This window comes from Sulfurimonas sp., assembly GCF_050296975.1.
Classification (GTDB): Bacteria; Campylobacterota; Campylobacteria; order Campylobacterales; family Sulfurimonadaceae; genus Sulfurimonas.
The window spans coordinates 1-57,532 of the sequence record NZ_JBNKRX010000039.1; the positions used below are offsets into that span (position 1 = coordinate 1).

66 protein-coding genes (1 of these 66 cut by a window edge) are annotated in these 57,532 nt (G+C 32.5%); 28 read left to right on the forward strand and 38 right to left on the reverse strand.

Annotated features, from left to right (window positions below; translation table 11 throughout):
* From ACQY56_RS12285 to ACQY56_RS12315, 7 genes are all read right to left on the reverse strand, one after another.
* Window positions 1-909 (reverse strand): hypothetical protein (locus tag ACQY56_RS12285; RefSeq protein ID WP_428743772.1); only part of this gene is annotated, 909 nt, incomplete at its 3' end.
* Window positions 910-1,030: 121 nt separating this feature from the next.
* Window positions 1,031-1,513, reverse strand: a complete 483-nt coding sequence (locus tag ACQY56_RS12290) for a DUF4149 domain-containing protein (protein WP_428738393.1) — start codon at window positions 1,511-1,513, stop codon at window positions 1,031-1,033.
* Window positions 1,510-2,340: a peptide chain release factor N(5)-glutamine methyltransferase gene (prmC, locus tag ACQY56_RS12295; RefSeq protein WP_428738394.1), complete on the reverse strand. Its 831-nt coding sequence runs from the start codon at window positions 2,338-2,340 to the stop codon at window positions 1,510-1,512. The genes ACQY56_RS12290 and prmC overlap by 4 nt, the downstream gene beginning before the upstream one ends.
* The gene (locus ACQY56_RS12300) at window positions 2,322-3,581 is read right to left on the reverse strand and encodes a M48 family metallopeptidase (protein WP_428738395.1); all 1,260 of its coding nucleotides are present in this window, start codon (window positions 3,579-3,581) and stop codon (window positions 2,322-2,324) included. Before ACQY56_RS12300 ends, prmC begins: the two co-directional genes overlap by 19 nt.
* 18 nt (window positions 3,582-3,599) lie before the next feature.
* Window positions 3,600-3,803: a hypothetical protein gene (locus tag ACQY56_RS12305; RefSeq protein ID WP_428738396.1), complete on the reverse strand. Its 204-nt coding sequence runs from the start codon at window positions 3,801-3,803 to the stop codon at window positions 3,600-3,602.
* A gap of 118 nt (window positions 3,804-3,921) precedes the next feature.
* Window positions 3,922-4,215: a Dabb family protein gene (locus ACQY56_RS12310; RefSeq protein ID WP_428738397.1), complete on the reverse strand. Its 294-nt coding sequence runs from the start codon at window positions 4,213-4,215 to the stop codon at window positions 3,922-3,924.
* 40 nt (window positions 4,216-4,255) lie between these two features.
* Window positions 4,256-5,617, reverse strand: coding sequence for an SLC13 family permease (locus tag ACQY56_RS12315; RefSeq protein WP_428738398.1), 1,362 nt, complete (start codon window positions 5,615-5,617; stop codon window positions 4,256-4,258).
* Window positions 5,618-5,735: 118 nt separating this feature from the next.
* On the opposite strand from ACQY56_RS12315, the gene ACQY56_RS12320 reads away from it, so the two are divergent.
* Window positions 5,736-6,629, forward strand: a complete 894-nt coding sequence (locus tag ACQY56_RS12320) for a GGDEF domain-containing response regulator (protein ID WP_428738399.1) — start codon at window positions 5,736-5,738, stop codon at window positions 6,627-6,629.
* Window positions 6,630-6,646: 17 nt separating this feature from the next.
* Complete coding sequence (locus ACQY56_RS12325) at window positions 6,647-9,007, forward strand: cache domain-containing protein (protein WP_428738400.1); 2,361 nt, start codon at window positions 6,647-6,649, stop codon at window positions 9,005-9,007.
* A gap of 21 nt (window positions 9,008-9,028) precedes the next feature.
* Here ACQY56_RS12325 and ACQY56_RS12330 read toward each other — a convergent pair whose 3' ends face one another.
* From ACQY56_RS12330 to ACQY56_RS12355, 6 genes are all read right to left on the reverse strand, one after another.
* Entirely contained in the window at window positions 9,029-9,919 is an 891-nt protein-coding gene (locus ACQY56_RS12330; RefSeq protein WP_428738401.1) for an NAD(P)H-dependent glycerol-3-phosphate dehydrogenase, read from the reverse strand.
* Window positions 9,919-10,599, reverse strand: a complete 681-nt coding sequence (locus ACQY56_RS12335; RefSeq protein ID WP_428738402.1) for an NAD-binding protein — start codon at window positions 10,597-10,599, stop codon at window positions 9,919-9,921. The genes ACQY56_RS12330 and ACQY56_RS12335 overlap by 1 nt, the downstream gene beginning before the upstream one ends.
* Before the next feature lie 2 nt (window positions 10,600-10,601).
* Window positions 10,602-12,179 (reverse strand): ion transporter, encoded by a 1,578-nt coding sequence (locus ACQY56_RS12340; protein ID WP_428738403.1) that lies wholly within the window; start codon window positions 12,177-12,179, stop codon window positions 10,602-10,604.
* A complete protein-coding gene (gene gatB, locus ACQY56_RS12345; protein WP_428738404.1) occupies window positions 12,179-13,609 on the reverse strand; it encodes an Asp-tRNA(Asn)/Glu-tRNA(Gln) amidotransferase subunit GatB in 1,431 nt (476 codons plus the stop codon). The genes ACQY56_RS12340 and gatB overlap by 1 nt, the downstream gene beginning before the upstream one ends.
* A gap of 240 nt (window positions 13,610-13,849) precedes the next feature.
* A complete protein-coding gene (locus ACQY56_RS12350; protein WP_428738405.1) occupies window positions 13,850-14,107 on the reverse strand; it encodes a hypothetical protein in 258 nt (85 codons plus the stop codon).
* Window positions 14,108-14,120: 13 nt separating this feature from the next.
* Complete coding sequence (locus tag ACQY56_RS12355) at window positions 14,121-14,822, reverse strand: F0F1 ATP synthase subunit A (protein WP_428738406.1); 702 nt, start codon at window positions 14,820-14,822, stop codon at window positions 14,121-14,123.
* Between the two features lie 110 nt (window positions 14,823-14,932).
* On the opposite strand from ACQY56_RS12355, the gene ACQY56_RS12360 reads away from it, so the two are divergent.
* Window positions 14,933-15,499 carry a Tll0287-like domain-containing protein gene (locus ACQY56_RS12360; protein WP_428743773.1) on the forward strand — a complete coding sequence of 189 codons (567 nt, stop codon included), beginning with the start codon at window positions 14,933-14,935 and terminating at the stop codon, window positions 15,497-15,499.
* Window positions 15,500-15,512: 13 nt separating this feature from the next.
* Here the strand turns inward: ACQY56_RS12360 and rny are convergent, their stop codons facing one another.
* Both rny and ACQY56_RS12370 read right to left on the reverse strand, forming a co-directional pair.
* On the reverse strand, window positions 15,513-17,081 hold the full coding sequence (rny, locus tag ACQY56_RS12365; protein WP_428738408.1) for a ribonuclease Y: 1,569 nt from the start codon (window positions 17,079-17,081) through the stop codon (window positions 15,513-15,515).
* Window positions 17,082-17,657, reverse strand: a complete 576-nt coding sequence (locus tag ACQY56_RS12370) for a 5-formyltetrahydrofolate cyclo-ligase (RefSeq protein WP_428738409.1) — start codon at window positions 17,655-17,657, stop codon at window positions 17,082-17,084.
* Window positions 17,658-17,712: 55 nt separating this feature from the next.
* Here ACQY56_RS12370 and ACQY56_RS12375 point away from each other — a divergent pair, with 55 nt between their 5' ends.
* From ACQY56_RS12375 to ACQY56_RS12405, 7 genes are all read left to right on the forward strand, one after another.
* A complete protein-coding gene (locus tag ACQY56_RS12375) occupies window positions 17,713-18,267 on the forward strand; it encodes a TlpA family protein disulfide reductase (RefSeq protein ID WP_428738410.1) in 555 nt (184 codons plus the stop codon).
* Window positions 18,268-19,146 (forward strand): signal recognition particle-docking protein FtsY, encoded by an 879-nt coding sequence (gene ftsY / locus ACQY56_RS12380; protein WP_428738411.1) that lies wholly within the window; start codon window positions 18,268-18,270, stop codon window positions 19,144-19,146. It begins immediately after the preceding gene.
* Between the two features lie 88 nt (window positions 19,147-19,234).
* Window positions 19,235-20,581, forward strand: coding sequence for a DNA repair protein RadA (radA, locus tag ACQY56_RS12385; protein WP_428738412.1), 1,347 nt, complete (start codon window positions 19,235-19,237; stop codon window positions 20,579-20,581).
* 74 nt (window positions 20,582-20,655) lie between these two features.
* A complete protein-coding gene (locus tag ACQY56_RS12390) occupies window positions 20,656-20,916 on the forward strand; it encodes a hypothetical protein (RefSeq protein WP_428738413.1) in 261 nt (86 codons plus the stop codon).
* Window positions 20,917-20,935: 19 nt separating this feature from the next.
* Window positions 20,936-21,577, forward strand: a complete 642-nt coding sequence (locus ACQY56_RS12395) for a carbonic anhydrase (RefSeq protein ID WP_428738414.1) — start codon at window positions 20,936-20,938, stop codon at window positions 21,575-21,577.
* 66 nt (window positions 21,578-21,643) lie between these two features.
* Complete coding sequence (gene fliL, locus ACQY56_RS12400; protein ID WP_428738415.1) at window positions 21,644-22,195, forward strand: flagellar basal body-associated protein FliL; 552 nt, start codon at window positions 21,644-21,646, stop codon at window positions 22,193-22,195.
* A 144-nt stretch (window positions 22,196-22,339) separates the two neighbouring features.
* Window positions 22,340-22,564, forward strand: a complete 225-nt coding sequence (locus ACQY56_RS12405; RefSeq protein ID WP_428738416.1) for a hypothetical protein — start codon at window positions 22,340-22,342, stop codon at window positions 22,562-22,564.
* 115 nt (window positions 22,565-22,679) lie between these two features.
* Here the strand turns inward: ACQY56_RS12405 and ACQY56_RS12410 are convergent, their stop codons facing one another.
* The 3 genes from ACQY56_RS12410 to ACQY56_RS12420 form a co-directional block, all read right to left on the reverse strand.
* Window positions 22,680-23,285 (reverse strand): Fic/DOC family protein, encoded by a 606-nt coding sequence (locus tag ACQY56_RS12410; protein WP_428738417.1) that lies wholly within the window; start codon window positions 23,283-23,285, stop codon window positions 22,680-22,682.
* Complete coding sequence (locus ACQY56_RS12415) at window positions 23,266-23,412, reverse strand: hypothetical protein (RefSeq protein ID WP_428738418.1); 147 nt, start codon at window positions 23,410-23,412, stop codon at window positions 23,266-23,268. Before ACQY56_RS12415 ends, ACQY56_RS12410 begins: the two co-directional genes overlap by 20 nt.
* Before the next feature lie 111 nt (window positions 23,413-23,523).
* Window positions 23,524-23,823 carry a nucleotidyltransferase family protein gene (locus ACQY56_RS12420; protein ID WP_428738419.1) on the reverse strand — a complete coding sequence of 100 codons (300 nt, stop codon included), beginning with the start codon at window positions 23,821-23,823 and terminating at the stop codon, window positions 23,524-23,526.
* 237 nt (window positions 23,824-24,060) lie between these two features.
* Between ACQY56_RS12420 and ACQY56_RS12425 the strand changes: the two genes are divergently transcribed.
* On the forward strand, window positions 24,061-24,798 hold the full coding sequence (locus tag ACQY56_RS12425) for a methyltransferase family protein (RefSeq protein ID WP_428738420.1): 738 nt from the start codon (window positions 24,061-24,063) through the stop codon (window positions 24,796-24,798).
* A 5-nt stretch (window positions 24,799-24,803) separates the two neighbouring features.
* Here ACQY56_RS12425 and ACQY56_RS12430 read toward each other — a convergent pair whose 3' ends face one another.
* From ACQY56_RS12430 to ACQY56_RS12470, 9 genes are all read right to left on the reverse strand, one after another.
* A complete protein-coding gene (locus ACQY56_RS12430; RefSeq protein WP_428738421.1) occupies window positions 24,804-25,877 on the reverse strand; it encodes a carcinine hydrolase/isopenicillin-N N-acyltransferase family protein in 1,074 nt (357 codons plus the stop codon).
* A gap of 8 nt (window positions 25,878-25,885) precedes the next feature.
* A complete protein-coding gene (locus ACQY56_RS12435) occupies window positions 25,886-29,344 on the reverse strand; it encodes an acyl-[ACP]--phospholipid O-acyltransferase (RefSeq protein WP_428738422.1) in 3,459 nt (1,152 codons plus the stop codon).
* Complete coding sequence (locus ACQY56_RS12440; RefSeq protein ID WP_428738423.1) at window positions 29,337-29,990, reverse strand: MerR family transcriptional regulator; 654 nt, start codon at window positions 29,988-29,990, stop codon at window positions 29,337-29,339. The genes ACQY56_RS12435 and ACQY56_RS12440 overlap by 8 nt, the downstream gene beginning before the upstream one ends.
* The gene (locus tag ACQY56_RS12445; protein WP_428738424.1) at window positions 29,980-31,329 is read right to left on the reverse strand and encodes a dual specificity protein phosphatase family protein; all 1,350 of its coding nucleotides are present in this window, start codon (window positions 31,327-31,329) and stop codon (window positions 29,980-29,982) included. The genes ACQY56_RS12440 and ACQY56_RS12445 overlap by 11 nt, the downstream gene beginning before the upstream one ends.
* 4 nt (window positions 31,330-31,333) lie before the next feature.
* Entirely contained in the window at window positions 31,334-33,067 is a 1,734-nt protein-coding gene (locus ACQY56_RS12450) for a bifunctional alpha/beta hydrolase/class I SAM-dependent methyltransferase (protein ID WP_428738425.1), read from the reverse strand.
* Window positions 33,064-33,684 (reverse strand): lysophospholipid acyltransferase family protein, encoded by a 621-nt coding sequence (locus ACQY56_RS12455; protein WP_428738426.1) that lies wholly within the window; start codon window positions 33,682-33,684, stop codon window positions 33,064-33,066. Before ACQY56_RS12455 ends, ACQY56_RS12450 begins: the two co-directional genes overlap by 4 nt.
* 9 nt (window positions 33,685-33,693) lie before the next feature.
* Window positions 33,694-34,626, reverse strand: coding sequence for a phosphatidate cytidylyltransferase (locus tag ACQY56_RS12460; RefSeq protein WP_428738427.1), 933 nt, complete (start codon window positions 34,624-34,626; stop codon window positions 33,694-33,696).
* Entirely contained in the window at window positions 34,623-35,219 is a 597-nt protein-coding gene (locus tag ACQY56_RS12465; protein WP_428738428.1) for a CDP-alcohol phosphatidyltransferase family protein, read from the reverse strand. Before ACQY56_RS12465 ends, ACQY56_RS12460 begins: the two co-directional genes overlap by 4 nt.
* 145 nt (window positions 35,220-35,364) lie before the next feature.
* Window positions 35,365-36,654, reverse strand: a complete 1,290-nt coding sequence (locus ACQY56_RS12470) for an APC family permease (RefSeq protein ID WP_428738429.1) — start codon at window positions 36,652-36,654, stop codon at window positions 35,365-35,367.
* A gap of 85 nt (window positions 36,655-36,739) precedes the next feature.
* On the opposite strand from ACQY56_RS12470, the gene acpS reads away from it, so the two are divergent.
* The 3 genes from acpS (at window position 36,740) to ACQY56_RS12485 (ending at window position 38,400) form a co-directional block, all read left to right on the forward strand.
* Window positions 36,740-37,114, forward strand: a complete 375-nt coding sequence (gene acpS / locus ACQY56_RS12475) for a holo-ACP synthase (protein WP_428738430.1) — start codon at window positions 36,740-36,742, stop codon at window positions 37,112-37,114.
* Window positions 37,115-37,191: 77 nt separating this feature from the next.
* Window positions 37,192-37,725, forward strand: a complete 534-nt coding sequence (locus tag ACQY56_RS12480) for a PAS domain S-box protein (RefSeq protein WP_428738431.1) — start codon at window positions 37,192-37,194, stop codon at window positions 37,723-37,725.
* Between the two features lie 117 nt (window positions 37,726-37,842).
* A complete protein-coding gene (locus ACQY56_RS12485) occupies window positions 37,843-38,400 on the forward strand; it encodes a PAS domain S-box protein (RefSeq protein WP_428738432.1) in 558 nt (185 codons plus the stop codon).
* A 5-nt stretch (window positions 38,401-38,405) separates the two neighbouring features.
* Here ACQY56_RS12485 and thiS read toward each other — a convergent pair whose 3' ends face one another.
* The 3 genes from thiS to ACQY56_RS12500 are packed head-to-tail and all read right to left on the reverse strand — an operon-like array spanning window position 38,406 to window position 39,997.
* Window positions 38,406-38,606, reverse strand: coding sequence for a sulfur carrier protein ThiS (thiS, locus tag ACQY56_RS12490; RefSeq protein ID WP_428738478.1), 201 nt, complete (start codon window positions 38,604-38,606; stop codon window positions 38,406-38,408).
* 4 nt (window positions 38,607-38,610) lie between these two features.
* On the reverse strand, window positions 38,611-39,117 hold the full coding sequence (locus ACQY56_RS12495; protein ID WP_428738433.1) for a c-type cytochrome: 507 nt from the start codon (window positions 39,115-39,117) through the stop codon (window positions 38,611-38,613).
* A 19-nt stretch (window positions 39,118-39,136) separates the two neighbouring features.
* On the reverse strand, window positions 39,137-39,997 hold the full coding sequence (locus ACQY56_RS12500; protein WP_428738434.1) for a hypothetical protein: 861 nt from the start codon (window positions 39,995-39,997) through the stop codon (window positions 39,137-39,139).
* Window positions 39,998-40,043: 46 nt separating this feature from the next.
* Here ACQY56_RS12500 and ACQY56_RS12505 point away from each other — a divergent pair, with 46 nt between their 5' ends.
* The 13 genes from ACQY56_RS12505 (at window position 40,044) to ACQY56_RS12565 (ending at window position 51,815) form a co-directional block, all read left to right on the forward strand.
* Window positions 40,044-41,183 carry a succinyldiaminopimelate transaminase gene (locus ACQY56_RS12505; protein ID WP_428738435.1) on the forward strand — a complete coding sequence of 380 codons (1,140 nt, stop codon included), beginning with the start codon at window positions 40,044-40,046 and terminating at the stop codon, window positions 41,181-41,183.
* Window positions 41,176-41,664: a hypothetical protein gene (locus ACQY56_RS12510; RefSeq protein ID WP_428738436.1), complete on the forward strand. Its 489-nt coding sequence runs from the start codon at window positions 41,176-41,178 to the stop codon at window positions 41,662-41,664. Before ACQY56_RS12505 ends, ACQY56_RS12510 begins: the two co-directional genes overlap by 8 nt.
* 18 nt (window positions 41,665-41,682) lie before the next feature.
* Entirely contained in the window at window positions 41,683-42,999 is a 1,317-nt protein-coding gene (gene murC / locus ACQY56_RS12515) for a UDP-N-acetylmuramate--L-alanine ligase (protein ID WP_428738437.1), read from the forward strand.
* Window positions 43,000-43,326 carry a hypothetical protein gene (locus tag ACQY56_RS12520; RefSeq protein ID WP_428738438.1) on the forward strand — a complete coding sequence of 109 codons (327 nt, stop codon included), beginning with the start codon at window positions 43,000-43,002 and terminating at the stop codon, window positions 43,324-43,326.
* Window positions 43,317-45,518, forward strand: a complete 2,202-nt coding sequence (locus tag ACQY56_RS12525) for an endonuclease MutS2 (protein ID WP_428738439.1) — start codon at window positions 43,317-43,319, stop codon at window positions 45,516-45,518. The genes ACQY56_RS12520 and ACQY56_RS12525 overlap by 10 nt, the downstream gene beginning before the upstream one ends.
* The gene (locus tag ACQY56_RS12530) at window positions 45,518-46,960 is read left to right on the forward strand and encodes a sensor histidine kinase (RefSeq protein WP_428738440.1); all 1,443 of its coding nucleotides are present in this window, start codon (window positions 45,518-45,520) and stop codon (window positions 46,958-46,960) included. The genes ACQY56_RS12525 and ACQY56_RS12530 overlap by 1 nt, the downstream gene beginning before the upstream one ends.
* On the forward strand, window positions 46,957-47,487 hold the full coding sequence (locus ACQY56_RS12535) for a hypothetical protein (RefSeq protein WP_428738441.1): 531 nt from the start codon (window positions 46,957-46,959) through the stop codon (window positions 47,485-47,487). Before ACQY56_RS12530 ends, ACQY56_RS12535 begins: the two co-directional genes overlap by 4 nt.
* On the forward strand, window positions 47,480-48,667 hold the full coding sequence (locus ACQY56_RS12540; RefSeq protein WP_428738442.1) for an NAD(P)/FAD-dependent oxidoreductase: 1,188 nt from the start codon (window positions 47,480-47,482) through the stop codon (window positions 48,665-48,667). Before ACQY56_RS12535 ends, ACQY56_RS12540 begins: the two co-directional genes overlap by 8 nt.
* Before the next feature lie 27 nt (window positions 48,668-48,694).
* A complete protein-coding gene (locus ACQY56_RS12545; RefSeq protein WP_428738443.1) occupies window positions 48,695-49,252 on the forward strand; it encodes a LemA family protein in 558 nt (185 codons plus the stop codon).
* A gap of 3 nt (window positions 49,253-49,255) precedes the next feature.
* The gene (locus ACQY56_RS12550; RefSeq protein ID WP_428738444.1) at window positions 49,256-50,215 is read left to right on the forward strand and encodes a DUF3137 domain-containing protein; all 960 of its coding nucleotides are present in this window, start codon (window positions 49,256-49,258) and stop codon (window positions 50,213-50,215) included.
* A 74-nt stretch (window positions 50,216-50,289) separates the two neighbouring features.
* Window positions 50,290-50,928, forward strand: coding sequence for a type IV toxin-antitoxin system AbiEi family antitoxin domain-containing protein (locus tag ACQY56_RS12555; RefSeq protein ID WP_428738445.1), 639 nt, complete (start codon window positions 50,290-50,292; stop codon window positions 50,926-50,928).
* Window positions 50,925-51,179, forward strand: a complete 255-nt coding sequence (locus ACQY56_RS12560) for a nucleotidyl transferase AbiEii/AbiGii toxin family protein (RefSeq protein WP_428738446.1) — start codon at window positions 50,925-50,927, stop codon at window positions 51,177-51,179. The genes ACQY56_RS12555 and ACQY56_RS12560 overlap by 4 nt, the downstream gene beginning before the upstream one ends.
* Window positions 51,180-51,332: 153 nt before the next feature.
* On the forward strand, window positions 51,333-51,815 hold the full coding sequence (locus tag ACQY56_RS12565; RefSeq protein WP_428738479.1) for a nucleotidyl transferase AbiEii/AbiGii toxin family protein: 483 nt from the start codon (window positions 51,333-51,335) through the stop codon (window positions 51,813-51,815).
* On the opposite strand, the gene ACQY56_RS12570 is transcribed toward ACQY56_RS12565, so the two are convergent.
* The 7 genes from ACQY56_RS12570 to ACQY56_RS12600 all read right to left on the reverse strand — a co-directional run bounded on the left by ACQY56_RS12570 (window position 51,805) and on the right by ACQY56_RS12600 (window position 55,208).
* Window positions 51,805-52,101: a hypothetical protein gene (locus ACQY56_RS12570; RefSeq protein ID WP_428738447.1), complete on the reverse strand. Its 297-nt coding sequence runs from the start codon at window positions 52,099-52,101 to the stop codon at window positions 51,805-51,807. The genes ACQY56_RS12565 and ACQY56_RS12570 overlap by 11 nt on opposite strands.
* Before the next feature lie 18 nt (window positions 52,102-52,119).
* Entirely contained in the window at window positions 52,120-52,338 is a 219-nt protein-coding gene (locus ACQY56_RS12575) for a hypothetical protein (protein WP_428738448.1), read from the reverse strand.
* A 12-nt stretch (window positions 52,339-52,350) separates the two neighbouring features.
* Window positions 52,351-52,914, reverse strand: coding sequence for a DUF3592 domain-containing protein (locus tag ACQY56_RS12580; RefSeq protein ID WP_428738449.1), 564 nt, complete (start codon window positions 52,912-52,914; stop codon window positions 52,351-52,353).
* A gap of 47 nt (window positions 52,915-52,961) precedes the next feature.
* Window positions 52,962-53,510: a hypothetical protein gene (locus ACQY56_RS12585; protein WP_428738450.1), complete on the reverse strand. Its 549-nt coding sequence runs from the start codon at window positions 53,508-53,510 to the stop codon at window positions 52,962-52,964.
* Between the two features lie 7 nt (window positions 53,511-53,517).
* Entirely contained in the window at window positions 53,518-53,874 is a 357-nt protein-coding gene (locus ACQY56_RS12590; RefSeq protein ID WP_428738451.1) for a hypothetical protein, read from the reverse strand.
* Between the two features lie 282 nt (window positions 53,875-54,156).
* Window positions 54,157-54,651 carry a hypothetical protein gene (locus tag ACQY56_RS12595; protein WP_428738452.1) on the reverse strand — a complete coding sequence of 165 codons (495 nt, stop codon included), beginning with the start codon at window positions 54,649-54,651 and terminating at the stop codon, window positions 54,157-54,159.
* Entirely contained in the window at window positions 54,648-55,208 is a 561-nt protein-coding gene (locus tag ACQY56_RS12600) for a hypothetical protein (protein WP_428738453.1), read from the reverse strand. Before ACQY56_RS12600 ends, ACQY56_RS12595 begins: the two co-directional genes overlap by 4 nt.
* Window positions 55,209-55,763: 555 nt before the next feature.
* Between ACQY56_RS12600 and ACQY56_RS12605 the strand changes: the two genes are divergently transcribed.
* Complete coding sequence (locus ACQY56_RS12605; protein ID WP_428738455.1) at window positions 55,764-56,555, forward strand: EI24 domain-containing protein; 792 nt, start codon at window positions 55,764-55,766, stop codon at window positions 56,553-56,555.
* Here the strand turns inward: ACQY56_RS12605 and ACQY56_RS12610 are convergent.
* Window positions 56,552-57,532 carry the final stretch of an ATP-dependent helicase gene (locus ACQY56_RS12610; protein ID WP_428738456.1) on the reverse strand. It continues 1,101 nt past the right edge of the window, so the window shows 981 of its 2,082 coding nt (coding positions 1,102-2,082); its start codon lies off the right edge, out of view — the gene reads right to left on this strand; it ends in the stop codon at window positions 56,552-56,554. The genes ACQY56_RS12605 and ACQY56_RS12610 overlap by 4 nt on opposite strands.

Genomic DNA, 57,532 nt, shown 5'->3' on the forward strand with positions numbered 1-57,532 from the left:
TAAATTATGATGTATATCTAAACTCCATCCACTTGCTAAAGAGGTGTCATCTAAATAAGCACTTTGGTAATGAAGTGCTATATCTGTTCCAACAAGTGCTATATCTTCATGAAATACTCCTGCTGTTGGGGAGACGTAAGAAGCTACGGGTTGTTTTCGACATTTGTCTTTATCTTCTGGTGTTGCTTTTACACATCTGTACTCTTGTTCACAGCTTACTTGTCTGGTTTGTACAGTACCGTCTAAAGCACTACACTCCTCTGAGCGGTTATTATCATCGCTCCAGCTAAATAGTTCTTGTTCGTTTGTTGCTAGGTTTGGGTAGGTGGTGTCTGGGGTTTGGCAAATCTTCTTATTGCCATACAAATAAAAAGTTCTAGGTTCTACTGCACAATTATCAGACCAACACTGTAAATCGGTATAACTAGATTGAAAAGCAATCAATTGTGTATCACATTCAGATTGACTACCAAAATCGCCTAATAATTGTTTATTTAAAGGTTGTTCAGGATCGGTTACACAAGGCTCCACACAAGATTGAGAACCCTCATCCCATACATAACCATCATTACAATCTACCGCGCAACTGAAGGTAGCAAATAGGGACTCGTAAGCATCACCGTGATTGTTTGCAGCTAAAGTACAAGTATATACAAGAGAACGATGCATTGTACTCTCCTCGGGAACATAAGAACCATTCAATACAGAACCAAAAGTCTGAGCACAATAATAATAAGGAGTAACATCAATTTCTGAAGAATGATATGATGTACAATGGTTTGGGTCATAAATATAAGTAGGCTCTTGAAGAGTTGCAGTAAGAGTTTTTAAACCGTCATAAGAAAATAATAAATTTGAAGTTAAAACTATAAATACAAAACCAAATAATACACCCCTAAAAAACCTCATCAAAACTCCAATCACAATAAATTAAGTTGATAATATTAAAACATTGTTATGAGTTTTATATGAAATATATTTTTTCTTGTTTTTTATTGGTTGTAGTTACGATTATTCACACTATTTTATTTTAAGAGGTACGCAGAAGCATTAAACGGCGGATAAATAAGATAAACAGTGCTACAGCCAAGATTTTAAAATCTATCTCACTTGCTATGTGGATATTGTCAAATGTATCGCTTTGAGTAGCTTCTGTGCCTAGTTTTTGCATCTCTAAAATCTTTGGTGTGTATACAGCAGCAAACAAGAGAGAAGTGAACATTGTGATAAATCCACTTACTATTGCTATGTTATCTCTTTGACCTTTTTTGTACATCATCGCTTCATACACAAAGACATATGCAGTTACAAAATATATCCAAAATGAAAATCTTCTAAATATCTCACCCATAATGATGCCAGAGTTATAATGGTCAAGTAACATTCCAACGAGTAAATTGTCATTATGAAAAACAACAGGTGCGACGAGTGCACCTAAAACTAAAACAGCTCCTAATGTTGCAGCTATCACTAGTAAATAACTAAAATCTAAATATATATTTCTTTTTATCATTGTGTTGCCTTTAAAGTAAAACCTCTATCAAACTGACTGAGGTCTTTGTAAAAATCTAAACTCGCATACTCTTTGTTTTTCAAATAGTTCACTATTTTATCTTGTTGATCATAACCCATCTCACAACTAAAAAATTTAATTTTTCGTTTTAAGACTGCATCAAGAAGTTGTTTTATGATCTCATCTCCAATCTCTCCACCAAAAAGAGCATTTTGAGGCTCATACGAGAGATTACTCTCTAACTTTGCATCATTTGCAATGTATGGAGGGTTTGAGATTAAAAAATCTACTTCCTCATCAACAACATCTAAAAGTGAACCAAGACGTAACTCTATTTTTTCTTGTAGTTGAAATTTTTCAATATTTTTCTTTGCAACTTCAAGAGCTTTGAGTGATATATCTACAGCTATAAACTTTGCATTTGGCAGATGCAATGCAAGGACGATAGAGATAATGCCACTGCCCACACCTACTTCCACAAAAGTATCTGTTGTATCGTTTGGAACTCTTTTCAAAACTTCATCAATGAGAAGCTCCGTTTCAGGGCGTGGTATCAAAGCACCTTCGTCTATATAAAACTCTTTAGAGTAAAAACTTACTCTATTTGTTATGTATTCTAGTGGTTCATTTTTTGCACGTCTTTGAACTAGTGTGAAGAAATCATCATCAATTTCAACTTCACTATTTTGATTTGTAATAAGCCAAAGTTCATCTTTCTCTAAGTAATGAAGTAAAAGAAGTTGTGCCTCTCTTTGTGAACGCTCAATCTCTTTGAGTTGTTCACTAACAGTTTTTAGAAGCTCTTTGACTATATATTTGCTTCGCATTGACCCTCTAGTGCACTTTTATCAACACCTTTTATATCTACACCTAGAACTTTTAAACGCTCTATCACTGGTGGATGTGTATAGTGAAAAAAGATATAAATAGGATGTGAGAGTGGAAAACTTTTATTTTCTTCCACTAGTTTAGTCAAAGCATTTGCAAGTTCTATCTCGCCACCATTGCCACCAAGTTTACTTCCCATCTCATCAGCAGCGTACTCATTTTTTCTACTAACAAAGCCCATAATTGGCATCATGATAAATCCAAGTACTGGCATGAACAGCATAAAAAGTATCATAACCACATATGGTTCTTGTGAGAGTCCAAGTTGTAGATATAAACTCTCAGGGATATTGCCAAAAATAGCAAACATCACAAAAAGCATCCCGCCCATCATAGCGATGTTTTTGTAGATATCACCATGTGCAAAGTGTCCAAGTTCATGTCCTAAAACTGCTAAAAGCTCTTTTGATGAGAGTTTTTCTAAAAGTGTGTCAAACAACACTACACGCTTTGCTTTTCCAAAACCACCAAAGTATGCGTTGAGTCTTGCGTCACGCTTAGAAGCATCACTTATAAATACTCCACTACTCACAAAACCTGTTGCATCCATAAGACGTTTTATATCAGCATCTAAAACCTCATCTTCAAGTGGAGAGAGTTTGTCAAAAAACATCGCACGAAATGTTGGATAGAGCATATTGATTAAAACTATAATGGCAAATATAAAAGCAAAACTCCACAACCACCACAACTCAAAGTTTGCTAAGATCAGATACACTCCCCAGACTACAAGTGAGCCAAGTAATAGTGTCATTACAAATGAGATAAGTGTATCTTTTATCCATTGAGCCATTGTTGATTTGTTAAAACCAAACTCTTGATCGAGTACAAACTTTTCATAATATGTAAATGGTAAAGAGATGATCGAGTTAATCACAATAAATCCCATAACTATCACTATGTTTTTTACTGCTTCATCTTGAAGGAAATAAAACTGATTTGCAAGATACCCTATACCAAAACCTACCCAAGCTAAAAACAAAAGGTAGTCTGTAAAATTGTTGACAATAGAGAGTTTCTCTTTTGCTACACCATAGTTTCCAGCTTTTAAATATTCACTAGGAGATAATAACACTGCCTCTTTTTTTTTGGCTTGATTTATATAACCTATCTGCATAATACTTGTATAGATGGAGATAAGGAGATATAAACTATATATCCCAATGATAACGCTTAACATGAAACCTCTTTATTTTTTTTATTCAACTGGTATAGATTTTATAGACTTTTCAACAGGGATATTATCCCCCTCATTTGTAAAAATTTTTGAGGCAATTACATAGATACTACCTATAATAAGTCCAGAGATAATAACTGCCCAAACTATCTTTTTCTTTTCACCTTTTAAAGTGTCATAGTCACTCATACTTTCTAATGTTGGTTCATTTGACGGATTGTTCATTATATATCCTTTATTCGAATTTTTGACATACTATCACACTAACTTAAAGAAAGAATAAACGGTTTGAAACTAACTTGACGTTTTAAGTCTATTTTTTATTTTGTTTATCCGTCAAGATTTATTCAAGGATATAATCAACTACTTTTGACTCAACCGTAACCTCTTTTATAAGTGCAACCACGTTCAAATGCTCAGGGTGGATAGCATATGCTTGTAAATCCTCTTGCGACTCAAATGTTGAGTAAAGTGCCAAATCCATAGCCCTATCAGCCTCTGTAAAGTTGATACCAACTTCCATAGTTTTCAACTCATCAATCAACTCTTCAAGTTTTTCCAGTTTTGCTTGTACTTTTGCTAAATTTAAAGCTTTATTTTCCTCTTTAAATTTAAACATTACGATATGAACTACCATATTTTGAGTCCTTAAATATTTTTTCAAATCTTATCAGATTTTAGTTAAAAAACAGACCCTTCCAAAAAAATTCTGCAATCATCACTATAAAAAATATACCCAATAAATTTAGTACTAAACCAAAACGAAGCATATCTTTAACATGTACTACTCCACTACTCATCGCAATGGCATTTGGTGGGGTTGCAATAGGGAGCATAAAAGCGTATGATGCACATAAAGTTGCTACCATCATAAAAAGTGTAGTGTTTATCCCAGCTTGTTCAGTTACCGAGTAGATGACAGGAAGCATTATAGATGTTAAAGCAGTGTTTGAGGTGATCTCTGTTGAAAAAGTAACTAAAAAAGCGATACTAAAGAGTAAAAGCAGAGGTGATAACTGTGTCATATCGAGTAGATATGATGCAATCTGATCGGCTAAACCTGTAGCCATAAATGCTTTTGCTATTGAAAAACCTGCACCAAAAAGCATAATGATTGCATAAGGAATTTTGTTATGATCTTCTATCCAATTAAGTATACTAAAGGGTGGCATAAACAGTACTAGCCCAAATCCAAGCAAGATGCCACTCTCGTTTAATCCTAAACCATTCCAGTATGGTTTTATAGGTGCATTTACAACTAAAAGTAGTATCAATGCACCAAGAAGTAAACTCACTTTTTTCTGATTATTTGTCATTTTTGGAAGCTCAATATTGCGTGCAACTTGCACATCTTTTACACCTATACTTAACAGATAACTCATACTCACTATCATCATAAGTGAAAGTGGTGCTACCATCACCATCCATTGAAAAAATGGTATAGCTTCTAAACCATTATCTTCCATAATTCCAAGCAATATTAAGTTTGGTGGTGTTCCAATTGGTGTAAGTATCCCACCAATACTTGCACCATATGCTATGGCAAGTGCAAAACGGAGTTTAAGCTTTTCATTTTCAGTTATAAAAATAGCAATCGTAATGAGTAAAAGTGTTGTAGTTGTGTTTGAAAGAATTGCACTCAGTAATCCTGCTGTAATTGCTAATGAGAGGATCATTGCTCGAGGTGTATTTGGAAATATATTTAAAATCTTATCTGCTATGCGCACATGCAGTTTTGTTTTTTCAACTGCAATCGCAAGTAAAAAACCACCTAAAAACAAATAGATGATTGGATGTGCATAATTTACAGTGGTCTCTTTTGTGCTAAGAAATCCAAAAGCTGGGAACAAAATAATAGGAAGTAAGGAAACAACACCAAGTGGCAAAGCCTCATTTGTCCAAAGTGTTACTAATAAAGCAATAAGTGCAAGTAAAATACTTTGCTCTTGATTAAAAAATTGTAATCCTAAAAAAAAGACAACTATACCGATAAAAATGGCTATAACAATCTTTTTTACAACTACAAAATTTTCATTCAAAAACAATCCTTAAATTTTTTATGTACTAGAGAATATCTTCTTTTTCTTAATGTTAAGTTAGTTTTAGCTAGACTATTCAAATTTGTTTAAATATATAGCATCTTGTTTGGGAGATATAATGGTTCAAAATATACTAATTGTTGATGATGAAAAATCAAATATCGATATACTCCTCGGACTTTTTGACAAGATAAATGGAAAAAACAACTATAATGTAATCGCCGCTTTATCAGGGAAAAAAGCCTTAGAAGTTGTGCAAAAAAGAGAGATTCATCTTATCTTGCTAGATATTGTCATGCCAGAGATGGATGGGTATGAAGTGTGTAAAATTTTAAAATCAGATATAAAAACCAAAGATATCCCTATACTTTTTATCACTGCCAAAACTGATGATGAATCTATATCCAAGGCTTACAATATAGGTGCGGCTGATTATGTTACAAAACCATTTCGTCCTGTAGAGTTACTTGCTCGGGTATCTATCAACTTAAAACTTCAAAAAACTATTGCTAAACTTGAATATATGGCATATTATGACCCAATGACAAATATTTATAATAGAAGAAGATTTTTTGAAGTCGCTACTGAAAAATTTATAAAAGAAAACGAGAATCTTTATGCAGTTATGGTGGATATTGATAAATTTAAAGCTATTAATGACACCCACGGACATGCTGTTGGAGATAAAGTTATAAAAGTGATCGCAAAAACCCTCAAAGAACATCTTGTGAATGAAGCAGTATTTGGAAGAATCGGTGGTGAGGAGTTTTGTATCATATATAACTGTGATTCTGATAGTGAAATCGTGAAGCGTGTAAACACAATTATAAAAAATATTGAAGCATTAGATATTGAAATAGGTGACAACACATTTATAAAATCAACCATTAGTAGTGGTATAGCCAAGTTTGACCCTACTATGTCAACGATTGACCATCTTCTTCATAAAGCAGATGAAGCGCTTTATGAAGCCAAAGATACAGGTAGAAATAAATCAATTTTTAGATTATAACTCTTAGAGGACTATGTATGTTGCAGTCAAAAATTTTAAACAAAACCGCTATTATTTTTAGTATTTTAATAACATTATTAAGTATTTTAATTTATAACTTAACACTTTTAGGTCTTGAACAACCTTCAAAAAATTTAGAATCAAATCAAGCTATTTTAAAAAAAATTGCTACTCTTGTTGATGACTTTAATCTATCTCAACCTATCTCTCTTGAAGAAAAAAAAGAGCAATTAACCAGTCTCACTCAACCTACTTGGGAAATAATCCAAAAAAAATATGAACTATCAAAGCCTGAAAATATTGATCAAGTATTGGTACAACGAGCAAAACTATTTCAACATCGTTTAGAAAAACTTTATACTAAAAATAAAAATCAACTCTCAAAAAAACAACTAAAAGAAAAAATCGTCAACTATATAAGAACTCATAGATATGGAAAAGAGAGTGATGGTTACTATTTTGTATATGATTTTAATTCACGTTTAGTTTTACACCCTATCAAACCATCTATTGAGGGTATTAGCCTCAAAAAAGTCAAAGATGCTGATGGAGTTTACTACATCAATGAAATGGTTCAAGTTGCCAAAGAGGACGGAAGCGGCACAGTAAAATATAGATGGAAAAATCCAAGTTCAAATGAAGTTGAAACAAAATATGCATATGTATTTAAATTTAAACCTTACAACTGGGTTATCGGTACAGGAGAATACGCAAGTCAACTCAATGAAGAGCTTAAAGATGATGTTTTTGAAACAATAAAAACACTTCCTCATGACACTACCAACTTTTTTGTTATAGATTACAATAGCACTGTACTATCACATCCACTTATAGAAACTGGAAGTGATTTTTCCAATATTCAAGATTCACATATTGCATCTATGATCCAACAAGCAAAAACAGCTAAAGAAGGGACTTATCAAGATATTTGGGAAAAACCAAAACTCTCTTTTGTAAAAGATTTCCCTACTTGGAGTGTAGTTATTGGTGCAGATATTGATTTTCAAGATACAAAGAAAAATGATGCTATCACAAACCAGAAATTTATCTCTCAATTAAAATCGTTAACATCTGGGCTTACACAAGAGGATGTCACGCCAAAAACATCATCAAATGAAGTAACAACATCAACTCTTTTGATTGTGATATTAATTGTCTTTATTTTTACACTTCTTGCTATTTTCTTGCTAAAAAAACTTTTAGACCCTATAGTTTCCCTTTCAAAACAAGCATCTTTGCTAACTACTGGTGATTACAATGCACAATCAACCTATTATAGTAATGATGAAATAGGTCATTTATGCCACGAATTTAATATTATCGTGAGTATATTGAAAAAAAACATCTCACAATCAACACAAAAAGTTGAAAATGATAAAGTTGAAACACTTCAAGATAATAAAATTCCGCTGAAAGAACAACTTGGTTCCCTAAAAGGAAGTTCCATACTCTTAGTAGAAGACAATCAAATCAATCAAGGGATTGTCTCAGAGCTTTTAAAAGAGAGTGGTATAGTACTGGAGATTGCTAATAATGGGAAAGAAGCATTCGAGATGTTTGTCAAAAATTCAAGTTTTGAACTTATTTTGATGGATATACAAATGCCAATCATGGATGGTTATGAAGCAACGAAAGCGATTAGAAAAACGGATAAAGATATCCCTATCATCGCGCTTAGTGCAGATACAAAACCTCAAGACATTCAAAAAACAAAAGATGTAGGGATGAATGACTATTTAAACAAACCTATCGAAGTTGAACGTCTTTATAAAATAATTTTACAATATGTTTCAAAAAAAAGCACAATTTCTCTATCTCAAAATAATTCCACTGATGATTTATTTGAACTTCCATCTTTTAATAGCATAGATACGCAAGAAGGTTTAAGACATTTAGCGGGTAATAAAAGTATATATCTAAAACTTTTGAATAATTTTAAAAATGATTTTAAAGATATAGATTTACATTTACTCAATGATGAAGATTTAAAAATATTTTCCCATACATTAAAAGGTTTAAGCGGCAATATTGGTGCTACTAACTTACATCTTGTAACTCAAAAACTAGATGAGACCTTAGATAAAAACCTATTTGAAGAGTTTTACAAAGAGCTTAATATTGTTATAGATGAACTCAATGAAAAGTTAGAACTCCAAGAAGATGATTCAACTAGGAAAGAACCTATAACAGTACAAATCAAAGAGGAGTTATTTGCAAATCTAAAAGAGGCTATAGAGCTGATGGAACCCAAAAAATGTCGTCTCATTATTGAACAGATTGCAACATATCAACTTTCAAACAAAGATTACAAAACATTTATAAAAGTACAAAATCTGATTGAAGCGTATGAATTTGATGAAGCCTTAGAGATATTGTAAATAGAACAATATCTCAATATCCTATTTAGACAATAAGTCTTTTAAAGATGCCTGAGGACTTTTTCCCTCTAACATCTCATAAACTTCCTTTGCTATTGGAAGATAAAGATCATTTTTTGTAGCTATCTCATAGAGTGCATACGCAGTCCCTATCCCCTCAGCTACTTCACCTAACTCTTGAAGTATATCTTCTTGAGATTTTCCAGCAGCAATGCCAAGACCTACACGAAAGTTTCGACTCATTGTAGAAGATGCAGTTAAAAATAGATCCCCTGCTCCACTAAGTCCTAAAAAAGTCTCCTCTTTAGCACCATAACTTCTACCAAAACGCTCCATCTCAACTAAACCTCGAGATGTGAGTGCAGCGGCTGCATTTTTCCCTAACTTCAGCCCTTCACATATCCCAGCAGCAATTGCAATCACATTTTTATATGCCCCAGCTATCTCTGCACCTATAACATCGTCAGAACTATACCCCTTTATAAATTCAGGGAACATTGATGCAAACTCATCTGCAAGTTCTAAATTGGTTGAGTTCACTACTAAAGCAGTGGGAAGTGATTGTATAACCTCTACTGCAAATGATGGACCAGATAAAAATGCTATATTCTCTTGTGGAATGTAGTCGTTATATATCTCATTTAAAAACTTTCCTGTTTTTGCTTCAATCCCTTTAGAAGCAACTAAAACTTTTTGCCCAGTAAACTTGAAATTATATTGTAACCATGATGAAATTTGTTGTGCAGGAACTGTTATGATAATGTACTTACATGTTAGTGCATTTTCAAGCGAAACAAAGTTTTCTAACTCTCTTGGTGTTCTTGAAGTGATAACAACTTCATTATTTTGAGAAAATGCGTATGCAAGTGCACTCCCCCATTTTCCAGCACCAATAACTGCTATTTTACTCATTATTCCTCACCTATGTACTTTTTAAACTCTTGTATATCTGTTTCATACCCAACAACGATAAAGATATCTCCATTAGAAATAACATTATGTTTTGCTCTTGATGAGTATATAAACTCATGTGAGCCATCTTGATGTATAATAGATAAAACAAGTACACCGTGATCCCTGCTCCAGTTAATATCTGCTGGATATTCTCCACCAAAACGCTGGGCATTTTTCACTTCTACTTGTATAACTTTGAGTGGACTATCTTCATACAAAATGTCATGTAAAACTTCTGTCACTATCGGTTTTTTGAGCATATCTGTGATAATGTTTGCAGTGGTTTCCACTATAGGAATTACTTTCGTTGCTCCTGCCATATGAAGTTTATTTGAATCCTCATTATTTTTTGCAAGTGCTATAATAGTTACATCTTTAAACACAGAACGCAGTGAGATCGTTAAAAAGATATTTTGTGCTTCATCTTTGAGTGCACAAAATATGATAACTTTTTGCATATCATGCTTCTCATTGAGCTCATCCCAGTCATCACTTAGATCAAACTTTTCATAGTGAAAATCACTCAGTTGATCTTCTAAATCCCCTAAACTAAAAATCGTTACATTTGAGTACTTGTATTGAACATTTTTAGCAATCTCTACACCATATTCATTATTTCCAAAAACTAAAACGCTCATACTCATGATTCACCTCTTTTTGATGCTCTTGACATCAGGTGTTTTGTAAACTCTTTTATAAAGATATGGTTTCCAACAACAAATAAAACATCCCCAACTTCTAAAAGCGTTGCATCTATTGGGTTAAAGAAAAATCTATTAGTTGATTTTTTATGTATACCGAGCAATACAACTCTAAAGTTTATATTGCCTAGTTCTGAAACTTGTGAAATATTATCTACTATTCTTTGTGTTATAGTTATCTCATCAACTTTTATAGTTGAATCTTCTGCACGAATGGCATGGATCACTTCAAATGCTACAGGCTGTCCTACATACTCACGTGCAACAAGCCCTACAAACTCTTTATCATCAAGTATCTCATTAACCCCAGAAAAAATAAGTTTTTTTCTATTTGTACTGTTCATTAAAAGAGACATTATCTTTACATTTTTATCTATTGCACGGATTGTTAAAGCTGTATAAACATTTTGCACATCATTTTCATGTAAACAGAGTATCGCTTTTACTTGTGTTGCAAGATTTATATTGAGTTTTTCATAACTATCAACATTACCAGGATTATAGTTAAGCGCTTTTAAGCCGTCTTTTTTGGCCTCTTCTACACGTTCACGTGATTCATCTAAAATCACTACATGAAATTTTGATCTTTTTAATTTTTTTGCTACCTCTTTGGCAATACTTTCATACCCACAAATGATATAACTCTCTTTATGTTTTGAGACATCTTGAATAACTTTTGCCTCTTTAATATCCTCTAACTTTTCTGTAAATGCAGATACAAAGAGTGATGTAGTAAATGCTAAAACTGAGATACCAGAGAGGATAACTACTATAGCAACAAACTGCCCCTCAGGAGAAACAGCAACAACATCCCCATATCCAACTGTAGAGATTGTAACGATAGACCAATAAAATGCTTCATAAAGCGTATCTATTTTAGACTCTGGATCATTTGCTTCCATAACATAGATAAGTACTGAAGCAACAAAGATGACAATTGCTGCAAACATTGCTAATGTAAAAAATTCAAACTTTTTACTTGCAAGTACTGAAGCAAAAGTATTAAAACTTTTTGCATATCTAAATATTTTAAAAACTCTAAAGAGGATAAATACACGAAGAAGTCTTAACTCATGGAAGAAAGGCATAATAGCTAAAAGGTCAATAATAGCTTTTAGAGATAAAACATACTCCATTTTCTCTCTAAAAACTTTTCTAACAACATATCCAAGGCTAAAGTCTCTTCCTAAAAGATCACTATACTCATCTTGTTCAATAATAACTTTTGAGATACTGCTATGTATCCAAAGTCGAAGTATATACTCTACAAAAAAGATAAATGAGATCACGTAAGCATTGAAAATATTTAAAGCATCATGGATATCTCGCTTTACTTCGTAAATCAAAATACCAACACTTGCAAAAATAAGTACCATCATAAATAGGTCAAAATATTTTTTGTACCTATAATCATCATTTTCTAATAAATTATAAAAGAAACGTCTTTTTCTCTGATACGTATCAGAAGAGTTTAAATAGTATGCAAAGTTTACTAAAAGACGCTTCAGTGTTTTCATCAGCTCAGCTTTTGTTTGAGAATTACATTTACAGCTTGAGGATTTGCACTCCCTTTACTTGCTTTCATAACTTGCCCAACAAAGAAACCTAGAAGTTGCTCTTTACCAGCTCTATACTCCTCTGCTTTATCTTGATTTGCATTAATAATTTCATCACACATCGCTTCAATTGCACCAGTATCTGTAACTTGTTTTAATCCAAGTTTTTCAATAGTGGCATCAACTTCTGAGTCTTCATTTTCCATCATAAAATCAAGTACCTCTTTTGCAGCTTTTCCTGAGATAGTTTGGTCATCAATTCGTGCAGCGATAGTACCTAGTTTTTGTGCATCTACAGGTGAATTTGTGATATTAAACTCACCTTTTAGACGAGCCAGTAACTCTACTGTTAAAAGTGAGGTTGCAGTTTTAGCACTTACTCCATCAATCGCCATCATAGCTTCAAAAAAGTTTGCCATCTCTACTTCGGATGTAATGACAGATGCATTGTACTCACTCATTTTGTATTCATTGATAAAACGCTCTTTTTTTGCATCTGGAAGTTCTGGAATTTTTGTGAACTCTTCCATCATAGTGTCAGTCACTTCACATTTTAAAAGGTCTGGTTCAGGAAAATATCTATAATCAGCTGCTTCCTCTTTCCCACGCATAGAACGTGTTTCACTCTTAACCTGATCAAAAAGACGAGTCTCTTGAACTATCTCATCTTCATACACACCATCTTCCCAAGCCTCTATTTGACGAGCTACTTCAACCTCTATCGCTTTTTGGATAAATTTAAAAGAGTTGATGTTTTTAATCTCTACACGAGTATAAAGCTTTTCATCCCCTTTTGGACGGATAGAAACGTTTACATCACATCGAAATGAACCCTCTTGCATATTTGCATCTGAGATATCAATATAACGTAAAATAGAGTGTAGTTTTTTAAGATATAACACTGCTTCTTCAGCACTTCTCATATCTGGCTCACTTACAATCTCTAAAAGTGGTGTCCCTGCACGATTTAAGTCAACTTTTGAGATATCTCCATCATGAATGTTTTTTCCAGCATCTGCTTCAATATGCGCACGATTTATTCTCATAGTTTTACTTGAACCATCTTCAAAATCAATGGTTAGTTTTCCATTCTCTACAATCGGAGTATACAATTGAGTAATTTGATACGCTGATGGTGAATCTGGATAAAAGTAAGATTTTCTATCAAAATATGATGTTTTATTTATGGTTGCATCAATCGCCGTTCCAAGCATGATAGACTTATGTAAAACTTCTCTATTTAACACTGGTAATGCACCAGGAAGAGCTAAACATGTTGGACAAGTATTTGTATTTTGTTTATGATTAAAACTCGTAGGACACGAGCAAAAAAGCTTTGTTTTTGTGTTTAGTTGTACATGGACTTCTAGTCCTATAACGACTTCAAACATAATGTTCCTTGGGAATAAAAATAATTAGTTGATTTATAATAGCTAAATTATCTTTTAAATCTGCTAAAAAGGGGAATTAGGTATCTATGAATGCCCTATACCTTCTGCCAATAAGGTATAGAACTTTTATCTCTTGGAAAGGGAGGTAAATATCCTTGAATCTTAGGATAGCAAAATTATATCATCTCTATAATTAACAAAAGAAAAAAGTCTGATTAAATTTTATGCAATAAATGAAGATTATTTATTTTCTAATATTTTTTGAAGTAATTCAGTTTGTTTTTTAGCTTCTTTGAGTCTCTCTTTATTAACATGTAAAGCGTCTAAAACTAAAACTAAAAAAAGTGAAACGATGATATATAGGAATGTAAGTAAAAAAGCAATTGTAAAACCAAAGTGGAACAAGATAGCAAAAAGAGCAAGAGCACCAAAGAGAATAATCCCCCACGATGCTCCAAGCAAAAAGCTTATAACTCGATCAAAACTATCTTTTTGCATTATTTTGGAGTTTTTAGTGTTCCTCAGTAGCTACCGCACCACCAAGATAAACGTATGTAAGCATCATGAAAATAAATGCTTGTAAAAATGCCATAAATGTTAAAAGTGCATATGGGATCATAGGAAGTGCCCATGGTGCTAACATAAGGATTACCATCAAGAACATATCATCCCCTTTTACGTTACCAAAGAGACGAAATGAAAGTGAAACTAAACGTGAAAAATGAGACACGATTTCAATTGGGAACATCAACCAGTATAACCACCAAACAGGTCCTAAAAAGTGTTTGAAGTATTTTATAACACCTTGACGACGAATACCTTCAAAGTTATAGTAAACAAATACAACAAGTGCTAATGTTAAAGGCATCTCTAAAAATGCTGTTGGTGCTTCAAAACCAGGGATTACACCAATTAAGTTTGCAATACCTACAAATAAACCAATAGTCGCTACTAATGGTAGATAACGAGAAGCGTTCTCTTTACCCATAACATCTGTTCCCATTTTAAGAACACCACCAACATATGCTTCCATAATGTTTTGAGTACCTTTTGGTACAAGTTGTAAGTTAGACATTGCAACTTTTGCTAAGATAATAGCAATCCCTGCCGATAAAAGCATATGAGCTGTATATACTACCAATTTATAAGTCTCTGGGTCTGCGTGATGAGAAACACCAAAGATAGAACCTATGAACGTAAATAATTCAGGCATCGAAAACTCCAAAATTCAAAATAATGGTGCGATTTTACTCAAAGTTGGATTAAATTATTCTAAGTTTGGTACAATTTTTAGAATATTTTTTAATCAAAAGGAAAAAAATGATGAAATTTTTTAGTTCAATTACCTTAGTAACCCTCAGTTCTATAAGCCTTTTAGCTAATGATACAGCCAATTTAACAGATGTTATGCAAAAAGGGAGTGCGAGTACAAAACTTTTGATGCAAACACTCGGTAAAAATATGAAAATGCATATGAAACAAGGTGGTGCTATGGAAGCACTTGATTTTTGTTCACAAGAAGCATATAACCTCACTGAAGCTGTAAATAAAAAATTACCAGAGGGTGTAAGTGTCAAAAGAGTATCTCTTCTTACAAGAAATCCAGTTAATACCCCTAGTGAAGATGAAAAAAAAGTTTTACAACATTTACAAGAACTACAAGAAAATAACGAATCACTTCCAAAAAGAATCGTAGAAAAAATGGATGCACATACATATAAATTTTATAAACCTTTAGTGATTGATAACGAAGCTTGTTTAAAATGTCACGGGGATGTACAAAATGAAAAATTAAAAGCAGAAATTTTAAACAGATACCCAGAAGATAAAGCTATGGGCTATAAAATGGGCGATATAAGAGGTGCTGTTGTTACAACAGTTAAAAAATAGTTTTTAGAGTATGCTATTTTGCATACTCTATCGCCCTACTTTCACGAATAACATTCACTTTAATCTCTCCAGGATATTGCACTCTCTCTTCGATTTCAGTTGCTATTTCACGTGCCATTAAGATAGACTCATCATCATTTACTAAAGTAGCATTAACAATGACTCTCACCTCACGTCCAGCATTAATCGCATATGCTTGTTTTACACCTGTATGCGCTGAAGCAATATCTTCAATCTCAGTTACACGTTTTAAGAAACTTTCTAATACTTCACGACGTGCCCCTGGACGTGCAGCTGAAAGTGCATCGGCTGCACATACTGCACCACACTCAATCGATTTGATCTCTTCTTGATCGTGGTGTGCATAGATAGAATTAATCACAACTTCATCCTCGTTGTATCTTCGACAAATCTCAGCACCTAAATCAACATGATTTCCATCGTGTTCATGTGTTAAAGCTTTTCCAATGTCATGCAATAATCCAGCACGTTTAGCCATACGTGGATCACCACCCATCTCACCAGCCATAACTCCAGCTAAGTTTGCAACTTCAAGTGTATGTGCTAGTGCATTTTGTCCATAAGAAGCTCTATAGCGTAGACGCCCTATAAGTTTCATCAAATCAGGATTCATTACACCTATATCTAACTCAGCTACGATCTCTTCACCCTCAGCTAAAATTCTCTCTTCAAACTCATCTGAAACTTTTTCAAATATTTCTTCTATGCGTGCTGGTTGGATGCGTCCATCTTCTATGAGAAGTTGTAAAGTTTTTGTTGCAATCGCACGACGATATAGATTAAAACTACTCACTAAAATCGCATTTGGTGTATCATCTATAATAATGTCAACACCTAAAAGTGTTTCAAGGGCTTTAATATTTCGCCCCTCTTTTCCAATGATACGACCTTTTAGCTCATCACTTTCTAAATGGACTAAATTTGTTAAGCGTTCAGATGCAAACTCCCCTGCAAAACGGCTAGTTGCTTGTGCTAAGATATAGTTTGCTTTTCTTTTTGCCTCTTCTCTGGCTTTGTTTTCATATTTTCTAACTATGTGAGATATCTCTCCACGAGCTCTATCTTCTACATTTTCAAGTAATACTTTTTTTGCTTCTGCTTGTGTCATTCCAGCTGAATGTTCTATAACACGTACCGCTTCATCTATTTTTTCTTCATATTTCTTTTTTAATGAAATTAAAGATTTTTCATTTCTCTCTATATTTACTTTTTGTGCTTTTATATGTCTTGTTTCATTTTGAAGTTTTTGCTCTTCAAGCTTTTTATAGTGTTTAAAATCACCCTCTAATTTTCTTAGTTGCTCTTCTCTTTGAGAAAAATCTGCACGTGCTCTATCTTTTGCACTATCAAACTCTTTTTTTGCTTCGAGCTCTATCTCACGTGACTTTAATCTTGCACGCTCTAGTAGAGTTTGCGCTTCATTCTCAATAGCATTTGCTTTTGCTTGGGCTTGTTGTGTATAAACTTCAAAATTTGCACTAGTCAGTTTTTTAGAGATGAAAAAACCGATAACTCCACTAACGATGGCTGTCCCGCCACCAAGGATTATCTCATTTAACATCTAATGTCCCTTTTTAATTGCTACGCGTCTTTTGTGTATCTCTTTTTGTGGTGTTATCAACACATCTGCCTCAATGTCATGAACATCACATATATGCTGTTTTGTGTAACATAGTTCTGGTTGTATAAATATAGTAAATGGTTTTTTCTTTAGCTTTGCAAAGAAGCGATCATACATCCCTTTACCAAAACCAACCCTTTTTAAATTTCCATCCACACCTACACTAGGCACTATAGCAATATCTATTTTTTTTATATCTCTTAATGTGTTGCCAGCTTCAAAAATTCCAAACTTTTTTTTCTTAAGTGGCATTCTAAATGGTACCATCTTAAAACTTTCGCCTTCCATAAATGGTACATAAATCTCCAATTTTCTCCTCATCTTTTTTATACTTTTTGATATATCTGCTTCAAATGGTAACGAGTTATATACTAAAACTTTTTTATGTTTATATTTTTTTAAAACCTGTAAAAGCCTTTTTTGCACGAGTGCATTACGATGAAGTTTATTATGTGTATAAGCATTTTGTATTTTTTGTAATGATTTTTTTCTAAATATTTCTTTTGTAAGAGTCATATAAAATCTTTATGGTTATAATTTCGCTTATTTTACAAAATTGAGGCAAAAATTTATGTTAAAAAAATCTTTTATTTTATTATCCGTACTTGCTGGTCTATTTTTCAGTGCATGTTCAAACGATGAAAACGATGCCAATGCACTCCTTGCAACAAATGAATTTGTATTAAAAGAGTTATCAGGTCAAGAGTATGTGATTCAAAAAGCAAATGATGGTTTTGTTTTAAAAACCAAAGAAAATCAAGTAATTATTCTAGATATTTTTGCAACTTGGTGCCCACCTTGTCAAGCTGAAGCATCACATCTCACAAAACTTCAAGAAAGATACAAAGATAATTTAACAATTATTGGTATTACTGTCGAGGATGATTTAAACAATACAAAACTACAAGAGTTTAGATCAGAATATGATGCACAGTATCCACTCGCAAACTCAAGTGAAAATCGTCGTATTATAGATGCTGTAGCAAATCATTTAAATATTAGAAGAAATTTTGGTATTCCACTTATGGCTATGTATAAAGATGGAAAACTGGTAAATTATTATCAAGGTGCTACAGAAGAGGAATTTATTGAAAGCGATATTAAAAAAGCATTAGGACTGCAATAGATGTTTGGTTTTATAAAAAAATCTTTAGGTAAAACTGCAGAAGCAATTAAATCTGTTGCACCTAAAAAAAAGATATCATTTACAAAAGATGAGATCGAAGATATTCTACTTGAAGCTGATGTCGAGTACGAGCTTGTAGAAATTATAATAAATGAAATCTACCAAGATAAAGTAACTCGTGAAATTCTTCGCTCAAAACTTTTAGCAACCCTAGCGTATACAGAATACAAAGAGCCTGAATTTACACCACCATTTGTTGAACTTATCGTAGGTGTAAATGGTGCTGGGAAAACAACAACGATCTCAAAACTAGCACAACGCTATAAAAATGATGGCAAAAAAGTTATTTTAGGTGCTGGAGATACTTTCCGTGCAGCTGCAATCGAGCAGCTTACACTTTGGGCTAAAAAGCTAGATATTCCGATCATCTCATCTAATCAAGGGCATGACCCTTCCGCTGTTGCATTTGATACGATTGACTCTGCCAAAGCAAAAGGGTATGATAATGTTATCATCGATACAGCAGGTCGATTACATACACAAACAAATCTTGCAAATGAACTTAAAAAAATCAACCGCATTTGTGACAAAGCACATAGTGGAGCACCCCATAGAACAGTTCTTATCATTGATGGTACACAAGGAAACTCTGCAATCAGCCAAGCGAAAGCCTTTAATGAGATGATAGGGGTTGATGGTATCATCATTACAAAACTCGATGGTACGGCAAAAGGTGGTAGTGTTTTTTCTATCGCTTATGCACTTGAACTGCCAATTTTATATGTTGGAACTGGTGAGCAACCTGACGATCTTACACCATTTAACAAGTATGAATTTGTTGATTCTTTACTTGATGCAATCTTCACAGAAGAGGAATAATTAAAAGAATATGACATTTTGTCATATTTCCTCACTTCCCCTTTTTTTTCCTATACAATTTTCATAATTCAACTTAAGGCTTAAACTAATGGCAAAAGCGAAAATACTCTACGAGTGCCAACATTGTGGAATGACGACACCAAAATGGATGGGAAAATGTACGAATTGTGGAGCTTGGGATAGTTTTATAGAACTGAATCAACAGCAACAAGATATTATAAAGCAACTCAAATCTCCCTCTGCAAAAAATGCAAAAGCGATTAGTATAAATGATGTTGTAGAGGATGAAGTTACACGCTTTAGCTCACTCGATATTGAACTTGACAATGTATTAGGTGGAGGAATAGTTCCAGGGAGTTTAACGCTCATTGGTGGAAGTCCTGGTGTTGGAAAATCTACACTTTTACTAAAAGTAGCATCAAATCTTGCCTCCACTGGAAAAAATGTTTTGTATGTTTCAGGGGAAGAATCAGCTTCGCAAATTAAGATTAGAGCAAATCGCCTCAACTCTAACCATGATAGTCTATACCTTTTAAGTGAGATACGACTAGAGCAGATTTTAGTAGAACTTCAAGAAAGAAAATATGACTTTTTGATTATTGACTCTATCCAGACAATATACTCAGAAAATATCTCTTCAGCACCCGGAAGTGTGACACAAGTTCGCCAAATTACATTTGAGTTGATGCGCATTGCTAAAGAGCAAGATTTAGCAACTTTTATCATCGGTCACATCACTAAAGAAGGTTCAATCGCAGGGCCTAGAGTGTTAGAGCATATGGTTGATACTGTGCTATATTTTGAAGGGGACTCTTCACAAGAACTTCGCATTCTACGAGGATTTAAAAACCGTTTTGGAGCAACCAGTGAGATTGGTGTGTTTGAAATGAGGAATGATGGCTTAGTGAGTGCGACAGATATAGCTTCACGATTTTTCAATCGCAACTCACATCAAGCTGGTTCTGCACTAACCGTTATAATGGAGGGAAGTCGCCCTATTATTTTAGAGGTACAAGCACTTGTTTCTGAATCTCATACTCCAAATGCAAAGCGTCAAGCAACTGGTTTTGACAATAACCGCTTAAATATGCTCCTAGCTCTCTTGGAGCGAAAACTTGAAATCCCTCTCTCAGGATATGATGTATTTATAAATATTACAGGAGGAATCAAGATCACTGAAACTGCAGCTGATCTTGCAGTATTGGCTGCAATAATTAGTAGTTTTCGTGATCGAGCTATTTCAAAAGAGACTATTTTTATAGGGGAAGTTTCTCTTGTTGGGGATGTTAGAGAAGTTTATGGACTTGATAATAGACTTAAAGAAGCAAAAATGCAAAATATCACTAAAGCATTAGTCCCTAAAAAACCATTAGAAAAAACTCCAATAAAAACATATATAGTGGATGAAGTGACAAAATTATTGCAATGGTACTAGCTTTAATTTATACACAAGTAAAGATTCTGCATAATATATAAAAGTTTTATAAATCAATTTTTAAGGTACTAACAATGATAGATGCAGAAGTGAGAAGTGAAGAAAAATTTTCGAGATTGTCTTTAGCATATGAGTCTGAAGATGAAAAACAAAAAGTTACAGAATGTATAAATGAACATACTTCAAAACATTCAATGAAACCTGAGATGTATACAACAAAAGTTGCTAATGGGAAAGAGGTTTTAGTTGTAGAATATCACGAAGATAATAATCGTGAATCTGGCGATATCTTTGAAAGAATTTTATGTTCTTTAGATATCAAAGAGTGTAACTAAACTCTTCAAAGGTACTACTATGAACCTTGAGGATTATGCAGAGGGGAACAAACTATTTCGAACTTATTTTAAAAAAAATAAAGAGTCTTTAGAAAAACTTGTCAAAGGTCAAAAACCAAAAGCACTTTTTATTGGTTGTTCAGACTCTCGAGTTATTCCAGATTTGATGTTGCATACGAATCCTGGGGATTTGTTTGTTATAAGAAATGTAGGGAACTTTGTACCACCATTTAAAGCTGATGAAGATTTTCATGCTACTGCTTCTGGGATAGAGTATGCTGTAAGTGTTTTAAATGTTAAAGAGATTATTATTTGTGGGCATACCCACTGTGGAGCATGTAGATGTCTTTATGAGCCATTAACAGATACAAGTTTAGTACATACTCAAAAATGGCTAGAACTTGGTGAAAGTGCAAAAACATCAGCAATATTAAGTTTAGGTGCACATGCCCCACTTGATAAATTACTCAGACTTACTGAAAAACTTTCAGTTATGAAACAGATTGAAAATATCTTAACGTATCCAGCTGTAAATAAACGCTTTGAAGCTGGTGATTTACATATTCATGGATGGTGTTATGATATTGAAACTGGTTTGATAGAGTATTATAATGCGGATACATACGAATTTTTACCGTTGAATGAACTTTCATCGCATTAAAATTTTATTTTTTTTCATAAAATTCGATATACTAACAATAAATTTAAGATAGTTCAAGGACGAAGCATGGCTGAAGAAGAAGTAAAAGAAGAAGAATCGGCACCCCAAGAGAAAAAATCTAGCAAACTACTAATGATTATCATCATTGTGGTTTTAGTGCTTATCATTTTGCTTGGAGCTGTGGCATTTTTATTTATAGGTGGAGATGATGAGGCTGCAGTATCTTCTGCTCCTGTACAACAAGAAAAACCTAAAAAAACGATAAAAAAGAGCTCTAATTATGATGGTGATGAAGACTTACGTTCACTCAATGAAATAGGGATACTCTATCCACTTGATACTTTTACAGTCAATTTAAAAAGTGATTCAGGAAGAAGATTTCTAAAAACTACTATTTCGCTAGAACTTGAAGGCGAAGAGTTAAGTTTAGAACTTGATGCGAAAGCACCAGTTTTACGAGATAGAATCATTAGAATTTTAACTTCAAAAACACTTGAAGAGGTTTCTTCTAAAAAAGGAAAAAACAAACTCTCTCAACAAATTATGGATACTCTAAACTCTATGATATCTGATGGTAGAATCAAAGGTATCTATTTTACCGAATTTGTGATTCAGTAGGCTAATTTTCTCAAAAATCTTCAAATCCTCCCAAGCCCTTGAAAATAGGGCTTTTCTTACATTACACTATCATCAAATTAAATCGTAAAAAGTCATGTTTTTTCATAATATGCGGACTTTTTGCGGACTTAAAAGTGAGATATTATGAAAGTGTTAAGCCCAAAAATTACGACTTCTCAAGCAAGAGTTTTTTACAAAGAAGTTGTAAATGATGAAAATAAAGTAGTTGATAAAGTCTTTTTGATTAGATATAGAGATGAAATAGGTAGAGAAAAACAAAAGACAATAGGTAAATATTCTCAAGGTGTCAACGACGGAGTTAAAAAGAGAAAAGCGAATCACTCTTGCTTTAACTCAAGAAGAATATAACTACTTAGTTAAAATGAAAGAGACACTAAACCGCCCTACACTTGCTTCAACTATTCTTTTCTTTATGGAAAGAGGTAGAGAAGCTGTTAGAGAAGATTTTAGTAGGGAGAGATAGTTAAGAACTTAATCCACTTAAAATAATCTCTTCTAACTTCGTTGTATCTGCAAATTGAACACATTCAATTGAAGCTTCGATATATTTCTCATTATCAATCGAAGCAGTGTAATCAATTGGCTTGTAGCCATTAAATACAGCTAATAAATCACAAAATAGTCTTAAAACTCTTCCATTTAACTCATAAAATGGATGAAGAGCAATTAATTCACCTTGATAATAAGCTAGTCTTTTTGCAAAGTCTTCTTTATTATCAAAAATAGTTAAATACTTATCTTGTTGTAATTCAGAGAAAATTCGCTTTGATTCACTATCTAAATACTCAGCTAAACAAAATTGAGAGTCTCCCTTGCTCATATTTTCATTTCTATATTTTCCAGCAAAATCATAGAGAGATTCAAAAGTTTTTTTGTGAAGATTTATAAAATATTCTTCATCAAACTTTGTGTCATCATTTAGTTCACTTAAAAACTTTTCATAAGCTTCTATAAGTAAATCATTTTCAATTTCATGAATTACTTCTGCATCTGAAATGTCTAGCTTGTTTTTTGGAACATCCGAACCATTTAGATAAATAGGGCTGTCATCAAGCTGATACTTGGACATTGTATTTAGCCATAATTCTTTTTACTTTAGTAGATAAAGATTTTGAAGCAGGTTTATAACCTTCAATTTTTTGAGAGTTAGAAACAATTTTCACAATATCTTTTTTTGTTATTGAAGATGTTTTCATTCGTTTATTTTCCTCTCGCTCTTTTAATAAAGTAATTATAGCATAATAGGTAAATTGTATCTGACAATATCTTCTATACATTCATAGATTTTTTAAAGTCTCTGTAATCCACTAGACATTGATTAAATCTTTCAATATTGCTTTATTTGAATCTGGCACTAAATCAATAGGTGCTTTAAAAGTGTTTTGTAGCTCTTTTTTAATGTCATCTATACGAAGCAGTTTTGCAAAACCATCCCGATAGTTTGAAGAAAATTTATCATAATCTAATTTGTATGCTATATCAATATCACTAAACTTTGTTTGTGAATCTTTTGCATAGCTTCCAAATAATCCTAAAAGTATTAAACCCTCTTTTTCATATGCTGGTTTAAGCTCTTTTAGTTTTGATAAAATCTCATTTTTTGTCATCTTGTAGTGCCTTATCTATATGTGTATTACCTTGCAAATATGCAAGATTATAACATAAAATCTCCACTTTTTTTTAAAAGCTTGAGAGGTTTTAGGGATAGGTCTTGTCCTATTCTTTCTAAAGTTGTATTCAAATTTGTTATAATTCTTTTCCAATTCGGCTAACTTGAAATAGGGAGATTTAAACTCAATGAAATTTACATACACAAAATTCTATTCCAATCATCACTGTATTTTATGAAAAAATATCTTCTTTTCCTTTATACATTGGTGGGTTATCTACTCTCACTTGTCACATTAAGCTTTTTAATTTTATGGGTATATCCATGGGAATTTATGCCGTATACTATCGATAAATCTATAATTGTGTTAGAGTACAATCCACTTATCATAGATCTTTTACTCCTTGTATTATTTGGAGTGCAACACTCTGTTATGGCAAGAGCATTTTTTAAAAATAATCTTCTCTCTAAACTCTCTGATACTTTTAAAAGTGCTACTTACTGTATAGCATCTGCATTGTGTTTAGTAGCAATAGTCTATTTTTGGCAGCCTATAGATGGCTATCTATGGAAATTTGAAGATGGAGTTATGTTCTGGATTTTCACAACTCTATATGTTTTGGGTTGGTCTTTTGCATTTATCTCAACATTTTTGATCGATCATTTTGAACTCTTTGGTTTACATCAAGGCTACAGGGTATTAAAAAATCTTCCAGAACCTCCACTAAAATTTCAAGTACGTTACTTTTATAAATTTGTTCGACACCCTATCCAGTTAGGAACACTCATAGGTTTAGTAGCTACACCATCTATGAGTTATGGGCATCTATTGTTAAGTATTGGAATGCTAATATATGTCCTTATCGGGCTTTATTTTGAAGAGAAAGACTTACTCAAAACTTTTGGACAAGAGTATCTTGAGTATAAAAAAACTACACCTATGTTAATCCCATTTATACACTCTCGAAGGTAGTTGTTTTATTTATCAAAACAACTATAAACTTCTATCTCTTCACTTTTAGGCTGCATCACTACCCATTGAGCAGTTTCATAGTTTAGCACTGGTACCGTTTTATAAATATTGATCAATTTTGTTTTTATATCTACATCATTTTTTTCTTCAAGCATTTTTCTTATAATCTTTTCACGCTTTTGTGAGTTTTGCAGCAACTCTGAGCTGTACCACTCTTGCTCATTCATCTCTTGTGTATAAGGTTCTTGATTATGCTGTGTAAATGGGGAAGTAGTTAAATCATAATGATTTGTTTGGATGATAAAATCATCTTCGCCAATTTCTCTAAAATGAGTTTCACCACTTCCAAGTTCGACTACACACGCTTCCCCTTTATTCACACCACAAATGCTTATAAAACAAGGCGAACCCACCTCCCACTCTTTTACCTTTTCATGCGCTTGTGCATAGGTTGTAATACTTTCATCTTCAAGTAATTGACGGATTAAAAATGTAGGATCAGACTTAAATTTTGCAGAGCGTTTCCAAGGTGCATAATTTATTGCTACACTAAACCCTTTTTTAGCCCCAGTTAAAACTCCTGTCATTGCTGTAATTCCAGCAACTTTAGCTACCTCTTGATCATTATTATTGACAAATGAAAAAACTCTTGTAGCTTTTGCAATATCATCTGCACCTTTCCAATCCAGACTTCTAAAGCATATCATCTCTTGATTTACCTCATCCCATGCCATTACAACCGAGCATCCCATATGGGCTAGAGTGTATTGACGTTGTAAAAATGCTAACATTGAACGTGACATATTTGGACACTTAGTAGCCAAATAATCACTCTCGCTCGTATAATGCCCCCATCTTTTGTACACAAGATGATAAAGAATTTTCGCACTCAAATGTACTAAAAATTTTGGCACACCTATCTCATACACTAGATTACTCATAGCTACACACAGTTCTTTCATAGTTTCACTATCTTTGTCAATCACATCTTGCCAAGTTTTTTCAACCTCATTAGCCTCAAAATATACAACTCTTTTTTCTTGAACTTTTTTTATAGTTTTATAATTATTTTCAAACATCTTCTCTCCTACACATTTGACAATTCTTGTGCTAGTTTTTTAGCCCCAGCAAAATCACTTTTTCCAGTCCCTAATTTTGGAACAACCTCTACACTATAAATTTGGGCTGGTATCGTTAAAGGATTCATTCCAGACTCTACAAGTGCTTTTTTCAGACTCTCTACATCCTCATAACCACTTATAAGCAAGACTACTTTCTCCCCTTTTTTCTCATCGGGGAGATTTACTGCAATGAGTTCCACTTCAGAATTATTGATAAATTGATTGATTTCAGACTCAATGGAACCAAGTGAGACCATCTCACCACCTAGTTTTGCAAAACGGGAGTATCTATCTACGATGTAGAGGTACCCATCTTCATCCATATGCCCTTTATCTCCTGTTTTATACCACTGTATCCCATCTATCTCAGCCATTACCTCTTTAGTTTTAGCCTCATCTTTTAAGTAACCTTTCATCACTTGTGGTCCACCAATTAAAATAAGTCCATCCTCGTTTGCAGCCAACTCCTCTAATGTATTTGGATCAACAATTTTAAAAGCAGTTCCAGGGATTGGTAAGCCAATACTACCAGCTTTATTTCCAACTTGTACGCTAAACTCATTTGTTTCCAATACATCTGGTAAGTTTACACTAGCTACTGGTGCGGATTCAGTTACTCCATACCCCTCATAGATATTTTTTTGAAACTTCATTTTAAAAGCCTCTTTAACATCAGGGCTTAGTTTTTCTGCACCTGCAACGATGAGTCGTAGTGAGGAAAACATCAAAGGATGTACTTTTTTATTTCTTGCATAAAGTCTTAAAAATGTAGATGTTCCAAACATAACTGTTGCATTGTATTTTGCAACTGCTTTTGCAACACCAACTGCATCTGTTGGATCAGGATGACATACCATAGGGATACCCTCAATAAGAGGTAGCCAAGTAGTTGCAGTTAATCCAAAAGCATGAAATAGTGGTAGTGAAGCTAAAATCACATCTTCATCTTGCATATTTAAAATATCGGAAATTTGCTGTACATTTGCCATAAAGTTTTTGTGTGTGAGCATTACCCCTTTTGGTTCTCCTTCAGAACCTGAACTAAAAAGTATTGCCGCAATTGCATCGTTTGGAACTTTTTTTACAAATAAAAGTTTGATTAAAAATGCTGGTAAAAAACTGACATATAGAAGTGTAGATATTAACTGTACTTTAGAGATACGCTCTCTCATATCTTCCATATAAAAAACTTCACAATCTTTTAAAAGCTCATCAGTGTCAATCCCTTTAGCTTTGAGTTTTGTCACAAACTGTTTTGCAGTGTAGATTGTTTTTATTTCAGCTTTATTAATTGCAGATTTTAAAGAGTTTAGCGGTGCAGTGTAGTTGAGATTCACTACGGTTTTACCTGACATAAGTGTTGCCATATTTACTATAGCTCCTGCACTTGTTGTTGGCATTAGTATCCCTATATTTTGCTCGGAATGTTTTTTGATAAAGCTAGAAAATAAAAGTGTACTTATCAAAACTTTTGAGTACGACAAACTGCCACCTTTAGAATCACTCATACAAAATTCGTTAGATAATCTTTTTGCAGTATCAACCCACGCCTCTTGCATAGAGCTAAAACTTCTCGTATATTCTTCCCATGAACTTAAAGAGAGCTCAAAAACTTTTTGTTTGACTTGTGCAGCTGAACTTGAAATATTCATAGGTTGCGCAAAAGCAATAATAATATCGCGTCTTTTTGTTTTTCTTGCCTCTTTAAATTTTGATGAGGAACGTGATAGTTTACTTCCCCACATCCCACGAAGATAAAAAGGAACTATTACAGCATTACTCTCTTTTGCCATCAGTTCAAAACCACTTTTAAACTCTCCCAATTGCCCTGTTCTACTTATTGCACCCTCAGGGAAAAGACATACTACCTCTCCAGCATTAAGATACTCTTTTACAGTTTGAGCAGCTTCTTTTGCTCTACGGGGAGAAATTGGAATAACATTAAAAAAATCCAAAAAGAGTTTTAAGTACCATTTTTCATAAATCGTTCTATCCATTACAAAGCGGATACGTCTTGGCATTGCCATTTGGATGATTGCCCAATCGAGCCATGAGATGTGATTGCCTAACAGAAGTACACCACCAGTTTGGGGAATATTATTAAAACCTAAAACTTTAAGACGTATTTTCCATGAAACAAAAGAACCAATGATAAAAATTATCATCGTTTGCGGTATGTAACGCACTACATAGATTGAACCAAGAACTGTCACTATAAGCATAAAATAAAATAGACCAATACTATTGATTCCAAATAAAGCAAAAACAACTGTTAAAGATAAAAATCCGAGCATAGAGATATTTTGCAAAAAGTTATTTCCTGCAAGTATAGTCCCTAGTTCATGCTCTTTTGCGTTGATTTGGATCAGTGAATTTAAAGGGATGATAAATAAACCAGCAAAAAAACCAAAAATAAAAAAGTCTGCACCGATTAAAACTATCTCTTGAAGATTTGGTAAAAAGAAGAGTGCAATAGACATCCCAATAGCACCAACAGGTACACTCCCTGTTTCAACATAATTTTTTGAAATTTTTCCAGAGATTAATGATCCAAAAACTATACCTATTGCTGCTAATGCCATCATTCCTTGAACAATCACAGTATTGTTTATGTGAAGTATATCTTTTGCATACGATGGAAAACTTGCTAGTATTACTTGTGAAACAGACCAAAAAAGTGCAAGTCCTATAATTGAATTTAAAATGATTTTATTTTTTGAAACAATTTTTAAATTTTTAACCAAATAAGCACCGCTAGAGTACTTTTTCATACTAAAAGTAGCATCATTTTGTATCTTGGTATCTGGGATATTATATGCAGCTAACAGCTCAATAACTGTTCCAATTACTAGTGCCCAACCAACAGGTGCAATAAAATGTAAAATCTCACTACTTGTACTATATATTTTGCCATTTAACATTGATTCAAAAAAAATAGAGTATATAAATATCCCTCCCATTATTGACACAGTTGTAGTAGCTTGCACTAAGCCATTTCCCATAGTAAGGTGTTGATTTGAAACCAACTCTTTGATATAACCATATTTTGCTGGAGAGTAAATTGCTGATTGAATTGCAAGAATGATTGTTAGGAAAAATGCCAGTTCAAATTGCCCTAAATAGTACGTGAATGTTATCAGTAAAGTTATCAATAAACCAAACCAAGCTGATGCTCGAATAATGGTACGTTTTGTAAATTTATCCGATAAAAATCCAGCGGGAGAAAACAAGATAATAAAAGGGATTAAAATCAAAGCATTGACAATGGCTATTAAAATAATCTGCTCTTGCCCATCATATATTTTAAAAATAATATTTTGTATGATTATCTTGTGCCCCAAATCGGTAAAAGCATTTATAAATACTATCAATAAATAAAGAGAAAACCCTTGAATATTCCAGATACTAGATTCATTTTTATTCATTCGTTGCTCTCTTTTTATGCTCATTTTTTGTTTGTAGATTAAAGATATATGGTTTAAGTGTCAATATCAAATCTAAAAACAACTCTTGTGCATGATTTGTATTGTCTTGTTCTACAAGTTTTCGCCCTAAATCAAACTCTTTTACAGCCAACTCTTTCGCAGTTTTTACATATAACAAAAGTAATTCTTTTTCTTGTGTATATTTCTCTAAATCATTTAATATTTGTAGTACTTTCCAGCTACTATCGTTAAAGTATCCATTCTCTAATTCTAAAATATTTTCTTTGATGTAATACTCAATACTCTCTTTATCTAAATCATACACTTTAAGTGCATCATCCATAGTTTTGTACTGCCGCTCTGTCATACCTGAAAAAAGCTCTAATTTTTGCAAAACTCCCTCAACACCATTTTCAAAATCAAACCGATTATCATCAAACACTTGTTTAATCTGTTGTATGGAATAATGAAGCTGATTTTGAAGCATTTTTATAAGCCGTACCCGTTCAATTGAGTCATCATGATACAAATGCACATTTGGTTTTGGTTTTGTCGGTTCTTGTAATAACCCCTCTTTCACATAAAAAAGAAGTGTTGAACGGGTTTCGCCTGTTTCTTTCATCAGTTGTGCCATTTTAATTGACATAGTTTCCCTCCCCTTTGTTTTGCAGATACTCTTGATACATCTCTAAATTGATATTCATATAAGGAGACTTTACATAATTTGGTCTGATTTGTCCCATAAGTACTTCAATTTCATCTAAAGTGTACTTGTTATATAAAAGCCAAGCAGAAACTAAGAGTATACTTCTTGAAAGCCCCAAAGCACAATGGATCAATACCCCATCATTTTTACAAGATTCGATCAATTCAACTGCTTTATGCAACGACTGTGGACTTTGAATTGTCTGATCAAGATATGGAAATCTCATTTGTTCTATATTTAAGTGCTTTTTGTGCATCTGTTGCTCAGAAGCGAGGTTGATAATATTTGAAATATTTTTATCTTGAATTTCACTATATTCATTTTGTTTTGGGTATCGCCCAAGATATACATTATCTTTTACAGGGACAAATAAACTAATTTTCCTTTTATAATAATGCCAAGAAAAATAACTGCCTATAAAATAAGGGGCAAAAACAATCCATTGCCAAAAATTTGCCTGTGCATTTTTACCAACCAAAAGCTCATTTAATCCAAAAGCATACACAATACTTACATTCAACAACGAAAAACTCAAATATAACGATATAAAAGCAAGTACCCCTATATAAAAACTTGCAATCAGTAGTAAACATGCCCCTATGAGAAAATACAATCCCATTTTTAAACTTCTTGGTGTTGTAAATTGCGTTACAAAATAAGTATTTCTCTTTTTAGAAATCAAAGTTACCGCAACCATTCCCATCAAAAACCCTGTTGGTATATCTATAAAGTGATGTTGATACACAAAAAGGGTTGACAAAGCAATAAGATAAAACCATGTTGCTACTGCTATTCTTAGCACAATATTTGTTAGATGCTTTCGCATACTTGCCCATAAAACTATCGCAAAACTAATATGCAGTGATGGAAGCTGGTTATAAGGCAAATCTGCTTGTAGCATATTAAATAAGGTATGAAATGTTTGTATTTCAGGCTTCTCAAATGCAAATGACAATGGGAAAAGTACAAATATCAAACATGACAAAGTAACTATAAATAAAACCCTAGCTGAGAGTATACGTAACTCTAAGCGTGTATAAGGTAAAAAAAATGCCACCACAAACATCAAATCTGAAGACATATAAGGCACTATAAAATACTCAACAAAAGGGATATCTTTCTCCCACTGCATAAAAATAGAAGGATGAGGGGCACTTAATCCTGCGTATTGGTTACTTGATCCATACAACAAGAAAAAGGTTATCCCCATAAAAAGCATCCAAACAAAACGCTCTTTTAATGCAGTTTTAGCACTCAAAGCTGGATCAAACACATACATACGATTATTTTCCTACAAATTTTGCAGATGATACTGTAAAGATACCCCAGTTATCTATAAGCATCCACTCTTTTTCAAATCCACTCTCATTAAAAATTGAATCGAGTTCATATTGTGAGCGTCTTCTCATTATCCATTTTTCATCTTGATGGTTTCCTAACACATTAGCAATTTGCTCTAATTGGGGATGCCAAGGTTGCCCTGTATATACAAGATAACTACCATCACTCATAATGGAACTTACCCCATCAATCGCTTTTTGAATCAGAGCATTATCACTAAAAAGCTCAAACACTCCAGAGATAATTACAATATTTGGAGCGTACTCTTCTTTATCATAATTTGTTTTATCAAACGCATCACTTTGTTTGTATGTGATGTTCTCTAAATTACGATTCCGAGCTAATTCTTGCCCCTCTTCAACGTTTTGTGTTTGATAATCTCTTACTTGTATCTCTACATCTTTATACTCATCAGCAATCTCAATTAAATAACGTGCAGGACCACCAGCTATATCTAAAATCTTAACTTTTTCTCCTGCTTCTTGAAGTGCTGCTATTTTTTCTTTGATAGTTGTGATAATGTTGATTTTTCTCTGACGTATTCCTCTCCAACCAATGCTATTTAAGTAGTTTTTATCTGCAAACACCCCAAATGCATTTGATCCACTTGGCTCATTTTTATATACATAATCAAGTGTCACTCCAGAGTCAAAACCATATTTTAAACCTATCTTAACCCCATCACTCATATGACCAAAAGTTTGCATCATCTTTCTTTGCATATAATAGTTTACATTTTTACAAAATGGTAGTGAACCATATGCGATTTTGTCATGCTCTTTTTGAGTAAAAGTTATCATCTCATCTACAATGAGTTTATTTTTTGTTTTTGTACTTTTATACTCAAAACATTTTTTCATAAAGTCAGCTATCTCATCTACTGCTTTTTGGTGCTCCACTTCGTGAATAATCGCATGATAAAACTTCTCTAGTTTTACAAACTTTTTCAACGGTGAAGATAAATTTGCATAAAAATCCCCTTGTACACCAGAATCAACGACATAATCATCAGTAGCACTAAGCACTAATGTAGGAGTGGCGATTAAATCTGCATCATTGACTATTCTAATTCCTGTATCAAGTAAAGTCGTTAACTGTTTTGCAGGGATATTTGGAGTAATAAGCTCATCTGTATCATACAAAACTTGCTCATTTATATCGTGTGTTAAAAACTTAGATTTTACATACGATTTTATATTGAGCTCTGGTTTAAAATGGATTGCTACTTTTAAAAACTCTTTTGCAAAAGGAAAATAGAGTTTGATTTTAAATGCAGGAGCTACCAAAGCCATACCTTTGATATTTGGTGCATAATCATGCACCCATGTTGAAGCAACTACTCCAGCAACAGAGTTTGCAACGATAAAAATATCCTGCGGAGTTTTTTGCTCTTTTTCACACACAAAAGCTACAAAAGCATTGAGATCACGTACTAAATCCATAAATTCATATGCTGGTTTTACCTGTGTATACCCATGTCCTCTATTGTCATACGAGAAGATTTTATACCCTGCAAACTCCTCTTTTTGTGCAATTTTCTCCAATCTTTGTGAATGTTCATGTCCACGGTGTAATAAAAATAAAATTCTACCATTGCTTTTAACATCATGTTCCCACTCTCTATAAAAAAGCTTCTCTCCATCAAATGTTGTAAATTCGCCTGTTTGTGTTTTCATAATTCATTTCCTTTAAGTAATATCACTTTTTGTTCTAATTTTTTTGTAAACGCTTCATTTGTTTCATCTTCAAAATAGATTGCTTCTGAGAGTTTGACATCTATAATAAAAGGGACAAATAACGCTTCACCTTTTGGCAGACACTTTCCTGCACCATGAATATAAACTGGAATTACTGGCACGTTTGGAAATTTTTTGGCTAGATGTGCCACACCAGTTTTAAAAGAGGATAACTCCTCTGACTCTCCACGACTTCCCTCTGGAAAGATAATGACTATTTCATTATTGTCTAACGCTTGTATCACTTCTGCCAAAGGATGTCCTTGTGTTTTTGCAGCTTTTCGTGATAATGGAATAATCTCTATAATCTCTTTTGAAAACCATGCTATAAACCTGTTTTTTAAAAAATAATCTGCAGCCGCAACTGGTCGAACTCTTTTTATTTTAGATATTGGAAATAGACTTAGTAGTACCATTGTATCTATGTGACTATTGTGGTTTGCAGCAATGATGCAAGGACCCTCAAATGGTAAATTCTCTTTTCCTTGTAAATTTACCCCTGCAATGATGAGGATAATAGGACGAACAATAAAAAGAAAAAATATCTGCTTTAACATCTTGATTTCCTAATAATATAAATAATACACATAGTGAAAAAATAGTGGTGCTGTATAGATAAGACTATCTATTCTATCAAGTATTCCACCATGCCCTGGAAGCATATTGCCTGAGTCTTTTACGCCAATATCACGCTTTACCATAGAGATTACAACATCCCCAACGAAACCTGTACTACTAATGATAACTCCAGCTAAAAATGCTTGAAGATATGTAAAAGGGGTCAAAAATGAAAAAATAACTGCTAAAATACTGATGCTAAATAGCGCTCCTAAAAAACCCTCTACTGTTTTATTTGGGCTTACTTTTGGAACAATTTTGTGTTTTCCAAAAGATTTACCCCATACATACTGCAGTACATCATTGAGTTCAGTTAAAACGACAAGATATAAAACCAACTCTTTTCCGCCAACATCATTACCATGGACTGGGGAGAGTGTAATCATATATGCTAAATGGCTTAAACCAAATACAAACATCATCAATCCCCACTGAACCTTGCTTGTATTTTCTAAAAAACCCTCATTTTCCCCTATAAGTATCTGTCTAAATGGTAAAAGTAAAAATAAAAATACTGGTATCCAAATAATAAACATCCCATACCACTGGATATTTGCAAAGTAGTACTGAAAAATAATTGCTATATATGCATAAAAAATTACCCGTCTATCTGTTCGGCGTGTCGGGATAAGGGTAAAGTACTCTTTTAAAGCCAAATAACTTAAAAATCCAAAAAAGAACATCGCTAAAGTGGTATTTAACATTGCTCCAAGGATAAAAAAAGTGATGATAATCCACCAAGAGTATATACGATCGTTTAGCTCTTGAGAGTCTTTGTAAAAGAGTCTAATGATTAAAGTACTCCCTATTAAAATAGCAAGAATAATCTCTAAAATTATTCCACTTTTTCCACTAAAAAGTTCGCCAAACATCTCTATCATTGTAATGCTCCTTTACAACGATTGAGTACTGTAAGTACACCAAGTATTGTTGCGATACCCAAAAGTATATCTACCCACACTCCAGCCTCAATACCAAAACCTAGCACTAAACATACAAAACCAAATACAAAAGCTCTATCACTTTTTCCCATTGGTCCATCGTATCTTCGCTCACCACCGAGTGAAGCTGACAATACTCCAGCCATCTCAGTTAAAATACCTGTAATAACAAATAATATAATCACTACATCATTGATACCTGAGACAAAAATAAGTGGTAGATACAAAGCAGTATCTGCAATCACATCACTCATCTCATTTAAAATAGCACCCACTTTTGTCTGCATATTATGCTCTTTAGCTAACATCCCATCGATTGCGTTGAGTGCCATACGCACAAACATCACAACTGGTACAAAGAGTAAACTCCACATAGCACCATTTGTAAAAGCAATGAGTAAACCAAATGAAATTGATAGAATGAATGCCGCCCAAGTCACTTGATTTGGAGTAACATGTTTATGTGCTAAAAAATTTACAATCGGTCTTAACAAGTTTTGAAATTTAGGCTTTAAGTCATATATAGTAGCCATATTTATCCTTCAATGTTTTTCACAATATCTGCATTGTAACTAAAATTTGTAAAAAGTACCAAGTGCCACTTTACACTTTTTACAAAAAATAGAAAATAATGTTTATTATAGTTACAAAATGATTATAGAGAAATGAGTATATACTTTAATAAGTTCTTTGAAATAGGTGTCCACGGACAAGTTTGCCATAAACCACTTCAAAAATAATTGCGATTAAAACAAAACTTATGAAAATAATTATGGCTTTGAGATTTGTTTGATATGTGTAATATAACAAAACTCCTAAAGCAAAAAAACTAGATAGTGTTGAGAATACTACGACACTTTTTTTAGCTCCTATAACTTTATATAGTTTGAGCGCACTCAAATTGACGATAAAAAATATAAGCAAAAATCCAGCACTTCCTATGATAGCAATTTCATCTAAGTTAATTGTATTTGCTAAAATAAGACTCAGAAGTAAAGTCAGAACAATTCCCATAAAAGGTGTATCTCCTTTTTTATATTCTAGTATAGTTGGCAATTCACCATCAATTGCAATAATGTATCCTAAACGAGCATTTCCATAAATAGTTGCATTGATAGCAGAAAAAGTTGCTAAAAGTGCAGTTATGGAGACTAAAACAAAACCAAGTTCTCCTAAAGATGGTTTTGCCGCAATAGCAAGTGCATAATCTTTTGCTTCTAACAAAGCTTTTTCATCAACACTTCCTACTGTAATGATCGCTATAAGTATATATAAAACTATTACACTTCCAACAGATATATACAATGCTTGAGGTAGATTTTTTGATGGATTTTCTATATCTTCTGCCGCATTTGCTATAAGTTCAAATCCTTCATAAGCAACAAAGATAATCATCCCTGCAACAAAAATAGAGATAGGAGAAGTAAAATTTTTCGGATTAAAATGTGTCATATCTACATGTGATGATCCAAAAATAACAACAACTACAAGTAAAATAAGTTTTAAAGCAACTATAAAAGTTTCAGATTTTCCTACAAATGATGCACTTACAAGATTTATCATAGCTGGTAATATTATAGCAGTAGAGATTAATATATGATGTAACAATGGCGTAGTTGCTGTGAAAAAAGTTTGTGCATAAGAAGCGAATGCAACCGCATAAAGTGAGATAGTAACAAGATAGCTTAACCACAACATTAAATTGACTGACCCAGACAAAAGATTATGTCCAAAAGCATTATCTACAAATGTTACTGTTCCACCTCTGCTTTGATATTTGACAGAAAGTTTTGCGTAAGAATATGCAGTAAAAATTGCAACTAAACCAGCTATCAAAAAAGCAATAGCTGTTGCACCATGTGCAAGTGATACAGCTTCACCTAGAACTGCAAAGATACCACCACCAACCATACCACCGATACCAATTGACAAAGCTTCTACAAGATTAATCTTTTTTGAATCTGGCACGGACTATCCTTTTGATTAGAGGTGTTTAGAAGCATTAAACCAAAATAAGGATAAAATACACATAAATAAATTTTGAAAGCAAACTATGGTTGGTATAGATATTATTAAAACATCTCGTATGCAAGAAATGATTGAAAAATTTGGTCAAAAAGCACTGCAAAAGTTTTTGCACGATGATGAGATAGAACTTGCAAAAAACTATAAAACTGCTGCTGGATTTTGGGCAACCAAAGAAGCTGTGTCAAAAGCACTTGGTACTGGTATTGGAAGTGAGTGCTCTTTTTTTGATATAAAAATTTACAAAAATGAAAAAGGTGCTCCAAAACTCTCTTTTTCAAAAAAACTTATAGAAAACTTTCAACTTCTTGATGCATCTCTTTCAATTACTCATGATGGAGATTATGCCATTGCAGTTGTTACATTACAATCAAATATTTCTAAAAAACTTCTCTCTTTTTAAGCACAAAAAAATTTTATCACTAATTGCACATTAGTTTTCTCTAAGATTACAGAGTAAAGTCTTATCTGGGGATAAAAATGTCTAAAGAGATAGTATTGGATGAAATAAAAGCGATAGTTAGCACTACAGATTTAGCAGGGAATATCAAATACTGTAATAAATATTTTCAAGAAGTAAGTGGCTATGAGGAGATAGAGCTTATAGGTGAACCACATAATATTATACGTCATCCAGATATGCCAAAAGTGATTTTTAAACTAATGTGGGAGCGAATTGAACAAGATAAAGATATATTTGCTATCGTGAAAAACCAGACAAAAAATGGTGATTTTTATTGGGTAACTACACACTTTGAAACTAAATATCATTTTCTTTCAAAAAAACGTGATGGGTATTTTGCATTAACACGAGCAGCACCTAGACAGACTATCAATAGCATTATACCGTTATATGAAGAACTTTTAAAAATTGAATTCAATGAAGGTGTACAAGCTTCAGAAAACTATCTTATCGATTTTTTAGTTGCTCAAAATATGGACTACGATATGTATATTACATACATTATAAAAAATAAAAGCTTTCTTGATGGTTTTCCAAAAATATTTCATTAATATTAAGACTATTAAAACTTTTTATATATTTTGTGTTAATAATTGAATAATAAAGAATCACTATTTTAAATCAAAATGATATATAATAATGCCATTAATGATACTCAGGGGTAAAACATGAATCCAAATGATGCACAAGAAATTCAATTAAGCGATGTTAAACCTATAGTAAGCACCACAGATTTATGGGGTATTATAAAATATGCCAACAAATATTTTCAAAAAGTAAGTGGCTATACAGAAGAAGAACTCATAGGTTCACCTCATAATATCATACGCCATCCAGATATGCCAAAAGTGATCTTTAAACTGATGTGGGAACGTATCAAAAAAGATAAAAACATACTCGCTATTGTAAAAAATCGCACAAAATCTGGAGATTACTACTGGGTGACAACATTGTTTGAGACAAAATATCATCCTTTAACAAAAAACCGTGAGGGATATTTAGCAATTAGAAAAGCAGCCCCTCGACATGCTATTGAAAAAATAATTCCTTTATATCAAAAACTTTTAGAGATAGAAAGACATGAAGGTGTTGAAGCGTCAGAAGATTACCTTATCGATTTTTTAGTAGAACAAAATATGGATTATGACACTTATGTCAAAGACCTTGTAGACAATCAAGGTATTACGACAAAATTTTTTAACAGTATAAAAAAAATGTTTGGGTAGTGGCTTCAGCCACCACCAACAAAATCAAGAAGCTCTAACTTATCACCATCGTTAAGTCTACATTTATCCCAAGCATCCTGTTTGACAATCTCCATATTTACGGCAGCTGCCATCACTTTATCTTCTAAGGAAAGTACTTGTAAAACTGCTAAAAGTGTCATATCGTGAGCGAACTCTTTTTCGTTACCATTTATAATTAATTTCATCATTTTAAAGTTTTGATATGTGCTGTGCTAAAGCTTTGAGTTCATCTTCACTTAAAGATGAGATTTGTGATTTCATCACACCTTTCATACTACTACCATATGTACCGTCTTTATATCCATGTAAAGCAGTTAGAACTTTATCTGCACTCCAACCTTTAATAATTTGTGATTTATTCAGTGCTGATTTTTCACCATTTGCACCATGACATGCTACACATTTAGCAAATAGTTTTGCACCATCAATACTTGCTGTAACCTCTGCAACTTTTTGCTCTTGAGCAGCTGGAGCTTCAGGTGTTTTTGTTATTGCTTCTTCAACAGCTTTTTCCTCTTTTACAACTTCTTCTACTGCTTCTATAGTTTTTTCTTCAACTTTTACAGCTTCTTTTTTTACTTCCTCAACAACTGTTTGTGTTTGAGCCTCTTTTGCTGGAGCCTCATCTGTTTTTTTATTTTCATTACTACATGCTACTAAAAACATTGCTAAAATCACTGATAAAACAATTTTCATCTCTATATCCTTTTGATTTTTATTGATTGTAAGTATACATATTTTTCAATGTATCAAACTTTAACTCTTTTTTAAAAATAAATTTTAAACTTAGCACAATTAACCAGATGTAAACAAGGGGTAATATAATTGATTGCACTACAAAAATAGTAATCAATGTTACAATATTACCAAAGGCTTTATCTGTCTTTTGTTCAAGTGATTCTATCTGTTTTGATATATTTAAACTCTCTAACGAACTATCATAGCTCTTTTTTAAACTATCAAAAAAACTTTCATCTTGTTGCATTTTTTGAGTATTTTGATGTTGATATTCTTGAAGCTCTAATTTTGTACTTTCAACAACTTGCAACGATTGTTCATACTCATTTTGTAAAATAGTTGTATACGTAAATTGAGAAAAATAAATAAACATAACTGCACTAAAACGAAGAAAAAGCAGTAGTATAAATAGTTTCAAACTATAAGAAAAAAACTTACTTTGATGCAGCTTTTTATACCAAACTATACCTAATGTAACAGTACCACTTACAAAAAGCATTATTTGAACAAAAAGTTTTGCACTTACAATCAAAAGTAATTTTTGTATCCCTAACGATATAGTGGACAACAACATCACCCAAGAAAATCTCTCTACCATATCATTTAAAGGGTCTAATACCTCGCCAACACTAAGGGTTAGTCCCAATCCAACAGGAGTTATGGAGAGTTCAGTACCTTGTATCAAAGAGATAATAGCATTTAAACTTTTTGCAATACCAAAAGCGATCATTGAACGATCAAACGCTTCATTTTGAAGTTGCATAGCGTGAGAATCTATGGGGATAGCTACACTTATTAACAATAAAAAAATAATAATAAAAGATAAAAATATCTTCATAAATTTCCTTATCCATCTATTAATGCTTTTTAGATATAATTCCACTATGAATTTTGAACCATATCCATTTGAAAAACTTAATGATTTACTACAAAACATTATACCAAATCCAAATTATGAACCATCAGTTCTCACAATTGGTGAACCGCAATTTGACACACCATTGTTTATCCAAGAGTCTCTTGCAAAAAATACCAATCTGTTAAAAAAATATCCTAAAACAAGCGGAGAGGATATTTTAAGAGATGCTATACGTGGATTTATAAAATCAAGATTTGGTGTAGATGTAACTGATAGTGAGATGATTCCCACGTTTGGAACACGTGAGGTACTTTTTAATTTCCCTCAGTTTCTCCTAGGCGATAAAGATAATAGTGTGATGGCGTATACAAATCCGTTTTATCAGATTTATGAGGGTGCTGCAATTGCAACAAACTCAAAAGTTATCCACCTTAACCTAACAAAAGAAAATAATTTTAAGCCTCTCATAGATGAAGAAAAATTAAGCGATTGCGACTTGGTAATTTTAAACTTTCCGAACAATCCTACTAGTTCAGTACTCCCACTAGAAGAGTTAAGTGAGTGGGTAAACCTAGCACTAAAACACAACTTTGTACTTTTGAATGATGAGTGTTACTCTGAAATATATACAGATCAAAAAATACCTTCATTACTTGAAGCATCAATAGCAACTGGAAATAGTGAGTTTAAAAATGTTTTAGTGATAAACTCTATCTCTAAACGTTCATCTGCACCAGGACTTAGAAGTGGTTTTATCGCTGGTGATAAAGCAATTTTAAAAGAGTATATGAACTACCGTACTTACGTTGGTTGTGCTTCCCCTCTTCCACTTCAATACGCAGCATCTGAGGCTTGGAATGATGAAGAACATGTCACAAGTGCTAGAGAAATTTATAAAAACAATTTTCTCCTTGCTAAAGAGATACTGGGTCTAGAGATTCCAGAAGCTACATTTTACATCTGGTTACAAGTTGGAGATGCACTGAATTTTACAAAAAAATTGTATGAAAAATACAATGTTAAAGTACTCCCTGGAGAATATCTAGCACGTGAAGATGCCCAAGGTGAAAACCCAGGAATTGGTTTTATAAGAATTGCTCTTGTAGAGAATGAAAACAAAACAAAAGATGCGTTAATGAGAATAAAGGAGTGTATGAGTGAGTAAAATAGAAGAGTTAAAAGAAAAAGTTTTAAAAGCACAACAAGAGGGTGATATCGCTTCATTGTATGTACTTGAATCAGATGCTCATGAGTTTCTTGAAGATGAAGATTTAGAAGGGTTTTATGCAAATATTTTAGACTTAGCACTTGAAAAATTAACTTCTACACTTGAATCACACCGTCAAATGGATATGAACGAAGTACAAGATTTTGCAACACTTCGTGCACTCTATGAATATGCAATTGAACATTACCATGTAGGAAAATTACAAGATGCTTCAGCACTTTTTGAAGTTTTAAGTGGATTGAGTCAAGATGAGAAGTTTTCAAAAGCTATGAAACTCCATCAAATTGCAGCAACTGAAGGGTTAGATATCGATAATTTTTTAGATAAAATTGCCGATATAGAATCAACACAACGCTTAGGAACTTTTTATATTAGTGAGTTCTCAAAAGAGGCACAAAAATTGCTCGATAATGCCTAAAGAGTGGGAGTAAGATAGATGAAGATACATTTTATAGGTATAGGTGGCATAGGGATCTCTGGATTAGCACAATATATGCATTATAAAGGGCATGAGATTAGTGGTTCAGACATTAAAGACAGTGTAATTACCAAAAAACTTCGCGATATGGGGATCAAAGTCAGTGTCCCACACTCTGCCAAGGCCATAAGCGATCAAGATCTAGTCATTCATTCAGCTATTATTCGTCCTGACAATCCAGAAATTGTTGCAGCAAAAGCAAAAGGGATTGAAGTTTTAGCGCGTCGTGAAGCACTCCTAAAAATTCTCAACGATAAAAAAGTTTTCTCTGTTGCTGGTGCACATGGGAAAAGCACAACTACTGCAATTTTAACTGCAATTATGGAAGGCTCAGCAATCATAGGAGCAGAGTCAAAAGCATTTGGTTCAAACGTACGTTATGATGAAACAAACGACCTTATGATATTTGAGGCAGATGAGAGTGATGGGAGTTTTATCAATTCAAATCCACACTGCTGTATTGTAATCAATGCTGAACCTGAGCATATGGAGTACTACGATTATAATTATGATAGATTTTATGAATCATATAAAACTTTTATAAAAATTGCACCTTGCAAAGTTTTAAATGCAGAAGATCCATTTTTAGCTACATTAAAAGATGAGTTTACCGATGCACATTGGTTGTACCCAAGTGAAGATATAACAAATATAGAGTTTGTACTCATCAATGATGAGCCACATACTAGATTTACACTAAAAGATTTTGGAAGTTTTGATGTTTGGGGATTTGGAAAACACATTGCAATCGATGCCTCACTCGCAATTTTAGCTGCAAATGAATCGATGGATATTGAAACAATTAGAGAAAAACTTTTAAACTTTAAAGGGATCAAAAAACGCTTTGATATAGTTGGAAGCCAAAGTGATAGTGTTATTATCGATGATTATGGACACCACCCTACAGAGATTAGAGCAACTTTTCAATCTGTAAAAGAATACGCACAGCTTAAAGGGTTTGATAAAATTACAGCTATTTGGCAACCACATAAATATTCTCGAACAATTGATAATCTTGATGAGTTTATCAAATGTTTTGAAGGGGCCGAGGAGCTTATCATCCTTCCAGTGTGGGCAGCAGGTGAAACACCTCGTGATATAGACTTTGCAGAAAAATTTAAACATTACAATCTTACACTAGCAGACAAGCTTCAAAGAGCTGATAATAAAATAACAATTGTAAAAAATCAAGAGGAACTAAAAACTATAGATAGTGGGCTTATCATCGGTTTTGGTGCAGGTGACATTACATATCAGATAAGAGGGATAGCATAAGTGGCATATATATTTGGTTTTATAGTTGTTGGACTTATATTTTTGGCACTACACTATTTTACTGAACTCACACGTTCACAAAAACTTATAGTTGCTGGGGTCTTTACACTTTTTATCTCAAGTGCTATTATGTATAATCTCTTTGTATCTAAAGAGCAAGAAAAAGTATTAGCAGTTATTCAAAAATATAAACAGGGGCAAACGCTTCATTGTAAAGGCATCGATGTAAATGCATCAATGTTTGACCTGAGCAATACAAACACCTTTATAGGCAAGAAAAACACTCCTCACTATTTAGAGATCATTAGAGCGCAAGAGTGCAAATAGATAAACTTATCTCGGGGCTTGATCTTACCTCTTATATTGAGCAATTTCAAAGCTTCTTTTCAAGAGAAGAAAACCTCTATATCCAAGGGGATCAAGAACTTCATTATCGCTATATCAAAGCACTTGATAAATTAGAATTTAATACACCGCCAAAAGTGAGTGATTTTTTTACAATCAAAAACCATCTAAAAAAGCATGGTGTCTTACAATTTGAACAGATTTTTGAACTTGTTAAAGTTGTACGTTATTTTCGCTACTTTAAAAATAAAAATCTTGAATGTATCATTGGAGAGTGGGTTGAAAAGATTGAAATTCCTCAAAAATTTTTAGAAGTTGAAAAGTATTTTGATATACAAGGAAACTTTGAAGAGAATCTTGATGAAAATCTTTTTGGATTAGGACAAAAGATTAAAGAGCAGAAAAATGAGATTAGTTCCTCTTTAAAAAGACTTATGGGAAGCCAAAAACTCTCAGGTTATCTTATAGATACTCAAATTCACTTTATCAATAATGAAGAGTGTTTACTTGTACGTGGTGGCTTTAATCATGTGCTCAAAGGGGCAGTTGTTGGTCGCAGTACCGCTGGTTTTTTTTATGTAGCTCCAGATGTTATCTTAAAATCTAAAGAAAAAATTCGCTTTATTGAACAAGAGCGTCAAGCCATTTTTTATACCTATGCAAAAGACTTTTCTAAAATACTTGAAGAGCTTTTACCTTTTATCAATTTTATAGATAAAGAGTTCTCAAAATTTGACAACTACCAAGCAAGAGTTTTATTTGCACGAAGTAAAAACTTGCAAATCATAAAAAGTAAAAATCATAAAAACATTGTTTTAAAGGAGTTTATCCACCCTGCCCTACATCAAGCAAAACCAATTAGTGTTAACTTTGAAAAAAATATTTTGATGGTTACAGGGGTCAATGCTGGTGGAAAAACTATGTTGCTCAAATCAATTTTAGCAGCTGCATTTATGGCAAAATATATCATCCCAATGAAGCTCAATGATGTAAAGAGTGAGATTGGTACGTTTAAAGATATAGATGCAATTATTGACGATCCACAAAATGTAAAAAATGATATCTCTACTTTTGCTGGACGTATGCAACAATTTTCACAAATATTTTTGAAAAAACAAGCCCTCATTGGTGTCGATGAGATTGAATTAGGAACTGATAGTGATGAAGCGGCAGCGCTTTTTAAAGTGATTTTAGATGATCTTATCTCTCGGGGACAAAAAGTTGTCATTACAACACACCACAAACGCCTAGCTGCACTAATGGCTGATCGGGATGATGTTGAATTACTTGCTGCAATATATGATGAAAAGGATCGTCGTCCAACATATGAATTTATGCAAGGCATTATTGGAAAAAGTTACGCATTTGAAACTGCTAATAGATATGGGATAACCCATGCAATAGTTGATGAGGCAAAAAAAGTTTACGGTGACAACTCTGAAAAACTTTCTCTTTTAATTGAACGTGGTTCGCAGTTAGAGCGTGAACTCAAACATAAACACAAACAAGTAGATGAAAAACTTGAAGAACTCTCCAAAAAAGAGTTAGCTCTCAAAGATGAGCGTGAAGCACTCCATAAAGAACTTGAACGTGAAAAGCTAAAACTAAAAGCCTCTTATGAAGAAGCTATAAATGAAGCAAAAAAAGCAGCACGTGGTGGGGATATAAAAGAGATTCACCGCGCAATGAATAAAGCAAATCAAAAGCTCCCACAAGAGCAAAAAACAGAGCTTAAACGTCCATATGACTTCAAGGTTGGAGATGAAGTAAAATACCATTCACAAAGTGGTATAATAGTTTCCATGAAAGCTAAATCTGATGCTACAATTGATATCAATGGTATGAAAGTAAGAGTGAAAACAAAACATCTTACACCTACAAAAATTATCAAGCAAAAGCCTAAAACAGACATACGGGTGAATGTTGAGAAAAAAGCAGGGCTTACTTGTGACCTTCATGGAATGCGTGGTGATGAGGCATGTGAAGTACTCGATAAATTTCTTAATGACGCACTTATAAATGGTTGGGATGAAGTACTAATCTATCATGGCATAGGGACAGGAAAACTCTCACATGCAGTAAAAGAGTTTTTAAAAGTGCACCCTAAAGTAAAAAAATTTGAGGATGCTCCAGCACATATGGGTGGGTTTGGAGCAAAAGTTGTGTCTCTATAATGTTTCATAGTTTTTCAGTAAAATTTACATTTTTCTTTTGGCTGACATTTTTTAGTATCATTCTTCCACTTTATGTTATTGGAACCCATTACACAAAAAATGCCCTTATAGAAGTGGAACAAGAGAAGATAGAAATCTTAACAAAAACACTCAAACCGACCATCGCTTTAAGCCTCTCTTTTGATCAACCTATACAATTAAAAGCTATCCTTAACTCTATTTTGAAAAATGATCAAATTGAACAAATTAGTATTATAACAACTGCTGATAAGACGGTTTATAAAAAAGTAGATTCTACAATTGCTTTAAACTCTAAAGAATTATTTGTATACACAAGTCCTATCTTAGATCCTTTTACTCACCATGAAATTGCTTCAATGGAAGTCTTGTATATCAATAAACATCTACTGAATTTTAATGACTACTTATATAAAATTATTCTCATACTTTTTCTGTTTTTTTTAGGAACATTTGCCATCTTTTATCTTGTAATTCGTAATGATCTTTTTGCAATTCGAGAGATCGCTAGTTCTTTAGAAAAATATTCCCATTCCAAGCAAAACACCCCTATTGTGGTAAAATATGCAAGTTCTGAACTTACAACCATTGCCAATGTTGCTAATGATATGATTAAAAACATGTCCCAATACTTACAAAGGCTCAAAACCTTCAATGATGATCTAAAAAAACAAGTAGCCAGAAAAATACGCGAAAAACAAGAACAAGAAAAGCTTATGTTACACCAATCTCGTCAAGCGGCGATGGGTGAGATGCTAGAATCTATCGCGCATCAGTGGAGACAACCTTTAAACAATATTGGTCTAGCAGCTGCAAATCTTTCTATGCAACACTCACTTGGAACATATAATGAAAAAGATTTTGAAAAGCTTATAGACATTATCTCTACAAATATTAACTTTATGTCATCAACCATTGATGATTTTAGAAATTTCCTTGATCCAAATCAAAAAATGGACTATTTTCTTCCTTATAAACCTATTGAAGAAACACTACATATCTTAGATGCCCAACTTGAAAATAAACACATCTCCTACACTGTTCATTTCAAACAAGATGACATCAAATTTTATGGTTTAGAAAATGAGTTAAAACAGATACTGCTTGTTCTGCTCAACAACTCACAAGATGCACTTAGTGAAAAAGGAGGGGGACATATTGACATTTATCTTGCAAAACATAAAAATAATGTCTCGCTCACAGTATGTGACAATGGAGGTGGTATCGATAAATCTATTATAGACAAAGTTTTTGAGCCTTATTTCACAACAAAGTTTAAATCTCAAGGAACAGGTATTGGTTTATATATTGTAAAAAACATTATAGAGACTAAGATGAAAGGAACTATTACTGTTCAAAATACTAAAGAGGGGTGTTGTTTTACTATTGTGCTTCCTGCACAAACAAGAGAGGCAGAGCTATGATAAAAAAAGTTTTCTCTTTTATTGTATTTTCTATACAACTATTTGCTTACTCTTATGATAATGCTATCATAGAAATTGAGGCAAAACTTTTTCCAAAGATAGCTGTTTTAGAGAAAACTACACAAAAAGAAAAAACTGACACCCTACAAGTATATATAGTACATACTGAAGTGGATCATGATACTGCTCAAAAATTTAAAACAAGTATAGAAAAATTTTACTCTGAAAAGCTTATAAATAAAAAGATATCTGTTTCTATCATTATTCAAGAGCAACTTTCCCTTACACAAGAAGGGATGTTAATAGTGTTATATCATCCAACAAAAAATTTAAAAGAGATTGCACAATGGGCAAATGAACATCATAGAATTAGTTTTATATATGACTATTTAGAAATTGAATATGGTTTTTTAGGTTCTATCTATGCAGATCAAGAGATCAAACCTTATCTCAATAGACAAACAATTCAAAAATATAATTTTAACTTTGATACCTATTTGTTAGGACTCTCAAAATTTTATGAGTGATAGAAAAAAAATAGCAATTATTGGAGCTGGTGCTTCTGGACTTTTTTGTGCTATAAAGTGTGCAAAACATGGTCTAATAGTTGATCTTTATGAGCAAAACTCTAAACCTGCAAAAAAGATACTTGTTTCTGGAAATGGTCGTTGTAATATCTCAAACACCTCTTTAAATGTTAGTGACTTTTCTTCTGCTAACCCCACTTTTGTAGAATACGCGATCAAAAATTTTGACTTTTATGCTTTTGAAAAATACGTAAACTCCCTTGGTTTACTTCTAAATGTACTTGAAGATGGACGTGCCTATCCACTTAGCAATGAAGCAAAATCAGTTGCAAATACTTTTATACAACATGCACAAAATCTCGGTGTCAACATCATTACCGATACAAAAATCAACTCCATTATAGAATTAGAAAAAAAATATGATGCTATTGTAATTGCAACAGGAAGTGAGGCAGCTTCACATCTAGGTGGTTGTGATGATGGGTATAAATTTGCTCGTGAACTTGGACATGATCTCATACCAACCTACCCCTCTTTAGTGCAGCTAGAACTAAACTCTTTGATTGCAAAAAAAATGCAAGGGGCTAAAGTTGATGGGGAAGTAACACTCTATATAAATGGTGTGAAAGAAAATACTATCGCTGGAGATATTCTCTTTACAAACTATGGTGTTTCTGGTTTTGCAATTTTAGATATCTCGCAGATGGCAAGTGAAGCATTATTAAACTACCAAAATGTCGATATTGGGATAAATTTACTTCCTACGCTTAATGCACAAAAATTAAGTGCCTATATACTCAAAACTTCCCAAAACCATCCTGTATTTACTCTCTTTGATATATTGTTAGGGCTTTTACCAACTAAAATAGTAAATGGCATTTTAGAATCTCTACAACTCGATCCAAAAATACAACTGATCGACACAAAACTTACTAAAAAAATAGCAAATCAAATACTCAACTGGAAATTTGAAGTAAATGATACACACGGCTTTCGTCATGCAGAAGTAAGTGGTGGTGGTGTAGATACAACACAAATTGATCCTAAAACTTTTCAATCTAAAAAAAATGGTAAGTTTTATTTTATTGGTGAAGTTTTAGATGTAGTAGGACGACGTGGTGGTTACAATTTTGCATTTGCTTTTTCGAGTGCCTATTGTGCCGCAAAAAATATAGTATAATAATTTAAATCTTTCAAAGGAAACTTTATGTCAGTACTTCTCATTGTTGTAATTGTAATTGCAATCATTTTAGTTTTAATGTACAACTCGCTTGTTGCAAAGAAAAATCAAGTAGATAATATCTTCGCAGGTATCGATACACAACTCAAAAAACGTTATGATCTTATCCCTAACCTTGTGGCTACAGTTCAAAAATATATGGAACACGAAAAAGGGATACTTGAAGAGGTAACAAAACTTCGTGCAGAAGCGAATAAACCTAATATTTCTGATGAACAAAAAATGAAACTCGATGCAAAGGTAACATCTGCTCTTGGTTCTATCATGGTAGCAGTTGAAAACTACCCAGAATTAAAAGCAAATGAAAATGTGATGCATCTACAACGTAGTTTAAATGAAGTAGAAGAGCAAATCTCTGCAGCTCGTCGTGCATATAACCAAGCTGTAACTGACTACAACAATGCACTAGAGATGATCCCAACAAATTTTATGGCTTCAGCTATGGGTTACACACACAAAGAAGTATTTGAGATTCCAGATGAACAACGTCAAAACGTTAATGTAAAAGAGCTTTTTAATTCATAACATATGAAAAGTGTCAGTGAACTAACAGATTTTTATTATAAAACGCTTCATCCAGTTTTACAAGATTTAGAACGAGATCGAGAGCAGTTAAAAAAACGTGTAGTGAATGTTGGAATCATCTACACTATCATTGCTGCTTTAATATTTTTTGCCCTTTCTGGTTATATGAGTGGTGACTTCATTGTTGGTTATGGAATTTTTTACTTTATAGTAGGGAGTTTCATCTATAAATCTCTTATCTCTGATTATCGTGGTGATTTTAAAACAAAAGTGATGAAACCTCTTATTGAAGAGATCGATCATACATTTCGTTATATTCCTGAATTACATATTGGTATAGAACAATTTAACCGTTCAAACCTTTTTTCTCATCCTGATCGACACTCTGGTAATGATCTAGTGAAGGGGAAAATTGATGGTGTAAATCTTACCTTTTCAGATTTTCATGCCGAAAAAGAGCATCGTGATTCTAAAGGAAGACGCTCTTACTCCACCATCTTTCAAGGTTTATTTATAGTAAGTGATTTTCATAAACATTTTAAGGGGCAAACCCTTGTTTTACCAGACTTTGCACAAAGTACTTTTGGAGATATGATTGGCTCTTTTTTACAATCAAATAATTTTGGTGTGAAAGGTGAACTTGTTAAAATGGATTCACCAGAGTTTGAAAAGGAGTTTGTGGTCTATGGAAGTGACCAAGTTGAAGCTCGTTATATCTTAACACCAACACTCATGGAAAAGATTCTTCACTACAAAAAACACTCAGGTCATCCAGTTTATGTCTCTTTTAAAGGAAACAATATATTTATGGCGATCGAGTACAACAAAGACCTCTTTGAACCAGCAGTGTTTAGCTCACTTTTAGAGTATAAAGTTGCTATGGAGTATCTAAAAACACTCCATCTCTCTTTGGGAATTGTAGAAGAGTTAAAACTCAATCAGAAACTTTGGAGTAAAATATAACTATTTAATATAGATAATCCATAAAAATAAGATTATCTATATTAAATTATGCATTTTATGCTATACTCTTCTTTATGAAAACTATAGAGATTCAAAACAATTTATCGTTATCAATTTTTTCGCATGAGATGCTTTATGCTTTATTAGAAAAGTCAATTAGCAATGTTAATGATAAAATTTCAAATCTTGTAAAGAATGGTGAGCTTTTACGTCTAAAAAAAGGGTTTTACACCTTTTCTAAAACTTATCTTGAAAGGCCACTTGATCTAATTAATGTTGCTAATGCACTCTATGCTCCATCTTACGTTTCTTTTGATTATGCTCTTAGTTATTATGGTATGATTCCTGAACGAGTTAACGAGGTCACATCTGCTACAAGTAAAAACGAGAAACTATATGAAACTCCAGTGGGAAGATTTAGCTATAAAAAAGTTCCACTACAAGCTTACTCCTTAGGAGTTGACTGGATTTATGATGAAAAAGATGGTGGAAAATTTATAGCAACGCCTGAAAAAGCTTTATGTGACAAAATACGCTACGATAGAGGTATCGGTACACTTACTCAAAATTCGATGATACAATACCTCAAATATGATCTGCGACTTGATATTATAAATCCTTTAGATACTTCACTTATAGAGGAGATAGCAACGGCTTATAGATCAAAAAATCTAAAAACTCTCTCTCAAGTACTAAAGAAAGGAAAAATATGACACATCCAGCACTTATGAAGATGTTAGAACAATATGACCTTTCTAATTCTAATACTAGCTTTGATGCACTTAGAGAGATACTACAAGAGATCATACTTCTTGGACTTTATGATGCAGGTTTTTTCAAACACGCTGCTTTTTACGGTGGAACAGCTCTTAGAATACTACATAATCTTCCAAGATTTTCAGAAGATTTAGATTTCTCACTTCTTGAAAACAATCCAAAATTTAATCTCAAACCATACGAATAAGCGATCATCTTTACTTTAAAATCATTTGGTTTTGAGGTAACTATAGAGATAAAAGAGAAAAATAGCGCTACTACCATAGTTTCAGCTTTTGTAAAAGGCAACACGATCGAACACTTAATCAATATAAATGTTCCAAAAGATATAACCAATAAAATCCACAGAGACCAAGCTGTCAAAATAAAGTTAGAAGTAGATACAAACCCTTCATTGGATTTTGAGCTAGAGAATGTTATACGTTTAATTCCCCGAGCATTTTCAATAAACGCTTTTACTCTTGGCTCTTTATATGCTGGAAAAATGCACGCTATACTTTGTCGTGCATGGAGTAGCAGACCCAAAGGACGTGATTGGTATGATCTTGTCTGGTACATAGCAAACAATGTAGAACTTGATATAAAACATCTAAAAGCAAGACTCACGCAAAGCTGTAAATATTTAGAAGCTAATGGAATAAAGATACCAGATGAACTTACAAAACAAAATATTAAAGAACTACTTTTACAGAGGATAGAAAGCCTTGATGTAACAAAAGCAAAAAACGATGTACAACCGTTTATAAAAGACATAAAAGAGATAGAACTTTGGTCAAAAGAGTTTTTTATAGCAGTTGTTGAGAATATAAAAATTAAGGTTTAAAAAACACCCTATAGAGTACAGCATAAAACAATACTAATATTCCAAGAAAAAATATACTACCAAGTTTTTCACTTTTGTTCATTTTAGGATTGAACTTGGCTTGAGTAGTTTGTTGTAAAAATAGTAGTAAATCTTTTATATCTTTACTAGCAAACGTAAAATTATCCAACAAAATCACTTTTTCATCATTACGTACAGAGAGCATACCCAATCTGTACGTTATAGTATGCACCTCATCTAAATTAATACATATAGTTTTTTCACTAAAAAATGTAGATTTGTACATACAAACTTTTTGCTCATCTTAATTAATTGTTTTTTGTTCAAAAAGCTCATAAGCGATCATTATATTTGCTACTATTGATGATATGCCAAAATATTCAAAAGAAAATATATAATCTAAAAAGTCTATCTCAGTGGATAAATACATATACTTGATTGAGATGATGATGTAAAATGCACAATAGATTAAAAAAATACGTTTAAGCAAAATAGTTGTTTTTAATTTTGAAAATGTTTTCATTACTTTTTCCTTCTATTTCACCAAATCGTAAGTACTTACTAAAAATGCTATCATTCCAATAATCCCAATTATATACACTTGTAAAATATAACTATTCGACAATCCTTTTACAAGTATAGACTCCGAAGGATTTTTGGGATTATAGTATAACTGTAGTGTTTTAGTTTTTGGATTTTTCCTTACAAGCTCTTTTGCCAACTCTAAAAATGTTTCATGAAAATAATAATCTTTATTTACGATACTCAAAACATTAGAAAAATATTTTTCTCCTTCAACAGTATATGTATACTCACAATAAGTTTGTACTACTTTTGTGGAATTTCTACTAAAATTATTGATTTTAAATTTCTTAAACTGGTATGTACTATAATTTCCTTCTATAAGCACCCAATTTTTAGACTTGCTATCAAGATAAAAATAGTATGCAAATATATTTATATTCACTATCCCTACTACAAAGGCAACTAAGTAGGACTCTGGTATTATGACACTACAAGCGACTAAAATGCTTGAAAAGAAAATCCAAAAACTTTTTTTATCATAAACTATTTCTAACTTGTCATCTTCGTATATCATTTAAATTAAAACTCCTATTATATTGCTCTTTTTCTTGATTATCCATTTTAAATTACCTTTATAACTACTTGAATAATACTAATGATGATAGTAATGATTGCCAAAACAACTCCACCTTTATAGATGGGAGCACTTTTAAATGCCATGTCTCTAAAAACTACAGACTCTTCTGGGTTATCTGGATTTACATAAATTCCTTTGTTTATTGTATATTTTATATTTTGTGTAAATTGATAACTTTCAAAAAGATCTTGTGTCATCGAATCTCTTGGATAAAAAGAGATATTTTGCCCTATATATTTTTGAGAATTATAAGTATATGTATAAAGACAATCTGGTACATATATATAACTCTCAGGTGAATAATTATAAATCTTTTTCAATGTATTCCATTTGATAAGCTTAGCGTCACATTTAACCCAGTTTTTCATACTATCAAACTTTTTGATCTTTATATAACAATACCAAAAAACTGCTCCAGCAAAAAATATAGATAAAAGAGGTAGTTGTAAAAATAAACTTACCACACTTGCCGCATACACTAACCCTAAGAAAAAAAATTCTTTATCTGAAATTGATTCTAGTTTTTCTTGCATTATTTTCCTAAAATACTATTTGTTTAGCAGTAAGGACAAAACGAATAATTGAAAATGCAAAATAAAAACTTCCTATATACACACTCATTTTAATACTCTTTTTAAAGACTTTTTGTAGAATAAAAAAAATAATGATTGGTACTAAAAAAAGATTTATCCACATGAAAAGACCTACTAATATTTGTGTTGAAAAAAATATTGTAGAGATATACCCACTCATTACTCCAAATCCTATATATACAGAAAAAACGATATAGTGATTTTGTTCAGATTCATTTTCTAGAATATCTCCCATGCTATTGATCCCTATCCAAACAACCAACGCTAAAACTGCAATAGCTATTGATAAAAAAGTTGCTTCCAAAAAATTTCCTTTATATTATCTTACTTATCAACCATGAGATGCTTATTCCATAAATTATAACTACCAATTTACACTGTGTATCGTACCAATATAATCTCCAAAAAGTTCTTTTTTTGAGAGGTGAACGCAAACGTTGACATTTATTCCATATTGGTATTGACAGTAAAGATGCCAACATTATCAATACTACAGCTTGAATCGACATAGTAAAAAGTTGTAAGATTATAAATACAGCAATTATAAAAAGCACTATTCCAATGATTATGATGTCAAGCATACAATTTACTCACCTTTATGATTTCTTTTTGAAGAACATATTGAAAAAGTAACATAAAACAAATGATGATTTAGCATAAAAGTTCCTATAAATACCATTGCTACACACATAAAACAAACAAAGAATGTTTCCATCATAGTAGTATCTATCCAAATAAATTCAAAAATATTGCCAATTATTGCAACTATAAAATAACTTCCAATGATCCAAAAATGCATACGCATTAGTTTTGATATCATATTATCTGTAGCGATATTTATACTCTTCTTTTTACAAATTTCTTGCTTAACTTTTTTAGAACGAAACATATACGCTAGACCAATTAAATATGGCAATATAAAAAAATTAAAACTATTACTAACTACCATAAGAAGAGGTGATAATCTTTGATCAAAAAACCCATAAACAATTATTGCAAAAAAAATACTCCAAAAGAATATCACATATAAAATCTCAATTTCTTGAACAAGCTTCGTTGTTTTTCTTTTTTTAGATTTCATTCATAACCTTCTAATTTTTCATACCCTTTATAGTTCAAACATATTTTTGAAATTGTCACATACACATTAACAATTGCTCCAACTTTGATATTTTGAGTAGTTTTTTTAGATAAAGGTATATCCAATTTATCTAAAAAATCATTCTCTTGTAAATCAAAAACTATATGAGGATTATCAGCGTGTTTAATGTAATATATATCTTGAATAGTAGCTTTAATGCTAATTGATTTTTTATCTGTTATTGAGGGTAGAAGAAAATCTATAGTTGCTGGAAAAAAATAAAATGAAAACACAGGTATAGAATAAAGAAAGAATAAATAAAAATACCATCCTTGTTTTTTTTTAGTTTTTTGTATCTCTGTTCTATAGATATTGAGAAATAAAATACCAAACAAAATAGTTGTCATCATAGAAGATACAACCCAATAATTTTTTATAAAAAAATGACATGTTGCTTTATATAAAAATAAAAAAAACAAACTAGCAAGCACTGCGCTCAAAATTGTATTGAAAAACTCTCTATCATTTTCAAAGTCTTGATTTTCATAAGGATTCATATATATTTCTTTAATATATTATATTTATTACTTTTGTATCTATGTGATTGTTCCATCTTCATCCTCTATATTATGATATTTTAGATTTCTGACATTTCAATGGAATAAATAAATACACAACATAAAAACTTAATACCAAAAGCATAAATAAACTAGCGATATATTCTGCAACATATTCATAGTTAAAAAAATATTCATAAGCTAAATCATAAAAATAAAATAGAGGGATTAGTGCTATGATATATTTGTTGTTATTTGTAGCAGATAAAATCGAACTTTTACATTTTAGACATATTTTATCAGGCTCATCTTCATTAAACTTTTTTACTTTAAAATTTAAAACCTGCCCTAAATAATCTCTCAAAGAAAATGTTTCATTACAACAAGGACACTTTCTATTGTACATTATTAACTACCTACTTCCTTCATATAGATTTTATAAATATGTTATTTTTAGTTTAAACATACTTTACCTAAGAATTATTTAAACAGCCATTAATACACGCTTTTGTTATAATACACCATTCAAACTATAAAATATTCCTCGGAGAAACCATGAATAACGAAAACAATATCTTAGCACTGAGTATAAAAGACCTTTTTACATCTAAAATGATTAAGTACTCAATACTTCCATTTGTACTTTCTATGTTAATTTTATACATTTTATTTTTTGTTGCAGCTGGGATTGGCTTAGAACAATTAGATTCAAGTATGCATGTTGAATCAACGCAAACAACTCTAGAAAATGGCATCCCTCATACAGAAAGTTTTTCAGCGGTTTTAAAAAATACTGCGATCATAAAGTTTTTAATGAGTAGTGCCGTTACTTCTTGGATAGCAACATTTTTAGTTTATACGATCGGCTCTGTTTTGATGCTGTATTTTTCTATATTTGTAGCACTTTTAGTGATCGGTTTTATGACACATATGATCTTACAAGAGTTACGTCAAAGGCATTACCCAGATGTTGAACTCATTGGACATTCAAACTTTTTAGAGGGGATACTTTTAACATTAAAATGGGTACTTATTATGTTTGTGCTTTTTATGGTATTTATCCCGCTTTATTTTATACCAGTGCTAAACATCGTAGCTTTTAATTTTCCACTCTATTACTTTTTCCACAAAATGATGATTTATGATGTATCATCAACTATTTGTACAAAAGAGGAAGCTTTTAGGATCAAAGCACAATATGGGAATACTTTGCGTCTTAAAACACTTATTTTGTATCTTATTTCGCTCATACCATTTGTGATCTTTTTTGCGACCGTATTTTACGTGATCTATTTAGGGCACAGTTACTTTTTAGAGGTGAGAAGTATGAGGGCTATAAAACACTAGTCCTCTTCTTTTTTCTCCTCTTTCATAACCATCTCACGATATCCTTCATCTTTAGGGACAAGTCCAGCTTCATATACAAACTGTGAAGGTAAAAAGTTCTGTTTTTTGATCTTGTCATACTTTGCAAAACTAAGGTAGAGTATATCTTTTGCACGTGTTACCGCTACGTAAAAAAGCCGTCGTTCTTCATCAAGGCTTCCACCACGAACCATCAGTTTACGGTTTGGAAAACGTCCATCCATCAGATCAACTACATATACCTCTTTGTACTCTAAACCTTTAGAAGCGTGTACACTTAACAAGTTTACACCCTCACCTTGGCTTAGATCAGATGAGCCAAGTATCATCGCATTTAAAAAACGTTCATGTTCATTGTATGGTTGCGATAATTCCTCAAGCAGTTTCATTTTACGCTCAATTCTAATGAGCGATTCATTTTTTTGGTTTTCATCAACACTGCCATCTTTAAGTGTCGCTCTTTTTGTTGAAAGTAGGTCTGCAATGTATTTGAAAAAATCTGATGCTGCTATTTTTCGCACGATTGTTTTTGGTTGTTTTATCCCTTTTAGATCGCGAAATAAAACATAAAAATTATGTAAAAATGTAGCTGATTCTTTTGTGAGTTTTGGGTGTTTTAGCACTGGATTTTTCATAAATTTTGGCTCAAACCCTAGTTTTGCATATTTTCCTACAGCACCAAGTTCTAAAAAGTCATCAAAGAGTCCAAGTTGATGGTTAAGTTTCCGTTTTTCAAAAGGATTACTCATCGATTCATCAGGTGCATAGAGCCCATAAAACATACTCCCCTGCCCTAAATTTTTCAGTGCTGTATAGATCTCTTTTGCCATGGCACTTCCAATTCCTCTAGCAAACTCAAATATATGAATAAATGCCATCATATCCGCTTCATTAACAAGTAAAGTGTAGAGATCAAGTACCGCCTTTACCTCTTGGGAGTCGAAAAAACTGGTACCCCC

Coding starts and splice junctions, on each gene's coding strand:
- ACQY56_RS12290 (WP_428738393.1), bottom strand. CDS start 1,513: ATGATAAAAAGAAATATATATTTAGATTTTAGTTATTTACTAGTGATA.
- prmC (WP_428738394.1), bottom strand. CDS start 2,340: ATGCGAAGCAAATATATAGTCAAAGAGCTTCTAAAAACTGTTAGTGAA.
- ACQY56_RS12300 (WP_428738395.1), bottom strand. CDS start 3,581: ATGTTAAGCGTTATCATTGGGATATATAGTTTATATCTCCTTATCTCC.
- ACQY56_RS12305 (WP_428738396.1), bottom strand. CDS start 3,803: ATGAACAATCCGTCAAATGAACCAACATTAGAAAGTATGAGTGACTAT.
- ACQY56_RS12310 (WP_428738397.1), bottom strand. CDS start 4,215: ATGGTAGTTCATATCGTAATGTTTAAATTTAAAGAGGAAAATAAAGCT.
- ACQY56_RS12320 (WP_428738399.1), top strand. CDS start 5,736: ATGGTTCAAAATATACTAATTGTTGATGATGAAAAATCAAATATCGAT.
- ACQY56_RS12325 (WP_428738400.1), top strand. CDS start 6,647: ATGTTGCAGTCAAAAATTTTAAACAAAACCGCTATTATTTTTAGTATT.
- ACQY56_RS12330 (WP_428738401.1), bottom strand. CDS start 9,919: ATGAGTAAAATAGCAGTTATTGGTGCTGGAAAATGGGGGAGTGCACTT.
- ACQY56_RS12335 (WP_428738402.1), bottom strand. CDS start 10,599: ATGAGCGTTTTAGTTTTTGGAAATAATGAATATGGTGTAGAGATTGCT.
- ACQY56_RS12340 (WP_428738403.1), bottom strand. CDS start 12,179: ATGAAAACACTGAAGCGTCTTTTAGTAAACTTTGCATACTATTTAAAC.
- gatB (WP_428738404.1), bottom strand. CDS start 13,609: ATGTTTGAAGTCGTTATAGGACTAGAAGTCCATGTACAACTAAACACA.
- ACQY56_RS12350 (WP_428738405.1), bottom strand. CDS start 14,107: ATGCAAAAAGATAGTTTTGATCGAGTTATAAGCTTTTTGCTTGGAGCA.
- ACQY56_RS12355 (WP_428738406.1), bottom strand. CDS start 14,822: ATGCCTGAATTATTTACGTTCATAGGTTCTATCTTTGGTGTTTCTCAT.
- ACQY56_RS12360 (WP_428743773.1), top strand. CDS start 14,933: ATGAAATTTTTTAGTTCAATTACCTTAGTAACCCTCAGTTCTATAAGC.
- rny (WP_428738408.1), bottom strand. CDS start 17,081: ATGTTAAATGAGATAATCCTTGGTGGCGGGACAGCCATCGTTAGTGGA.
- ACQY56_RS12370 (WP_428738409.1), bottom strand. CDS start 17,657: ATGACTCTTACAAAAGAAATATTTAGAAAAAAATCATTACAAAAAATA.
- ACQY56_RS12375 (WP_428738410.1), top strand. CDS start 17,713: ATGTTAAAAAAATCTTTTATTTTATTATCCGTACTTGCTGGTCTATTT.
- ftsY (WP_428738411.1), top strand. CDS start 18,268: ATGTTTGGTTTTATAAAAAAATCTTTAGGTAAAACTGCAGAAGCAATT.
- radA (WP_428738412.1), top strand. CDS start 19,235: ATGGCAAAAGCGAAAATACTCTACGAGTGCCAACATTGTGGAATGACG.
- ACQY56_RS12390 (WP_428738413.1), top strand. CDS start 20,656: ATGATAGATGCAGAAGTGAGAAGTGAAGAAAAATTTTCGAGATTGTCT.
- ACQY56_RS12395 (WP_428738414.1), top strand. CDS start 20,936: ATGAACCTTGAGGATTATGCAGAGGGGAACAAACTATTTCGAACTTAT.
- fliL (WP_428738415.1), top strand. CDS start 21,644: ATGGCTGAAGAAGAAGTAAAAGAAGAAGAATCGGCACCCCAAGAGAAA.
- ACQY56_RS12405 (WP_428738416.1), top strand. CDS start 22,340: ATGAAAGTGTTAAGCCCAAAAATTACGACTTCTCAAGCAAGAGTTTTT.
- ACQY56_RS12410 (WP_428738417.1), bottom strand. CDS start 23,285: ATGTCCAAGTATCAGCTTGATGACAGCCCTATTTATCTAAATGGTTCG.
- ACQY56_RS12415 (WP_428738418.1), bottom strand. CDS start 23,412: ATGAAAACATCTTCAATAACAAAAAAAGATATTGTGAAAATTGTTTCT.
- ACQY56_RS12420 (WP_428738419.1), bottom strand. CDS start 23,823: ATGACAAAAAATGAGATTTTATCAAAACTAAAAGAGCTTAAACCAGCA.
- ACQY56_RS12425 (WP_428738420.1), top strand. CDS start 24,061: ATGAAAAAATATCTTCTTTTCCTTTATACATTGGTGGGTTATCTACTC.
- ACQY56_RS12430 (WP_428738421.1), bottom strand. CDS start 25,877: ATGTTTGAAAATAATTATAAAACTATAAAAAAAGTTCAAGAAAAAAGA.
- ACQY56_RS12435 (WP_428738422.1), bottom strand. CDS start 29,344: ATGAATAAAAATGAATCTAGTATCTGGAATATTCAAGGGTTTTCTCTT.
- ACQY56_RS12440 (WP_428738423.1), bottom strand. CDS start 29,990: ATGTCAATTAAAATGGCACAACTGATGAAAGAAACAGGCGAAACCCGT.
- ACQY56_RS12445 (WP_428738424.1), bottom strand. CDS start 31,329: ATGTATGTGTTTGATCCAGCTTTGAGTGCTAAAACTGCATTAAAAGAG.
- ACQY56_RS12450 (WP_428738425.1), bottom strand. CDS start 33,067: ATGAAAACACAAACAGGCGAATTTACAACATTTGATGGAGAGAAGCTT.
- ACQY56_RS12455 (WP_428738426.1), bottom strand. CDS start 33,684: ATGTTAAAGCAGATATTTTTTCTTTTTATTGTTCGTCCTATTATCCTC.
- ACQY56_RS12460 (WP_428738427.1), bottom strand. CDS start 34,626: ATGATAGAGATGTTTGGCGAACTTTTTAGTGGAAAAAGTGGAATAATT.
- ACQY56_RS12465 (WP_428738428.1), bottom strand. CDS start 35,219: ATGGCTACTATATATGACTTAAAGCCTAAATTTCAAAACTTGTTAAGA.
- acpS (WP_428738430.1), top strand. CDS start 36,740: ATGGTTGGTATAGATATTATTAAAACATCTCGTATGCAAGAAATGATT.
- ACQY56_RS12480 (WP_428738431.1), top strand. CDS start 37,192: ATGTCTAAAGAGATAGTATTGGATGAAATAAAAGCGATAGTTAGCACT.
- ACQY56_RS12485 (WP_428738432.1), top strand. CDS start 37,843: ATGAATCCAAATGATGCACAAGAAATTCAATTAAGCGATGTTAAACCT.
- thiS (WP_428738478.1), bottom strand. CDS start 38,606: ATGAAATTAATTATAAATGGTAACGAAAAAGAGTTCGCTCACGATATG.
- ACQY56_RS12495 (WP_428738433.1), bottom strand. CDS start 39,117: ATGAAAATTGTTTTATCAGTGATTTTAGCAATGTTTTTAGTAGCATGT.
- ACQY56_RS12500 (WP_428738434.1), bottom strand. CDS start 39,997: ATGAAGATATTTTTATCTTTTATTATTATTTTTTTATTGTTAATAAGT.
- ACQY56_RS12505 (WP_428738435.1), top strand. CDS start 40,044: ATGAATTTTGAACCATATCCATTTGAAAAACTTAATGATTTACTACAA.
- murC (WP_428738437.1), top strand. CDS start 41,683: ATGAAGATACATTTTATAGGTATAGGTGGCATAGGGATCTCTGGATTA.
- ACQY56_RS12530 (WP_428738440.1), top strand. CDS start 45,518: ATGTTTCATAGTTTTTCAGTAAAATTTACATTTTTCTTTTGGCTGACA.
- ACQY56_RS12535 (WP_428738441.1), top strand. CDS start 46,957: ATGATAAAAAAAGTTTTCTCTTTTATTGTATTTTCTATACAACTATTT.
- ACQY56_RS12540 (WP_428738442.1), top strand. CDS start 47,480: ATGAGTGATAGAAAAAAAATAGCAATTATTGGAGCTGGTGCTTCTGGA.
- ACQY56_RS12545 (WP_428738443.1), top strand. CDS start 48,695: ATGTCAGTACTTCTCATTGTTGTAATTGTAATTGCAATCATTTTAGTT.
- ACQY56_RS12550 (WP_428738444.1), top strand. CDS start 49,256: ATGAAAAGTGTCAGTGAACTAACAGATTTTTATTATAAAACGCTTCAT.
- ACQY56_RS12555 (WP_428738445.1), top strand. CDS start 50,290: ATGAAAACTATAGAGATTCAAAACAATTTATCGTTATCAATTTTTTCG.
- ACQY56_RS12560 (WP_428738446.1), top strand. CDS start 50,925: ATGACACATCCAGCACTTATGAAGATGTTAGAACAATATGACCTTTCT.
- ACQY56_RS12570 (WP_428738447.1), bottom strand. CDS start 52,101: ATGTACAAATCTACATTTTTTAGTGAAAAAACTATATGTATTAATTTA.
- ACQY56_RS12575 (WP_428738448.1), bottom strand. CDS start 52,338: ATGAAAACATTTTCAAAATTAAAAACAACTATTTTGCTTAAACGTATT.
- ACQY56_RS12580 (WP_428738449.1), bottom strand. CDS start 52,914: ATGATATACGAAGATGACAAGTTAGAAATAGTTTATGATAAAAAAAGT.
- ACQY56_RS12585 (WP_428738450.1), bottom strand. CDS start 53,510: ATGCAAGAAAAACTAGAATCAATTTCAGATAAAGAATTTTTTTTCTTA.
- ACQY56_RS12595 (WP_428738452.1), bottom strand. CDS start 54,651: ATGAAATCTAAAAAAAGAAAAACAACGAAGCTTGTTCAAGAAATTGAG.
- ACQY56_RS12600 (WP_428738453.1), bottom strand. CDS start 55,208: ATGAATCCTTATGAAAATCAAGACTTTGAAAATGATAGAGAGTTTTTC.
- ACQY56_RS12605 (WP_428738455.1), top strand. CDS start 55,764: ATGAATAACGAAAACAATATCTTAGCACTGAGTATAAAAGACCTTTTT.